Origin of the sequence: Desulfosporosinus lacus DSM 15449 (genome assembly GCF_900129935.1) — a bacterium.
Lineage (GTDB): Bacteria > Bacillota > Desulfitobacteriia > Desulfitobacteriales > Desulfitobacteriaceae > Desulfosporosinus > Desulfosporosinus lacus.
The window spans coordinates 288358-345831 of sequence record NZ_FQXJ01000005.1; the positions used below are offsets into that span (position 1 = coordinate 288358).

At 40.4% G+C, this 57474-nt stretch carries 64 protein-coding genes and 1 riboswitch (1 of these 65 only partly in view); of the genes, 17 read left to right on the forward strand and 47 right to left on the reverse strand.

What is annotated here, in order from left to right:
• From BUB11_RS08375 to BUB11_RS08390, 4 genes are all read right to left on the reverse strand, one after another.
• Positions 1–472: the 5' portion of a DUF2103 domain-containing protein gene (locus tag BUB11_RS08375; RefSeq protein WP_073029306.1), read on the reverse strand. It extends 113 nt beyond the left edge of the window; the window shows 472 of its 585 coding nt (coding positions 1–472); the start codon lies at positions 470–472; its stop codon lies off the left edge, out of view.
• Between the two features lie 14 nt (positions 473–486).
• Positions 487–969: a metallophosphoesterase family protein gene (locus BUB11_RS08380; RefSeq protein ID WP_073029307.1), complete on the reverse strand. Its 483-nt coding sequence runs from the start codon at positions 967–969 to the stop codon at positions 487–489.
• 24 nt (positions 970–993) lie between these two features.
• Entirely contained in the window at positions 994–2097 is a 1104-nt protein-coding gene (mqnE, locus tag BUB11_RS08385) for an aminofutalosine synthase MqnE (RefSeq protein WP_073029308.1), read from the reverse strand.
• A 134-nt stretch (positions 2098–2231) separates the two neighbouring features.
• Complete coding sequence (locus BUB11_RS08390) at positions 2232–2606, reverse strand: hypothetical protein (protein ID WP_073029309.1); 375 nt, start codon at positions 2604–2606, stop codon at positions 2232–2234.
• A gap of 131 nt (positions 2607–2737) precedes the next feature.
• Here BUB11_RS08390 and BUB11_RS08395 point away from each other — a divergent pair, with 131 nt between their 5' ends.
• Positions 2738–3181: a DMT family transporter gene (locus BUB11_RS08395; protein ID WP_073029310.1), complete on the forward strand. Its 444-nt coding sequence runs from the start codon at positions 2738–2740 to the stop codon at positions 3179–3181.
• A 6-nt stretch (positions 3182–3187) separates the two neighbouring features.
• Here the strand turns inward: BUB11_RS08395 and BUB11_RS08400 are convergent, their stop codons facing one another.
• The gene (locus BUB11_RS08400) at positions 3188–3709 is read right to left on the reverse strand and encodes a hypothetical protein (protein ID WP_073029311.1); all 522 of its coding nucleotides are present in this window, start codon (positions 3707–3709) and stop codon (positions 3188–3190) included.
• Between the two features lie 100 nt (positions 3710–3809).
• Between BUB11_RS08400 and uvrC the strand changes: the two genes are divergently transcribed.
• Positions 3810–5624: an excinuclease ABC subunit UvrC gene (uvrC, locus tag BUB11_RS08405; RefSeq protein WP_427846303.1), complete on the forward strand. Its 1815-nt coding sequence runs from the start codon at positions 3810–3812 to the stop codon at positions 5622–5624.
• A gap of 278 nt (positions 5625–5902) precedes the next feature.
• Here the strand turns inward: uvrC and BUB11_RS08410 are convergent, their stop codons facing one another.
• From BUB11_RS08410 to BUB11_RS08435, 6 genes are all read right to left on the reverse strand, one after another.
• Positions 5903–6706 (reverse strand): C40 family peptidase, encoded by an 804-nt coding sequence (locus BUB11_RS08410; RefSeq protein ID WP_073029313.1) that lies wholly within the window; start codon positions 6704–6706, stop codon positions 5903–5905.
• Between the two features lie 4 nt (positions 6707–6710).
• Positions 6711–6853: riboswitch (cyclic di-AMP (ydaO/yuaA leader) on the reverse strand.
• 382 nt (positions 6854–7235) lie between these two features.
• On the reverse strand, positions 7236–8603 hold the full coding sequence (locus BUB11_RS08415; RefSeq protein WP_073029314.1) for a PFL family protein: 1368 nt from the start codon (positions 8601–8603) through the stop codon (positions 7236–7238).
• A 52-nt stretch (positions 8604–8655) separates the two neighbouring features.
• Entirely contained in the window at positions 8656–8949 is a 294-nt protein-coding gene (locus BUB11_RS08420; RefSeq protein ID WP_073029315.1) for an ACT domain-containing protein, read from the reverse strand.
• 218 nt (positions 8950–9167) lie between these two features.
• Positions 9168–9494, reverse strand: coding sequence for a HesB/IscA family protein (locus BUB11_RS08425; protein WP_084110213.1), 327 nt, complete (start codon positions 9492–9494; stop codon positions 9168–9170).
• A gap of 92 nt (positions 9495–9586) precedes the next feature.
• On the reverse strand, positions 9587–9826 hold the full coding sequence (locus tag BUB11_RS08430) for a hypothetical protein (protein ID WP_073029316.1): 240 nt from the start codon (positions 9824–9826) through the stop codon (positions 9587–9589).
• Between the two features lie 24 nt (positions 9827–9850).
• Positions 9851–10480, reverse strand: coding sequence for an HD domain-containing protein (locus BUB11_RS08435; RefSeq protein ID WP_073029317.1), 630 nt, complete (start codon positions 10478–10480; stop codon positions 9851–9853).
• Between the two features lie 215 nt (positions 10481–10695).
• On the opposite strand from BUB11_RS08435, the gene BUB11_RS08440 reads away from it, so the two are divergent.
• Complete coding sequence (locus BUB11_RS08440; protein ID WP_242947494.1) at positions 10696–11454, forward strand: tetratricopeptide repeat protein; 759 nt, start codon at positions 10696–10698, stop codon at positions 11452–11454.
• A 1-nt stretch (position 11455) separates the two neighbouring features.
• Here BUB11_RS08440 and pepF read toward each other — a convergent pair whose 3' ends face one another.
• Complete coding sequence (pepF, locus tag BUB11_RS08445) at positions 11456–13258, reverse strand: oligoendopeptidase F (protein ID WP_073029319.1); 1803 nt, start codon at positions 13256–13258, stop codon at positions 11456–11458.
• 540 nt (positions 13259–13798) lie between these two features.
• On the opposite strand from pepF, the gene pheA reads away from it, so the two are divergent.
• Positions 13799–14662, forward strand: coding sequence for a prephenate dehydratase (pheA, locus tag BUB11_RS08455; RefSeq protein WP_073029321.1), 864 nt, complete (start codon positions 13799–13801; stop codon positions 14660–14662).
• A 48-nt stretch (positions 14663–14710) separates the two neighbouring features.
• Here the strand turns inward: pheA and thrC are convergent, their stop codons facing one another.
• Positions 14711–16192 carry a threonine synthase gene (gene thrC, locus BUB11_RS08460; protein WP_073029322.1) on the reverse strand — a complete coding sequence of 494 codons (1482 nt, stop codon included), beginning with the start codon at positions 16190–16192 and terminating at the stop codon, positions 14711–14713.
• Between the two features lie 204 nt (positions 16193–16396).
• Between thrC and BUB11_RS08465 the strand changes: the two genes are divergently transcribed.
• Positions 16397–17785 (forward strand): uridine kinase family protein, encoded by a 1389-nt coding sequence (locus tag BUB11_RS08465; protein WP_073029323.1) that lies wholly within the window; start codon positions 16397–16399, stop codon positions 17783–17785.
• A gap of 84 nt (positions 17786–17869) precedes the next feature.
• Here BUB11_RS08465 and BUB11_RS08470 read toward each other — a convergent pair whose 3' ends face one another.
• The 6 genes from BUB11_RS08470 to BUB11_RS08495 are packed head-to-tail and all read right to left on the reverse strand — an operon-like array spanning position 17870 to position 21810.
• Complete coding sequence (locus BUB11_RS08470) at positions 17870–18055, reverse strand: 4-oxalocrotonate tautomerase (RefSeq protein WP_073029324.1); 186 nt, start codon at positions 18053–18055, stop codon at positions 17870–17872.
• Between the two features lie 32 nt (positions 18056–18087).
• On the reverse strand, positions 18088–18429 hold the full coding sequence (locus BUB11_RS08475; protein WP_073029325.1) for a GIY-YIG nuclease family protein: 342 nt from the start codon (positions 18427–18429) through the stop codon (positions 18088–18090).
• A gap of 3 nt (positions 18430–18432) precedes the next feature.
• Entirely contained in the window at positions 18433–19251 is an 819-nt protein-coding gene (locus tag BUB11_RS08480; RefSeq protein ID WP_073029326.1) for a menaquinone biosynthetic enzyme MqnA/MqnD family protein, read from the reverse strand.
• A 45-nt stretch (positions 19252–19296) separates the two neighbouring features.
• Positions 19297–20055, reverse strand: coding sequence for a fumarylacetoacetate hydrolase family protein (locus BUB11_RS08485; RefSeq protein WP_073029327.1), 759 nt, complete (start codon positions 20053–20055; stop codon positions 19297–19299).
• Positions 20056–20060: 5 nt separating this feature from the next.
• A complete protein-coding gene (nth, locus tag BUB11_RS08490; protein WP_073029328.1) occupies positions 20061–20738 on the reverse strand; it encodes an endonuclease III in 678 nt (225 codons plus the stop codon).
• Positions 20739–20754: 16 nt separating this feature from the next.
• The gene (locus tag BUB11_RS08495) at positions 20755–21810 is read right to left on the reverse strand and encodes an HD-GYP domain-containing protein (protein WP_073029329.1); all 1056 of its coding nucleotides are present in this window, start codon (positions 21808–21810) and stop codon (positions 20755–20757) included.
• A gap of 159 nt (positions 21811–21969) precedes the next feature.
• Here BUB11_RS08495 and BUB11_RS08500 point away from each other — a divergent pair, with 159 nt between their 5' ends.
• Complete coding sequence (locus BUB11_RS08500) at positions 21970–22722, forward strand: TSUP family transporter (RefSeq protein ID WP_073029330.1); 753 nt, start codon at positions 21970–21972, stop codon at positions 22720–22722.
• 133 nt (positions 22723–22855) lie between these two features.
• Here BUB11_RS08500 and BUB11_RS08505 read toward each other — a convergent pair whose 3' ends face one another.
• The 3 genes from BUB11_RS08505 to BUB11_RS27490 are packed head-to-tail and all read right to left on the reverse strand — an operon-like array spanning position 22856 to position 25505.
• Entirely contained in the window at positions 22856–23977 is a 1122-nt protein-coding gene (locus BUB11_RS08505; protein WP_073029331.1) for a VanW family protein, read from the reverse strand.
• A gap of 24 nt (positions 23978–24001) precedes the next feature.
• Positions 24002–24799 carry a PRC-barrel domain-containing protein gene (locus BUB11_RS08510; RefSeq protein WP_073029332.1) on the reverse strand — a complete coding sequence of 266 codons (798 nt, stop codon included), beginning with the start codon at positions 24797–24799 and terminating at the stop codon, positions 24002–24004.
• A gap of 13 nt (positions 24800–24812) precedes the next feature.
• Positions 24813–25505: a hypothetical protein gene (locus BUB11_RS27490; protein ID WP_084110214.1), complete on the reverse strand. Its 693-nt coding sequence runs from the start codon at positions 25503–25505 to the stop codon at positions 24813–24815.
• A 413-nt stretch (positions 25506–25918) separates the two neighbouring features.
• Here BUB11_RS27490 and BUB11_RS08520 point away from each other — a divergent pair, with 413 nt between their 5' ends.
• Positions 25919–26971 (forward strand): sensor domain-containing diguanylate cyclase, encoded by a 1053-nt coding sequence (locus BUB11_RS08520; RefSeq protein ID WP_073029333.1) that lies wholly within the window; start codon positions 25919–25921, stop codon positions 26969–26971.
• Between the two features lie 97 nt (positions 26972–27068).
• Here BUB11_RS08520 and BUB11_RS28015 read toward each other — a convergent pair whose 3' ends face one another.
• The 6 genes from BUB11_RS28015 to BUB11_RS08540 form a co-directional block, all read right to left on the reverse strand.
• Complete coding sequence (locus tag BUB11_RS28015; protein WP_207650033.1) at positions 27069–27215, reverse strand: hypothetical protein; 147 nt, start codon at positions 27213–27215, stop codon at positions 27069–27071.
• A gap of 178 nt (positions 27216–27393) precedes the next feature.
• On the reverse strand, positions 27394–28008 hold the full coding sequence (locus tag BUB11_RS08525) for an IMPACT family protein (RefSeq protein WP_073029334.1): 615 nt from the start codon (positions 28006–28008) through the stop codon (positions 27394–27396).
• A gap of 1 nt (position 28009) precedes the next feature.
• Positions 28010–28399: a thioesterase family protein gene (locus tag BUB11_RS08530; protein ID WP_073029335.1), complete on the reverse strand. Its 390-nt coding sequence runs from the start codon at positions 28397–28399 to the stop codon at positions 28010–28012.
• A 113-nt stretch (positions 28400–28512) separates the two neighbouring features.
• A complete protein-coding gene (locus tag BUB11_RS28735; RefSeq protein ID WP_282433990.1) occupies positions 28513–28638 on the reverse strand; it encodes a hypothetical protein in 126 nt (41 codons plus the stop codon).
• 23 nt (positions 28639–28661) lie between these two features.
• Positions 28662–29084 (reverse strand): CBS domain-containing protein, encoded by a 423-nt coding sequence (locus BUB11_RS08535; RefSeq protein WP_073029415.1) that lies wholly within the window; start codon positions 29082–29084, stop codon positions 28662–28664.
• A gap of 189 nt (positions 29085–29273) precedes the next feature.
• The gene (locus BUB11_RS08540; RefSeq protein ID WP_073029336.1) at positions 29274–29990 is read right to left on the reverse strand and encodes a demethylmenaquinone methyltransferase; all 717 of its coding nucleotides are present in this window, start codon (positions 29988–29990) and stop codon (positions 29274–29276) included.
• A 221-nt stretch (positions 29991–30211) separates the two neighbouring features.
• Between BUB11_RS08540 and BUB11_RS08545 the strand changes: the two genes are divergently transcribed.
• Positions 30212–30583, forward strand: a complete 372-nt coding sequence (locus BUB11_RS08545) for a PadR family transcriptional regulator (RefSeq protein WP_073029337.1) — start codon at positions 30212–30214, stop codon at positions 30581–30583.
• Entirely contained in the window at positions 30573–31757 is a 1185-nt protein-coding gene (locus BUB11_RS08550; RefSeq protein ID WP_073029338.1) for an MFS transporter, read from the forward strand. Before BUB11_RS08545 ends, BUB11_RS08550 begins: the two co-directional genes overlap by 11 nt.
• A gap of 151 nt (positions 31758–31908) precedes the next feature.
• Here BUB11_RS08550 and fadR read toward each other — a convergent pair whose 3' ends face one another.
• From fadR to BUB11_RS08575, 5 genes are all read right to left on the reverse strand, one after another.
• Positions 31909–32493, reverse strand: a complete 585-nt coding sequence (gene fadR / locus BUB11_RS08555; protein ID WP_073029339.1) for a fatty acid metabolism transcriptional regulator FadR — start codon at positions 32491–32493, stop codon at positions 31909–31911.
• Between the two features lie 85 nt (positions 32494–32578).
• Positions 32579–32869: a FeoC-like transcriptional regulator gene (locus BUB11_RS08560; protein ID WP_073029340.1), complete on the reverse strand. Its 291-nt coding sequence runs from the start codon at positions 32867–32869 to the stop codon at positions 32579–32581.
• Between the two features lie 28 nt (positions 32870–32897).
• The gene (gene feoB / locus BUB11_RS08565) at positions 32898–34985 is read right to left on the reverse strand and encodes a ferrous iron transport protein B (RefSeq protein ID WP_073029341.1); all 2088 of its coding nucleotides are present in this window, start codon (positions 34983–34985) and stop codon (positions 32898–32900) included.
• Positions 34986–35077: 92 nt separating this feature from the next.
• The gene (locus BUB11_RS08570; protein ID WP_073029342.1) at positions 35078–35344 is read right to left on the reverse strand and encodes a FeoA family protein; all 267 of its coding nucleotides are present in this window, start codon (positions 35342–35344) and stop codon (positions 35078–35080) included.
• A 179-nt stretch (positions 35345–35523) separates the two neighbouring features.
• Positions 35524–36204 carry a YczE/YyaS/YitT family protein gene (locus BUB11_RS08575; protein WP_073029343.1) on the reverse strand — a complete coding sequence of 227 codons (681 nt, stop codon included), beginning with the start codon at positions 36202–36204 and terminating at the stop codon, positions 35524–35526.
• A 203-nt stretch (positions 36205–36407) separates the two neighbouring features.
• Here BUB11_RS08575 and BUB11_RS27500 point away from each other — a divergent pair, with 203 nt between their 5' ends.
• Positions 36408–36566: a hypothetical protein gene (locus BUB11_RS27500; protein WP_159436915.1), complete on the forward strand. Its 159-nt coding sequence runs from the start codon at positions 36408–36410 to the stop codon at positions 36564–36566.
• 30 nt (positions 36567–36596) lie between these two features.
• On the opposite strand, the gene BUB11_RS28740 is transcribed toward BUB11_RS27500, so the two are convergent.
• The 3 genes from BUB11_RS28740 to BUB11_RS08585 form a co-directional block, all read right to left on the reverse strand.
• On the reverse strand, positions 36597–36728 hold the full coding sequence (locus BUB11_RS28740) for a hypothetical protein (protein ID WP_282433991.1): 132 nt from the start codon (positions 36726–36728) through the stop codon (positions 36597–36599).
• 149 nt (positions 36729–36877) lie between these two features.
• Positions 36878–37189, reverse strand: coding sequence for a zinc-ribbon domain containing protein (locus BUB11_RS08580; protein WP_073029344.1), 312 nt, complete (start codon positions 37187–37189; stop codon positions 36878–36880).
• Positions 37190–37397: 208 nt separating this feature from the next.
• On the reverse strand, positions 37398–37874 hold the full coding sequence (locus BUB11_RS08585) for an HD domain-containing protein (RefSeq protein ID WP_073029345.1): 477 nt from the start codon (positions 37872–37874) through the stop codon (positions 37398–37400).
• A 109-nt stretch (positions 37875–37983) separates the two neighbouring features.
• On the opposite strand from BUB11_RS08585, the gene BUB11_RS08590 reads away from it, so the two are divergent.
• From BUB11_RS08590 to BUB11_RS08600, 3 genes are all read left to right on the forward strand, one after another.
• Complete coding sequence (locus BUB11_RS08590; RefSeq protein ID WP_242947495.1) at positions 37984–38964, forward strand: glycosyl hydrolase family 18 protein; 981 nt, start codon at positions 37984–37986, stop codon at positions 38962–38964.
• A gap of 176 nt (positions 38965–39140) precedes the next feature.
• On the forward strand, positions 39141–39422 hold the full coding sequence (locus tag BUB11_RS08595; RefSeq protein ID WP_073029347.1) for a late competence development ComFB family protein: 282 nt from the start codon (positions 39141–39143) through the stop codon (positions 39420–39422).
• Between the two features lie 280 nt (positions 39423–39702).
• Complete coding sequence (locus BUB11_RS08600; protein ID WP_073029348.1) at positions 39703–40377, forward strand: Crp/Fnr family transcriptional regulator; 675 nt, start codon at positions 39703–39705, stop codon at positions 40375–40377.
• Here BUB11_RS08600 and BUB11_RS08605 read toward each other — a convergent pair whose 3' ends face one another.
• The gene (locus tag BUB11_RS08605) at positions 40378–41232 is read right to left on the reverse strand and encodes a hypothetical protein (RefSeq protein ID WP_073029349.1); all 855 of its coding nucleotides are present in this window, start codon (positions 41230–41232) and stop codon (positions 40378–40380) included.
• Positions 41233–41371: 139 nt separating this feature from the next.
• On the opposite strand from BUB11_RS08605, the gene BUB11_RS08610 reads away from it, so the two are divergent.
• The gene (locus BUB11_RS08610; RefSeq protein WP_073029350.1) at positions 41372–43621 is read left to right on the forward strand and encodes a DEAD/DEAH box helicase; all 2250 of its coding nucleotides are present in this window, start codon (positions 41372–41374) and stop codon (positions 43619–43621) included.
• Between the two features lie 86 nt (positions 43622–43707).
• Here BUB11_RS08610 and rd read toward each other — a convergent pair whose 3' ends face one another.
• The 5 genes from rd to BUB11_RS08635 form a co-directional block, all read right to left on the reverse strand.
• Positions 43708–43869: a rubredoxin gene (rd, locus tag BUB11_RS08615; protein ID WP_073029351.1), complete on the reverse strand. Its 162-nt coding sequence runs from the start codon at positions 43867–43869 to the stop codon at positions 43708–43710.
• Between the two features lie 122 nt (positions 43870–43991).
• Positions 43992–44438 carry a hypothetical protein gene (locus tag BUB11_RS08620; RefSeq protein WP_073029352.1) on the reverse strand — a complete coding sequence of 149 codons (447 nt, stop codon included), beginning with the start codon at positions 44436–44438 and terminating at the stop codon, positions 43992–43994.
• A gap of 164 nt (positions 44439–44602) precedes the next feature.
• A complete protein-coding gene (locus BUB11_RS08625) occupies positions 44603–45298 on the reverse strand; it encodes an HAD family hydrolase (protein WP_073029353.1) in 696 nt (231 codons plus the stop codon).
• A 700-nt stretch (positions 45299–45998) separates the two neighbouring features.
• Positions 45999–48164, reverse strand: coding sequence for an L-lactate dehydrogenase (quinone) large subunit LdhH (gene ldhH, locus BUB11_RS08630; RefSeq protein ID WP_073029354.1), 2166 nt, complete (start codon positions 48162–48164; stop codon positions 45999–46001).
• Positions 48165–48743 (reverse strand): LutC/YkgG family protein, encoded by a 579-nt coding sequence (locus tag BUB11_RS08635; RefSeq protein WP_073029355.1) that lies wholly within the window; start codon positions 48741–48743, stop codon positions 48165–48167.
• A gap of 501 nt (positions 48744–49244) precedes the next feature.
• Here BUB11_RS08635 and BUB11_RS08640 point away from each other — a divergent pair.
• Positions 49245–50024 carry a tetratricopeptide repeat protein gene (locus tag BUB11_RS08640; protein WP_073029356.1) on the forward strand — a complete coding sequence of 260 codons (780 nt, stop codon included), beginning with the start codon at positions 49245–49247 and terminating at the stop codon, positions 50022–50024.
• A 148-nt stretch (positions 50025–50172) separates the two neighbouring features.
• The gene (locus BUB11_RS27765; RefSeq protein ID WP_200797890.1) at positions 50173–50334 is read left to right on the forward strand and encodes a hypothetical protein; all 162 of its coding nucleotides are present in this window, start codon (positions 50173–50175) and stop codon (positions 50332–50334) included.
• Positions 50335–50419: 85 nt separating this feature from the next.
• On the opposite strand, the gene BUB11_RS08645 is transcribed toward BUB11_RS27765, so the two are convergent.
• Both BUB11_RS08645 and BUB11_RS08650 read right to left on the reverse strand, forming a co-directional pair.
• Positions 50420–52006, reverse strand: coding sequence for a prenyltransferase/squalene oxidase repeat-containing protein (locus BUB11_RS08645; RefSeq protein ID WP_073029357.1), 1587 nt, complete (start codon positions 52004–52006; stop codon positions 50420–50422).
• Positions 52007–52145: 139 nt separating this feature from the next.
• Positions 52146–52598, reverse strand: coding sequence for an N-acetyltransferase (locus BUB11_RS08650; protein ID WP_073029358.1), 453 nt, complete (start codon positions 52596–52598; stop codon positions 52146–52148).
• A gap of 608 nt (positions 52599–53206) precedes the next feature.
• On the opposite strand from BUB11_RS08650, the gene BUB11_RS08655 reads away from it, so the two are divergent.
• Positions 53207–54319: a two-component system sensor histidine kinase NtrB gene (locus tag BUB11_RS08655; RefSeq protein ID WP_242947496.1), complete on the forward strand. Its 1113-nt coding sequence runs from the start codon at positions 53207–53209 to the stop codon at positions 54317–54319.
• Here BUB11_RS08655 and BUB11_RS08660 read toward each other — a convergent pair.
• The 3 genes from BUB11_RS08660 to BUB11_RS08670 all read right to left on the reverse strand — a co-directional run bounded on the left by BUB11_RS08660 (position 54297) and on the right by BUB11_RS08670 (position 57394).
• The gene (locus BUB11_RS08660; RefSeq protein WP_073029360.1) at positions 54297–55544 is read right to left on the reverse strand and encodes a hypothetical protein; all 1248 of its coding nucleotides are present in this window, start codon (positions 55542–55544) and stop codon (positions 54297–54299) included. The genes BUB11_RS08655 and BUB11_RS08660 overlap by 23 nt on opposite strands.
• A 95-nt stretch (positions 55545–55639) precedes the next feature.
• Positions 55640–56722 carry a DmpA family aminopeptidase gene (locus tag BUB11_RS08665; RefSeq protein ID WP_073029361.1) on the reverse strand — a complete coding sequence of 361 codons (1083 nt, stop codon included), beginning with the start codon at positions 56720–56722 and terminating at the stop codon, positions 55640–55642.
• Positions 56723–56812: 90 nt separating this feature from the next.
• Positions 56813–57394 carry a TetR/AcrR family transcriptional regulator gene (locus BUB11_RS08670; RefSeq protein WP_073029362.1) on the reverse strand — a complete coding sequence of 194 codons (582 nt, stop codon included), beginning with the start codon at positions 57392–57394 and terminating at the stop codon, positions 56813–56815.
• Between the last annotated feature and the right edge of the window lie 80 nt (positions 57395–57474).

The following is a 57474-nucleotide window of genomic DNA, read 5'->3' on the forward strand; positions in this document are numbered from 1 at the left end:
TCAGCGCATCATCATCTTTAAAATAAGACGGTACAGCTTTACTTTGAGAGGGCTTTTGCTTTTTCGATTGGCGCCTTGGCATGGAAGGTTTGTACTCTAATTTAACCGCTGGTTTTGAGGAGATCTTTGATATCTTCTTTTTAGTTTCGTGGGAGTCATTTGGCGATATGTTTTCAGCAATTGCTGGTGATAAATCGGGCGGAAACTCCTTATTAACCCATTCCTGAACACGTTCAGGGTGTTTAGTTACTACAAAGGCTTCTTGGATGGATCCATTACTTTTAAGCAATAGCTTACATCCCGTTTGAGTTTCATATTTGTAAACAATGCCTCTTTCTGAGGACCGATTAACATCTATAACACCAGGAATGATGTCTGTCACTTCCGCTAAACGGCTTAAACTTTCTAACCAGAGTAAAGCATTTTGAATAATACCGTGTTCACGTTTGACCTTATTCCTGCGATGTTTCATGATTTCCTCCGGATTTAGAAATAAAGATGTTTGGCTTGGACCTGCCCTTGCAGAATATCCATCAGTCCAAAAGAAAAGTATTGCTCGCGTCTTTTATCCGTTGGAGAACCCGGGTTAAACAAAAGGATACCGTTTCTCCATTCCAAATATGGAGAATGACTATGTCCAAAAACAATGATATTAACTGCAGAATCTGCAAATGAAGAATAGGCACGATCCGGGGTATTTTTCCCCTTTCCGGTATTGCCGTGAATTAAGCCAATATTTAATGTCCCGCATTCAATTATATCATGATCGGGCAACGAAACATCCCAACCATCACAATTTCCTCTAACCGCTCGAACAGGGGCAATACAAGAAAGTTCCTCTAACAACCCCATATGTGTTAAATCACCAGCATGCAAAATCATATCAACTTGAGATAAGTGTTCCCAAACAAAACTAGGGAGAGACTTTCCTTTGCGTAAATGGGTATCTGACAATACTGCGATGTGCATCTTAACCACCTCTTGGTTCTAACTCTATTGAGGACGTACGGTCTTAATCACATTGTAATAGGTATCCCTCTCAACGGCCTCTAGTCCTAGTTCGTGAATCATGCTAATTAACTGCAATTCGCTTTGCATTTGTGGACTTGTGGCACCAGCCGTATGATAAATTTTCTCTTCCCGAACAACCCCATCAAGATCATTAGCACCGAATGAAAGCGCCATTTGGGCCACTTGAGGACTTGAAGAAACCCAATAGGCCTTAATATAACGAAAGTTATCCAATATTAAGCGAGCAACTGCGATTACTTTTAAGGTGCGAATTGCACTGGCTTGAGGCAGATCTTCAAATTTTGTATTTTTGGGATGAAAGGCCGTAGGGATCAAGGCCTTAAATCCCATTGTTTCATCTTGCAAATCCCGTAACGCTAAGAGATGATCAATCAGTTCTTCATCTGTCTCAATAATACCATAAAGTACGTTGGCATTAGAAGGAATGCCGAGCTGATGTGCAAGATGATGGATCTCTAACCACCGCTGACCGCTTAGTTTTCCGGGACAAATAATTTCTCGTACTCTTGGACTGAAATTTTCTGCTCCCCCGCCCGTTATAAAGCTCAGACCGGCGTCCTTTAATGTTTTAAGAATTTCTATTACAGGCACATTCTCAATCTGAGCAAAGAAATCATATTCTGCCGCCGTGAAAGCTTTTAAGCTAACTTGAGGAGCACGTTCTTTTATCTTTCGGATCATGTCCAGATAATACGAAAAAGGAAGATCCGGATGTATTCCCCCTACAATATGAAGTTCGGTAACTCCTTGCTCTGCGAATTGTCCTGCTTTATTGACAACTTCTTCGATTGACATTGTATAAGATCCCTTTTCACCAGGGTCTTTTGCAAAGGCACAAAGTCCACACCGCACCTTACATACATTACTATAGTTAATATGAGCATTATTGTTATAAAAAACTTGATCACCAGTCATAGCGCGTTTCCGCTCATTCGCCAGGTGACCAAGACCAAGTATATTTGTCGTTTGTAAGAGTTCTAAACCGTCTTCTCTGTTTAGTCTTTGTTCCTTAACTATTTTTGTATATACCTTTTCTAACCCTTTTAATACTGGATTAAATTCCACTATGGACCCTTCTTTCCTGAAATTGTTACTTATTCTTATTATAACATAATTCCTGAAATTCGAGAAAAGATATAGAAAGGATGTCGAATTAAATAAAAAAAAGACTGTAAATACTTTTACAGTCAGGCTAATGTTTAATGATAATATTTCATTGCTTTGCGTTGGCGCTTGATAGCTTTGCGGACTTCGTTGGCCACGCGCCAGGTCTCAGGTTGATCTGGAGTTATAAGTTCCAACCGTCCAGATCGTTTGTCAATTAATATATCAACTGTCGGTTTCCTGCCCTGTGTTTTCTCTTCTCCAGGGTGTAAGATATCGATTCCTATTTTATTTTCATCATATTGTGGCGGAACGAGGTAGTTTAATACTTCTTCGGTGGCATCCATTAATTCTACAACTTGTTCTTGAGGATATCCTTCCTTTAGCAGAATCTCTCGCACATGTGTTAAAGGATGGTCCAGAGTGAGTAGCATCTGGGCGCGTTGTACCAAATTATAATCAATGTCCATGATGCACCTCTTTTTCAGTTATTTTTACGATACTTACATTTTCCCCTTAACCTTGGTAATGAATACTGATACATCTTAGCGGAAATGGCTATATTCACCATGCTTCCAAAAACTTATTCAGGAGGTATTAAATGTCAAAGTTGCTTTCTCTTCCTTTTTTAATAGCAGCAATTTCAGGGGTTGCTATGGCTGTTCAGGGCACCATAAACTCATCGTTAAGTCAAAAGACATCCTTACTTTCGGCGACACTCGTTGTCCATATCATTGGCACCATTGTCTCTCTAGGTGCTGTTCTCTTGTGGAGAGCACCATTCTTAAACCATAATTGGAGTTCAACTCCTTGGTATCTATATCTGGGCGGTGTTCTAAGTGTCATCATAGTCGGACTTGTTGCAGTGAGCATCCCAAAAGTGGGTGTGTGTAATGCCACCACAGCGATTATCATTGGCCAAGTCAGTACGGCTGTACTAATCGACCATTTCGGTTTGCTAGGTGTGAGCAGATTGCCATGGAGTCCATGGCAACTGCTGGGGATTGGCTTCTTCGCCGTAGGAGCCAAGTTGCTCTTCCGTTAATAATTTCTATGTATTATTACGATTTACGATTAAAGCCATATTAGTAATAATGGCGTATATCTCTTGACTTACATTATACTTGCTTATTTTGCCGTTTGAAGATAATATCATCGTAATTTTTCCGGCAGCATTTACATCACTTTCTATTAAGCTAAGTAAATAGGTGTAGGTATTGCTGCTTACTGACAACTGCTTGAATTCTCCGTCAGCGACAAAGATAACCCAATAACCTATAGAAACTTCGTTATTACTATTATTGTACAGTGAATTAGACACACTGGAAAAATCTTGCCCCAAGAAGTTCTGATCTGTCAAATCAGAATTTGTATTAATTGAATTATTTAGAGTATATTGATCGTTAAGAGTACTAGTTTGCGTAACAGGGTCCGCCAGATGGGAGTAGATATCTTTAAAAAAGCTTGGAAAAAGAACGTAACCCACAACTCCAATAATCAATATCCATAAAGCAAGGGCTTGTAAATCCCGCCATATTTCATTGCGCGGTGGTCGTCCCCAAGTATTAGACATACCTTTCCCCTCCATCTGTACTTGTACTTCAGGTCTGCTATGACACCCGCAATCTCATTACATATATACGTATGTCAGAGCAAAGATATGATTAATAAACTTGCATCTCATAATACCACCCTCTAAAATAAGAATTGAGGTGGGGAATATGAATCTTCTTCGACAAAAATTGACCTTGTTGCCAGAAAAACCAGGGGTCTATTTGATGAAAGATAATCAGGGGCAAATTATATATGTCGGTAAGGCAAAAATACTCAAAAACCGAGTTAAATCTTATTTCACAGGATCACATGATGGTAAAACCGCCCGATTAGTTAGTCAAGTTGCTGATTTTGAATATATCACGACAGATTCCGAAGTTGAGGCCCTTGTTTTAGAATGTAATTTGATTAAAAAGTATAACCCCAAATATAATGTTCTCTTGCGTGATGATAAGACTTATCCCTACCTAACAATTACTGAGGAAAGTCATCCACGGGTCCTTGTGACCAGACAAATAAAAAAAGACAAATCTAAATACTATGGTCCTTACCCCAATTCAACAGCCGCTAAGGAAGCTGCACGTTTGCTTAATCGATTGTTTCCTTTTCGAAAATGTCGTCAGATCCCCTCTCAGCCTTGCCTATATTACCACTTAGCGCAATGCCTGGCCCCTTGTATTGATGACATTTCTCCCGATGTGTATTCAGGAATGCGAAAAGAGGTCTCCACATTTCTAAAGGGTGATCAAAGCGAAATTCTCGCTCTCTTAAATGGAAAAATGCTTAAAGCTTCAGAAGCGCTTCAATTCGAACGGGCCAAAGAATATCGGGACCTAATTAACGATTTAAAGCAATTAGGAGAAAAGCAAAACATCACGCTCAATGACTTTATTGATCGCGATGTTTTAGGATATGCTATAACGACAGACCAGATGTGCATTCAAGTTTTTTATTTGCGTCAGGGCAAATTGTTAGCTCGAGACAGCTTTATTTTCCCCTATTACGAGGATCCGGAAGATGCCTTCATTTCCTTTGTCGCTCAGTTCTATATTGAACGCAAAGTATGGCCCAAAGAAATTTTGCTCCCATCTATTGAATCTCTGGTCTTATCTAGACTATTTCCCATCGTTATCCCCCAAAAAGGGAAGAAACGAGAGTTAATCCAAATGGCAATGACGAATGCACAGACCACCCTTCACGACTCAATTACTATTGAAGTTAAGCAGCAAAATGAAACAGGGCAGGCTTTAGCAACACTTGGAGAAGTCTTAAGCATCCCAGCCCCCAGCAGAATCGAGGCCTTTGACATTTCAAACATTGCGGGAACTCATAACGTTGCCGGTATGGTACAATTCGTCGAAGGTAAACCTCAACGCAGGGGGTACCGTAAATTTAAAATTCAACCCATGGAAACATTGGACGATACTGCTGCCATGAATCAGGTAGTTATGCGCAGATATTCAAGGTTAGTATCAGAGAACGATCCTCTTCCAGATTTAATCCTAGTCGATGGAGGGAAAGGACAAATAAGCGCTGCTTTAAAGGCATTAAAAGAATTAAACTTAACCATTCCCGTTGCTGGCATGGTTAAAAACGACCGGCATCAAACTCATGGACTTCTAGATCAGTCGGGGGGCCAAGTCCCATTAACTAAAAATCATCCCACGTTTTTTTTACTAGGCAGAATTCAAGATGAAGTCCATCGCTTTGCAATTACCTTCCATCGCCAACAACGAACCAAAAATATGACCTTCTCTGCACTAGACAGCATCCCAGGTATTGGCCCTAAACGCAAGCAGCAACTGTTACGTCATTTTCCATCTCTGGATGAGATTCAGAGTGCCAGCCTTGAAGAGCTTCAAGCAGCCGGAATTCCACAAAATGCAGCTGCCACAATCTATGAACATTTTCGCGACACAAAGCCTGTCGAATAGAAGGGAGAATTCGTCCAGTGATCCTAAATTACCGAGTTGAAGTATGTCGCAAATGTTACTTTAAACGAACTCATAAATGCTCAATTACGGATTATTATATTCAGAATTCGTCGTTTGCTTTTGCTAAACCAGGTGGGGAATGCGTTAAATTCAAACCTATCCCCTGGTTACCACAACTTTAGAACAATTTTTGAAAGTAATAATACAAAAAGGTCCAGCAAGAACTCAAATTCTTGCTGGACCTTTTTGTACTGTCCTAGTTTCCCTTAACAGGTAAACTAGTTGACTCGACGTGCCCCCAGATAACGGCTTGAATAATAACCATCACTAAGGCTTGTTGTACGCACACCACTGTTGGACGCATGTACGAAATTTCCACCGCCGATATAAATGCCAACATGGGACGGTCCCTTTGCATACGTCGTGAAGAATACCAAATCACCCGTTTGCAGTTGATCTTTCTTTATAGATGACCCCACATTAAATTGCTCTTGAGATGTCCTTGGCAAGGATATGCCTGAACCCTTGAAAACATACTGAGTGTATCCCGAACAATCAAAGCCACTCTTGCTAGTTCCTCCAAAGACATAAGGTACACCTTTTAGACTTAGAGCATTACTCACAAGAGTAGGGCTACTGGATCTAGATACCTGTTGTTTAGGCGGTTCTGTTGCCACTTCAACTTTTCCTTGCACTGCGGCTACAACTTGAACAGGTTCTGGCACTTTTTTAGCAGTCTGTACCTTTATTGTTTGTAAATCATTGCTTGGTTGAGTTGTTTTCTCAGCAACAGCAACTGCTACTGGCTCGCTCGGTATAGATACAGATTCTTCAGGTATGGAAGCACTTTCCACACTGACATTGGTGATCGGGCTTGCGACCCATTGCATTTGCTTGCGTACTGTCTGCGTATAACTTTCTGCCGATAAACTATCAGCAACGAGCAACGAGGGCTTCATAGGAGCACGACTTATCGTCGTACTGGGTTGAGCTGACGTTAAAGTAGGAAGGCTGCTTGCTAAAAGCAGGCCTGACAAAGCAACGCTTCCCAACCACTTACACGTAGAAGAGGAAACCGCCAAGAAAAAATCCACCTTTCTTAGCTTGCGAGGTTAGTTGACGGATTCGGGCAGCAGGTGTAAGCCCTACACGTGAATCGTCCACGTGATTCACCCCAATAATAATCCCCCGCTCCAAAGTACAGGATTTGGATTCAGCTTTTACTATAATTAATACTATTCGAGACAAACCTAAAATGTCCTGCAAAATTCCTAAGGGAAAAAATTCCTCTCTGCGGAAAAATATCTATTCCAGTTATTATATGTTGAATTAATCTAAGACCTCAATCAGATAAAGATAAAGATAAAGGGGTTAGTCTATCCAGCAGACGATAAAAATGCCTGTAATCACTATATGAATGGTCTCACTCAAATCCCTACAACAGTGTATCCCAATTCAAATCTGCCATCCAACCAATGTTTACCTAAGAAGGCTATTTTTGGGTACATCGGCCAAGAAGTATATTTTCCTTAAGTAAAAATGTAGACACAAAGAAAAAAGACCTCATTAGAGGCCCTTTAACTTTATGAATATTTTGCAACAAATTTCGATTTAGTTAGTAAGGCTTATAATTGGTGCAGGAATCCGACCTCCGCGATGCACAAACAATTTTGAAGAATAGGGATGTACGGCTATAACAGGTGCTCCTCCCAAAAGTCCTCCAAATTCTACTCGGTCGCCAGCTTTTTTACCAATCGCAGGAATCACTCGCACTGCGGTAGTTTTCTTATTAATCATCCCTATGGCCGCCTCATCTGCTATGATGGCCGAAACCGTTTCTGCGCTGACGTCACCCGGCAACGCAATCATATCCAAACCGACTGAACAGACACAGGTCATTGCTTCCAACTTATCCAGGGTCAAAGCCCCTTCTTCAACAGCCCTTACCATTCCTGCATCCTCCGAAACAGGTATAAAAGCGCCGCTTAACCCTCCAACATGAGACGAGGCCATCGCTCCCCCTTTTTTAACTGCATCATTGAGCAGAGCTAAGGCTGCGGTGGTTCCATGGGTTCCACATCGTTCAAGACCCATATTCTCAAGTATTTCTGCTACACTGTCCCCAATTGCGGGAGTAGGGGCTAAGGAAAGATCTATAATTCCAAACGGAACATCTAAAGCCTTTGATGCCGCACGCGCTATTAACTCTCCCATACGGGTAATTTTGAAGGCAGTTTGTTTTATCAAATTTGACAGTTCACTAAAATCTGCCTCAGGATATTTTTTTACAACCTTTGCGACAACCCCTGGGCCACTGACACCAACGTTAATAACTGTATCTGGTTCGCCTACACCATGGAAAGCACCCGCCATGAAAGGGTTATCTTCTGGGGCATTACAAAATACCACCAACTTAGCGGCCGCAATCCCGTCATTGTCTGCAGTGAGTTGAGCAGACTTTAGAATTACATTGCCCATTTTAAGCACCGCATCCATGTTAATTCCAGCTTTTGTTGTTCCGATATTCACTGAAGAACAGACAAATTCCGTCTCACTAAGTGCTTGTGGTATAGCATCTATAAGTGCCAAATCTCCTGAAGTAAACCCTTTTTGAACTAGTGCAGAAAAACCGCCTACGAAATTAATTCCAATCTCACGGGCAGCCCGGTTCAATGTCTTAGCAATCCGTACCATTTCATCTACATTCATTTGGGCTGCTGCGATCGCTATGGGGGTAACAGAAACCCGTTTATTTATAATGGGAATCCCATAACGTGCCGAGATTTGCTCGCCAACTTCAACTAATCTCCCTGCATTTTTGGTAATCTTATCATAGATTTTCTTTTCCATCTTGCCAATATCATCGGAGCTGCAATCAAGCAGACTAATTCCCATTGTAATAGTCCGAATATCAAGGTTTTCCTTATGGATCATATTAATTGTTTGTTGTATTTCTTCTCGTGCGAATGTGATTGTCATGACTTACCTCCACTATTCACTTAACTCCATCTGTCTGATTTTACACTACTAATTAGATACGGTGCATAAACTTAAAAACATCTTCGTGTTGAACCTTTACCTGTAACCCTTTGTTGTCTCCCTCTTGTTCCAAGGTGCTTGCTAATACGTCAAGCTTTAATGTAGATGGCTCTAAGTCGACGACCATGATCATTGTGAAAAATTCATTTAATATTGTCTGACTAATATCTAGAATATTTACGTGATATTCAGCAAGACGCCCGGAGACCCAAGCAATAATTCCAATCTGATCACGCCCTATTACGGTTATAATTGCATGGTTAGATTCTTCTCGTGGCATAGTCATGGTTCTTCCTCCCTTTATCGGCAATGTATCTATTATGGGGATTAGACTAACATATTTACCTAGTATACTCAAGCCCCATTCAAGTTTTATGTTTATTAATGTATAACTGAAAATGACTAAAACCGTAAGTTTTGACTAAATATAGATTCGAATTGAGATAAATGGTTCTTTTAAGGTACTAAAAAAGAGAGCTCACCGAGCTCTCTTTTACCGAACAATTACGAACAGCTTCCACCGCAACTATCTCCACAACCACCACCGGACTTCGCCGTTCGAATTTCGAATCCACCACCATTGTTAGATTCAATAAAATCGACGACTGCCCCTTCTAAGTGGGTGGTAAGTTTTTTATCCGTTAGAATAGAAACACCATGCTCAACATCAAGAACATCTTCATCCGTTTTTGACTCTTCCAGAGTCATGCCGAAATTCGGCCCACCTCAGCCAATACCTACAAGATAAAGGCGAAGAAATGCATTTTCTTTATTTTGATTCTTAAGCACTTCTTTAACTTTCTGGGCAGCTATTTCAGTAATATTAACCATTATCTTCACTCCTTTTTGATCCAATTAATTCTTAATATACCATACTTCTAGTTTTTTTTAAAGTATCGCATAAATATAACTCTTATTGATTATTATACTTCTTTGCCGTCTCCATTTGGTTCAAAATCTTTCCAAAGACGACGCACTTCAACTTCAATACTCGCCGGAAGATCCTGGGATAATTCTTGCCATTGTCTTAGTTCCCCTTGAATCGTTTGTACCCAATTTTGCTCTTTTGGCCAGACAATAAAGGTTTTCGGTTCTGGAACTAATAAAGTTCGAACGAGTCCCATAAAAACAAGGAGAGTTAACAGTCGCCAAAACCAACGCATTATTTTGATTCATCCTTTCAAGCTTTATATAGTGTCAGCTTGTCCAGAATTAGATAATTTAAGTCTTTCGGCACGTAATTGTTGCCAAAATCCTTCCATATAAAGAAATAATGGATCAAAATATGCTTTAGCAGACTGTGTGAACAAGTGATCTCTGTAGCTGCAGATTCTATCATGGTAAAATTTCTCACAGGAGTTTTCTCCTACTAAAGTCCACCCTTGGACTCCAGCCCAAGTAAACAAACGTCCCAACCCAATTGCACCTACAAAATCTAATTTATCAGCATCATACAGAATCTTGGCTTCAAGGGTCTTCGGTTCATGCCCCGCCTCCCGGGAATGAGAAATAATTGCTTCTTTAACTTGTTTGACTATCCCCTCAGAATAACCGTTTTTTTGCAAAATATTTACAGCTAACCCAGCACTGCTTTCTGCGTGAGTTTTTTCCACTGCACCAGAACGACCAATATCATGGAGAAGTGCAGCCAATTCAATGACAATTATATCTGCGCCTTCTTCCAGAGCCAGTTTTCTGCCCCACTCTCTAACTCTTAAAGCATGTTCTAAATCATGGGCACGATCTTTCCGAGCGTAGAATCCTTGCGCAACTTGAATAATCTGTTGCAAGGCATCTTGTGATAAAACATAAGTCATTTTTATAACCCCCATTCCAGAGGATGAACACCATTTACACTTGATGGAAAGGTACAATACTTTAAAATTATCTTATTCCGCGATTCTTGCCTTGTCAAGTTTTCCAATTATGGAAATTAGCAATTATATTTCTCAACTTAAGTCTATAGGGATATTAATTATATATCTCTGTAATTATGCTATAATTAGCGAAGAATCCAGTTGGATCTATTCATATGCTCAAAGGAGTGCTTATGCGCAAACGATCATCATCAAAAATTATCATTTCACTTGGAATAGTCCTGGTTATTGCTATAACAGTTTTCTATACTTTACAAAGTAATTCCACGTTTTCCTTTACATCTGAATTTGAACAAACCCTATCCCCAACTGAACCAGAAGAAATACCTGCCGCGCCTGAGAAAAGCCTTGATTCTTCATCTGAACCTCAAGATAAGGAGCTCTCCCGAACCTCAGCTCTGCTCTCAGTCCATATATCAGATTCCCAAGCACTTATTCTCTACGAACAGGGGCTTAAGCTTTATTACCAACGCCAATTCCCTGAAGCACTTGATCTTTTCAATCAGGCCTTACAAATTGATGATCATTGTTATGAAGCACTAAATGCCAAAGGAGCTGCTCTCGCTTTTCAGGGACACCATAATCAAGGGCTTGCCCTTATTAAGCAAGCCCTTGATTTAAATCCTTCGTTTGTCTATGCACATTTTAATCAAGGACTGGCCTATGAACTGGCAGATCGCTGGGATGAATCAATCGCATCCTATCAAAAGGCTCTGCAACTAGACGATCAAGATACATGGAGCTATTATGGCATTGCCAGCATTTACGGTCGTCAAGGTAATGTTGACAAAGTCCTGGAATATCTGAAACTTGCGATCGCTCTTGATACCGATGTCAAGGAAGTCGCCCGTAATGAACAGGACTTTCTCCCCGTTCGTAGTGATCCTCGCTTTCAAACCTTGGTCAAACCCTAATTTACTTTAGGAGTTTCTCCAATTGATCTACAAGTTCCGCAAAAACCTGAAGAGCATTCCCTACAGGTGCAGGGGTCTCCATATCCACGCCCGCTTTTCGCAGTAATTCGATTGGATAATCCGAACTTCCACCGCTTAAGAACTCTAAATACCGAGTCACGGCCGGTTGACCCTCCTCCAATATCGCCCGTGCAAAGGCAATTGCCGCCGAGAAACCTGTTGCATATTTATATACATAAAAAGCGTTATAAAAATGAGGTATACGTGCCCATTCTAAGGCAATTTCCGGATCAAGGACGACATCCTTTCCATAATAGACTGAATTTAAATCACGATACATTTCAGAGAGATTATCCGCGGTTAAGGCACCGCCTTGCTCAACAACTAAGTGAACTTTTTTTTCAAATTCCGCAAACATAGTTTGTCTGAAGATAGTACCTCGGAATTGCTCCAGATAATGGTTCACTAAATATGCCAGAATTTTAGGGTCTGTTGTTTTTTTCAAGAGATGTTCCATAATTAATGATTCATTCAACGTCGATGCAACCTCAGCGACAAAGATTTTATATCCAGCGTAAAGATGAGGTTGTTTCCGATTAGATAAATAAGTATGTAATGAATGTCCCATCTCATGAGCAAGGGTAAACATAGAATCAAGTGTATCTTGATGATTTAGTAACACATATGGATGCGCACGATATGTACCCCAAGAATATGCTCCACTCGTTTTCCCTTCATTTTCATAAACATCAATCCAACTCTTTGAAAATCCTTCTTCAAGAATACTGATATACTCTTCCCCTAAAGGCCTTAATCCTTCAATGACCATATTTTTTGCTTCTTCATAGGTTATCTTCATGTTCGTTTCTGGGACGATGGGGACATAAATATCATACATATGTAATTCACTAAGCTTCAAGGCTTTTTTGCGCAATTGAATATATCTGTGCATATGAGGCAAAAACTCATGAACTGTATTAATCAAGGAATCATAAACATTTAAAGGAACGAGGTCATCATCTAAAGAAGCTTGAAGGGCTGAGGGGTAGTGTCTGGCTTTAGCAAAAAAGACGTCTGACTTTATGCTGGAGTTCAAGGTAGCTGCCCAGGTATTTCTTTGCTTCTCATACGTACCATAGAGCGTCTTGAAAGCAGCCTTGCGCACTTCCTGCTTTTGACTTTCCATAAACTGAATAAAATTACCTTTTGTTAATTCGATCTCTTGGCCAGATTCATCCATAATATTCGGAAATTTAAGGTCCGCATTATTAGCCATAGAAAAGATAGCCCCCGGGGCCTCTGCCAATTCACCAACTTCAGCTAATAATCTTTCTTCAGCCGAACTAAGAATATGTTCTTTCTTGCGAAGAATATCATCCAGCGCATGATTATAAAGTTCCATTTTTGTGGACGTTGCGCGGAATTCTTTCAGTTTCCCTTCTGGCATGGCCAACAATTCAGGAACTACGAAAGATGCCGCACTGCTTACCTTAACGGCGAGAGCACCCGCTCGATCTGTTAAAGCCTGATAGTTAGCAATTCTATTGTCCTCATCACGCCTCATACGCGCGTATGCATATACTTCTTCTATACGAAGACTTAAATCATCCATCCACTCAAAACACGAGATTAACATATCCGCATTATCGGCTAAATGCCCTTCAAATTTCTTTCCTTCTTCCAATAGTTTTTCGACATGAGAATACTCTGCCTCCCACTGATTATTATCGGAAAAAACGTCTTCCAAATGCCACTTATTAGCTTCTGGAATTTCTGCTCTAGTCTTTAGTTTTTGCTGATCCACGAATATTTACCCCCCCGTAATAATTACCTATCTTTTATTATATACATCCTGCTTGTAAATTACTATTTCTTACAAACTTTATAAGTAATAGGTGTACTCCTATAAAGATTATAACCAAGATACCTATAAACATAGCGAAACAGACAGCGTACGTACCACTGCCTGCTTCACCTTGTCCACTATCCCCTTGGAAGGTTCCCCAACCTTCCAAGATATATTTTACTCGATCACTGCAACCTATGCAAGTGTGTGATTCTTCTCTTTCGACTATAAACTTGCCGTTAATCTCTATCTGTATTATGATAGTAGAAATATATTCAATATTCATCAAGTATTTACATAATCGACACAGAAATTTCTTAACGCCTTGAAGGCGGGCCGTAAAATTCCGACTCGTTCCTAAACGGGATGGGACGGATTTTTTTATACATTCCGAGAAGGCCTTTCCCGCCGACTATGGCTCCAGGGACGCTCGGCCTTCCTTGGCCAGCAGTTTTATGCTTGCCAAGTTTTTTAATTTAGAGAGGAGACAGATAGGACATGAAAAAAATTGGCTATTTAGGACCTAAAGGCAGCTTTTCTGAGGAGGCGATTCATTTATTTATAGCCTCTCAGCCTGAATTAAATGATTCTCTGCCTGAGCTTATCGCATTCCCTACAATCCCGCGATTGCTTTTCGCCTGTAATGATAAGGAAATTGACTTGGCTTTTGTTCCTTTAGAGAATTCTACCGAAGGGCAAGTTGGAGTAACTATGGATACACTAGGTCAAACTGAGCACCTTTTTATCACCAATGAGTTTATCCATTCCATTGACCAATGCCTTTTAGCACACGAACCTATGCCTCTGGAACAAATCGAGCGGGTTTATTCTCACGAACAGGCGATTGGGCAATGCCGGGATTTCCTCGAGAATCATCTCCCTAATGCACAACAAATCACTTGCCTGAGCACAGCTGAGGCGACCCATAGAATTTCTTCGATTCGGGAAAACTGGGCGGCTATAGGTCCGCGCCGAGCTGCACAACTATATAACCTTCACCTTGTACGTGAATGCATTCAAGACGCTACATTAAATGCAACACGTTTTGTATTGGTTGGTCATAGCCTTGCAGAAATGTCCGACGGCGAAGATAAAACCTCTCTTTTGGTTATTGCAGAAAATACTCCCGGCGCCCTATATCGTATTTTAGGCGAATTTGCCAAACGCCATATCAATCTAAGCCGTATTGAATCCCGGCCCTCAAAACGAAAACTGGGAGAGTATGTTTTCTTTGTTGATGTAGACGGTTATGTCTTTGCTCCCCCCATTCAAGATGTACTTTGGGCACTTAAGGAAGAACATATTTCCGTTAAACTTCTTGGTTCTTACCCAAAAGCACACCCGCACGAGAGAATATTTTAAGGAGTGAGGATAATCCTCACTCCTTAATCTTTACATAGTCCAGCTAGACTAATCTATGAACATTTTTTCAATTAGCTCAGCAATCCCTTCTGGTACACATAATGCAGCTTTTTTCTCTGTTTTACTGTCTAATCCCTGCAAACCCAAAGGGATTTTCCATCCTGTCAATAGATTTAAACGCTCAAGAGCTTCCCATTCATCCTTACAACTCGCCTCTTGATCTCCATCTAACGCTCTAATGACATTTGAGGAAAATTTAAAAGGGCTTGCCGTTGAAGCAATAACCGTGAATGTTTGATCGTTTGTTGCGGAAAGATAATCCTCGTACACTTTCATAGCAACTGCAGTGTGTGGATCAAAAACATATTGATAGGTTTTATAACTTCTTGCTATTGTCTCAAGTGTTTCCTCTTCATTCGCCCATCCGGCATAAACTGTATCTTGACATGCTTTCAGGGTAGTTGGATCAACTGTAAACGTCCCCTGATTACTTGCGTCATACCATGATTGAATCTTCTCTGAATTTCGCCCACTCATTTCATATAGAAACCGCTCAAAATTACTTGAGACTAAAATATCCATTGAGGGTGAGATCGTTTGAAAAAAGGCACGTTGACTCTGATAAACTCCAGTTGCAAAAAAATCTGCCAAGACATTATTAGTATTTGAAGCACATATTATCCGATTAATCGGAAGACCCATGAGCTTAGCGTAGTACGCAGCCTGTAAGTTTCCGAAATTTCCAGTAGGGACTACCACATTCATCTTACCCTCTGGGGTGATTTTTCCCTGGCTTACTGCTTGTAAATAAGCCCAGTAATAATATACGATTTGAGGCAGAAGCCGACCCCAGTTAATTGAATTAGCAGAGGAAAAGATCAAATTTTTCCCTTGAAGTTTTGCCTTTAAAGAATCCGAAGCAAAAATGTGCTTTACAGCTGTTTGACACTGATCAAAGTTTCCACCCACTACAGCCACAACATGAGTATTTGATCCCTCTGTTGTTGTCATTTGACGCTCTTGAACAGGACTCACACCACCATCTGGGTAAAAGACAACAATATGCATCCCTTTTCTGTTTTTAAACCCTTCTAAGGCGGCCTTTCCAGTATCACCGGAGGTTGCTACAAGAATCAATACATCTTCTTCCCTGTTAAACTGTTCAAGGCTAACCTTCATTAAGTCGGGCAACACTTGCAAGGCCATGTCTTTAAAAGCAGCCGTAGGTCCATGCCAAAGTTCCAACACTCCGAATTTCCCTAAGGATACCAAAGGTGCTGGGTCTTCTCCATCGAATCTGCTATCTGAATATACGTTGACTATTTCGGAAAGAGACTCCTCAGCGAAGTCCGCTAAATATGGCATCATGACACGTTTGGCGACATCACGATATGTTAACCCCTGAAGGTCTTTCCAATTCAAGTCGGGAAAAGTTGAAGGGACAAAAAGTCCCCCACCTGGTACCATTCCTAATGTTATAGCTTGCGCTGCTGTTTGTCCATAAAGATTACCCCGTGTGCTTTCGTACAATACGTTTCCCTCCTAGACCTATTTAACTTGATTAATTATTTACAATCTATTCGCTGTATATTCGCCTTATAATAATAAATCTCCTTCTTAAAAGCTTAAATGCATTATTAAGTTCTGAAATTAGATCAGAGTTTTAAAGGAAACCTATATTCTATTATTGAATACCATTGTAAAATATAGCTAAAAAACGAAAGGAGATTGGGAATGTCTGATTACTCAATCCGCAAATATCGGCAAACTCTAATTATTGGACTTATAGGAGTCATTAAAGAGCTTTTCCCGGGCGAACAACTTATAATTTCTCACTCTATCCTCGATGGTGTATATTGTGAACTCAAAAATTCAGTACTCTCTTCAAGGGAAATTCAGAAAATTGAGGACCACTTGAAGACTTGGGTGAAAACAGATCAAACTATTCACTATGAGACTGGTAATGATCATTTATTTCATTGCCAAATAGAAGAGCAAATGATCACTACGATCTATCCTCCATTAGAGCGGTCTGGGACTTTAAAGCACTTTAAATTGATCCATTTTTTACCTGGGTTTATTCTGCTTTTTCCTAATGCCAATCATCCAGATTCGCTCTCTCCCTTTGTTCCACCGGAAAAACTTTCTGCAACATTCTCCGAAACCCAGCGTTGGCTGGAGAACTTACACCTTTCTAACGTTCAAGATGTCAATGCAATTATTTCAGCCAAATCTTCTCAGGACCTGATCTATTTGGCTGAGGCCTTACATGAAAAGATGATCTCCTCAATTGCTGATCGTATCTTTAAGAAACGTTCCAAAGTCCGTGTTATCCTTATATCCGGACCTACATCTTCCGGAAAAACAACGTTTGCCCAACGCTTGTCAACTCAATTACGCGTTAACGGTCTTCGCCCAGTTGCATTATCTCTTGATAATTACTTTTTACCTCGAGAAAAAACCCCCTTGGATTGCAATGGACAGTACGATTTCGAGTGCCTGGAAGCCCTTGATTTACCCCTTCTTGCTGCCCATTTAAATGCGCTGATTGGGGGATCTGAAGTTGAAACTCCGCTCTTTGATTTTGTATGCGGCGGGCGATGTCCCGCCGGAAGAACTATGCGTCTGGGGCCCGATGAAATTCTTGTTATAGAGGGAATTCATGCACTTAACCCATCTTTACTGCCTTCACTTGATCGTACTCAAATGTTTAAGATATATGTTAGTGCCCTTTTCCAGCTTAATATCGATGCTTATACTCGAGTTCCTACTACAGAGGTTCGACTCATACGCCGTCTTGTAAGAGATTATAAATTCCGCGGGAGTGATCCTGCTCGAACATTAGCCCAATGGGAAAGTGTTCGTCGAGGAGAAAACAACAATATCTTTCCTTATCAGGAAGAAGCAGATGTCATGTTTAACTCTAGCCTGCTATACGAACTCAATGCTTTACGACCCTATGCAGAACATTTACTGATCTCTATAACTCCAGAATGCCCTCATTATGAGATGGCCGTTCACCTATTAACCCTTTTATCCTTTTTTGATTCATTAGATATTTCTACCGTTCCTTTCAACTCTATTTTAAGAGAGTTTTTAGGAGGAAGTGCCTACAATGTATAGCCCCATCTAATCACATAAAGGCAAAGTGCGAAGAGGAGAATACTCTTCGCACCTTGCTTTTTACGCTATAACTAACTAATTAACCTATTTGTCGCTAGCAAGCTTGCCGGCTTTAGCGTAATTTTCCTTCGGCATATCCCGAATAATTATCGAGACAGTTTCTGGCGCAGCCCCCGTTGATTCTATAATTGCCTGAGTGACTTTCTCTACGAGTGATCTTTTTTGTTCGAGTGTACGACCTTCTAGTAATTCGATTTGTACAATTGGCATGAAATTCCCTCCCAATATTGTATTAACTGCTATCAATTCGCCTGATCTACCAATTCTTGAGAAACCTCTAAAATCGAAAATTTAAGCCCACGTCGTTCCGCAAGGTGGTAAATAAGTTCAGGTTGCTTTATTAATTGATCCTTTTCTATACGGAGGCATCGTTTTATGGCATATTCCAAGCGCAAGGCTTCACTCCATGTTTCAACCTCCCAAGCTTGTGCCAAAGTAACTGGAAGATGGGAGGCGGTGTACTTTGCTCCTTTGCCTCTTGCAGTACCACTGTTATGTTCTTTCACCCTCCGCATAAGATCTGTTGTCGCACCTGTATAGATTGTATTGTCACCGCATCTTGCAAGGTAAACCCAATATCCCATGATTTACTCCTTAGGCCAAAACTCAAGGACTGGACGACTTGACAACAAATTCTGCTCAAAACATAAATCTAAATATTTATTTAGCCCTAAGACAAACGAGTGATCTAAACCATAGTTAAACTGTGTAAAGTAATCTCTCCAAAAATCCTGCGTTCCTCCAAGCATGGCTTGGCATGTCTCAATGATATTCTCTATATGGCACAGTGCCTTAGCTTTAGCCTCCAAGAGCAACTGATAAATGGCCTGTATTTCTTGCTTCCTCTCTGTTAAGAGTTTTTTGGGGAATGCCCAAACCGCATATGTCATGGAACAACCAGTATATTTAAGCCACTCCTCACCTAAATCATAGATATAACAATCCGGATGAAGAAGCGCTGCTTGAATAGCTGCATCCCCAATTAGGAGCGCTGCATCAGCTTTAGCAAACATTTCTTGAAGATTAGCGGACATGGTCAAATAGTTAGGAACTACTTCATTGAAATGGTGGAGCAAAATCTTAGTAAGATTAACTGAGGTTGCAGATGTGTCTGTCAAAGCGACGGTCAACCCGTGCAAGTCCTTTAAAGGCACTTTCGAAAATATCAGAATTGATCCTACTCGCCCTTTCGTAGAAACCGACAGATTGGGCAAAATCGCATACTCTTTCCAATGTTCTCCATAGGAAAACGCGCTTATCGGTGCCATATCAATCCGTCCATCAGCCAACATTGCATTATGTCCCGTGGGCTCAGCGGTAACCGCTTCTAATAAAGGATGGTCCTTTTGCAAAAAAAAGAACATAGGCAACATATTAGTGTTAGGGTTATGTCCGATGCGAATCATGCTTGTACCCCCATGTTATGCAAGTAATAAGTGTTATTCAATGAATTATTTTACGGTATTGCGTAGTTCCCCAATCATTTCAATTCTGACGATAACTTCATCCCCTGATTGTATAGCTCCAATTCCTTCAGGAGTACCCGTAAGTACTACATCCCCAGGATTAAGCGTCATGACCTGAGACATAAAGCTCACTAGTTTTGGCACTGAAGTTATGAAATTCTGGGTATTCGAAGACTGTTTAATTTCACCATTGAGTATTGATTGAATGTCTAAGTGACTCGGATCAATATCTGTTACAACCCAAGGGCCGATTGGACAAAACGTGTCAAATGATTTTGCACGAGTCCATTGAGCATCCTTTTTTTGCAAATCTCTTGCTGTTACGTCATTTGCACAAGTATAACCAAAAATAGCCTCTACCGCTTCGCTTTCACTGACGTCCTTGACAGTTTTTCCGATAACGACAGCCAATTCTGCTTCATAATCAACACGTTGGCTTATTTTGGGGCAGATGATCTCATCATTTGGGCCGATAACGCTAGATTGAGGCTTAATAAAAATAACAGGATCGGCAGGCAACGAATGTTCTAACTCTTTGGCATGCAAAGCATAATTAAGCCCTACACATATTACTTTATTGGGATCCACAGGAGCAAGCAAAGTAACCTCATTCAAGGATAATATAATATCGGTTGGTTTACTTGAGGGATCAAGAAAGGGTCCATCGAGAACTCGAATCTGCTCTCCTTCAACTTTTCCAAATTGAATTTCTTTTTCACTGTTTAAAAATCGGACGTATTTCATTGTGATCAACCCTCTCTTTTTTCTGGCAAAATTACTTGACCAAATTGCGGATACGTTTTACAGACTTTAGTAAGAGGACATTCTTCACAACGCGGTTTTCGAGCACTGCAGATTCGCCTTCCGTGAAAGATCAAAAGATGATGAACTAAAGACCATCTTTCCCGTGGAAAAGTAAGCATGAGCTCTTCTTCAACCTTCTCTGGGGTCTTCTCGTGAGCTATCCCTAAGCGATTCGCAACTCGAAAAACGTGGGTATCAACCGCGATTGCCGGAATTCCAAAGGCATTGCTAACCACTACATTGGCAGTTTTTCGCCCTACACCCGGAAGAGCTCTCAATAACTCAAGATCAGCAGGAACCTCTCCCTCGAAATTCTCAACGAGCACCTTGCAAGCAGCTAGAATGTTCTTAGCCTTGTTATGAAAGAGTCCCAAAGAACGAATTTTATTTTCAAGTGCGGGTTGCCCCAAGTTTATGATTGCTTCAGGAGTATTTGCCTCTACAAATAGAGAAGCAGTCACAAGGTTCACTCTTTCGTCAGTACATTGAGCGGATAAGATTGTGGCTATCAATAGTTCAAAGGGCGTGTGAAACGCTAACTCACAGTGAGCATCAGGAAATCGTTCTTGTAAAGCATCAAAAATATACTGTGATACTTGCCCATCAGAACTAATCTTTGTCATGTGTTACCTCCGCTAACTAGCTTAAAACTTCCTGAATAAAGATAGTTCGTTTCTCTACCATGTTGTACTCTTTCACGACATTTGACCCAAAGTCTGATTCGTCAAAAACTCGTACGATCGGCCTGGCTGGCATGCTCAAATTCTGATCAACCACAACCCCAATCTCACCAGTATTTAATTTCACCGTAACCCCTGTCGGATACGCAGCAATATTTCTTAGAAATACCCTGACCATTTCTAAGGGATAGAGCATACCAGCCAGACCCATTAGAATTTCACAAGCCTCATGGGGCATTATACGTTTCACATTGCTGTGGTCAGAAGTCAACTTGTCATAAAGATCCGTAATCGCTACCATCTGCGCTAAAGGATGAATTTCGCCTTCTTTCAATTGTCGTGGATAGCCTGTCCCATTCATATGTTCATGATGTTGAAAAGCAATGTGGGCAATGACTAAATTTAGATCTTTTCTTTTCCTAAGATACTCAAAGCCCAGTGTTGTATGTGTTTTAAGTATCTCAACTTCTTCCGCTGTTAAGTCAACTTTGGCAATTAACTTGGGATCCACTTGTACCTTTCCAATATCATGCAGGATTGCACCGATAGCCAAAGTCTCAAGTTTTTCACGGTCAAGTAACAGGGCCTTCCCTAAAATAGTCGAAAGTACACAAACATTTACTGAATGAGCAAACATTTGGTTGTCCAAACTGCGCATTTCCATCATGTTAACTAGTATATCCTTTTTGAATAGAATCTCCTCGACAATTTTATTGATAATTCTTTTCAAATCAAAACCATCGAGCGCTTTTCCCAGTCGAACAGACCTTGTACCTTTCTCTAAAATCTCCATGGCCTCACGACGGTGTTCTTCACTAATAACATCTTCTACAATCACATCATCAAAACGATCATCCTCAATGTAAAGGATAGAAATCCCCATATCTCTTAATTTGGCAATATATAATGGAGTGAGTTTAACGCCTTTACCTAAAAGAATTCTGCCTGAGCTGGAGAAAATGGTTTTACCCAAGACATCCCCCATTGTTAACGAATTAACACTTACTTGCCGCATATAGAGGTTTGCTCCTTCCTGTCGAAGCATATTATTTAACCATTATATAATCCTACACCATTTTTCGCTATTTTCACAGTCCATATTATATAGAAGTTGATGACGGGAATAGCGGTTGGTAGTATACTATAAAAGCGATGTCTAAAGTGAGGTATAATAATGTTTCTTGATCTATTCATAATATGCACTCTTGGTTTTGTTGCGGCAATGGTCGATGCAATTGCTGGAGGAGGAGGTCTTATAAGTTTACCAGCATTACTAATGGTGGGTGTCCCCCCCCATCTAGCACTTGGAACTAATAAATTTGCAGCTTCCCTGGCTTCCTTAAACAGTTCTATAACCTTCGCTCGCTCTGGGAAAGTTCACTTTCCACTCGTCAAGTGGCAGATTCCTTTTACATTAATCGGTGCATTTCTAGGTGCTTGGACGGTTCTCAGTGTCAGTTCCGACTTTTTGAATAAAGCTGTCCTATTCTTAATTTTATTTGTTGGAATATACACTTTGTTCCACAAAAACTTAGGGATCGAGAATAAATTCAAGGAACTAAGTTCTTCAAGGATAGTTGCAGGCTGTCTATTTGCGCTGATCTTCGGATTTTACGATGGTTTTTTTGGTCCCGGAACCGGATCCTTCCTAATTTTTTCATTCATCGCATTGTTTGGATTCGATTTCGTCGTTGCATCTGCAAATTCCAAAGTTTTAAATTTCACAAGCAATATCGCTTCTCTTCTCCTCTTTGCTTGGAATGGGAAGATTCTCCTTTCTTATGGAATCCCTATGGCCATATTTATGATTTTAGGCTCATATGTAGGTACAAAGCTTGCCATTCATCGTGGTGTTGAAATAGTGAAGCCTCTATTTGTGATAATGTCTCTATTAGTAGCTGCAAAACTAATTTTTCAGTATTTATAAGTTACCATCGCAGGAACCGAAGCGACTGCTTATAAACTGTTGTCGTTTAGTCTACTGTAACAATTGACTCCCGCTAGGGCTGCATAGCTCCTAGCGGGAGTCAATTCTCTACATATAACAATATAAATAATTTCTATTTTGGGTCTTTATCCCACGATTCCGGACCCCTCGGATAACCTTGCGGATTTTGAAGCTCTGGGTGTTTTTCATCAGCCAATCCAAACAATCGTATTCTTAACCAGTTCGGACCGGTTCGTGCACTTATTAATAAATAACCTTGTGTATTATTTCGAAAGCAAAAATCAAGAATTCCGTAGGATACTGTAGCATCTTGCCCTCTCATAACATAGGAAACCGGCAAAGAATGTGTGTGCCTCTCTTCAATAGACAGATTAGCTTGGAGTACAGCTTGATATAGCGTACTGGAGTCTTGGCAAATGCCTCCTCCAATGTCTTTGACCATCGACTGATTTACAAAGACAATGGCAGGGGAATAACCAGTAGCTACCGTACGTTCTCCTACAACCTCATTGAATGAAAATACTTCTCCAGGCGGAATTAATCGATTATCCAACGCCATAGCGGCTAAACGCACATTATTAGTTCGTTGCCCATCCTGAGGATTAAAATAGGTCGTGTAATCTCCTAACTTATCCCCAATTTCAAAGATATCAGCTGTGCTGGGCTTAGCCGGAATAACATTCACAATAGCCTCAACATTTTTTTGTTCCTGTTCTTGGAAAATCTTTAACCAGGTCGCTTCAATATCAAGGTCTCTTCCCGATAGTCCGTCTGTCTTTTTCAATTGACCAGCATCAAACTCAATTGTTGCTACCTGGGCAGGTTGATTAATCAACCTGCTAAAGTCTTGCAACTGTGTAAAAATTTCTGCTTGATCTAATCTAATGCTATCGGATGAAACGATCAAGGGTCGCGCCAGATTTTGAAAAACATCTCCAACCCAAGAGCCCGTTGTAGCAGGATAAACTTGATCTAACCAATGTTCAATCTCTGTATAAGTGCGTTCCCACTTCAAAGGATAAAATTGATCCTCATACGTAACAGTATTCGGGAGTTTTTCTCTTATTAGATCAGATACTTGGTCTCTACTTAATCCAGAAATATCCTTGTCCCATATCATTAACCCTGATGGCGCCCGGTCACGAGTATTGCCATACGAAACAACAGCTCCAAACCCCAGTGTAACACATAGTTGTAGCAATAAAGCTAAGATAAGCAACCTTGTTTTTTTCATAGTAGCTACATCCATTAATCTTTCTTAGTTTTTCTGCAAATGAGAGGTAACTTCCATCAACGTGCTTCTAGTTTTAATGTATGTCACCATTTCAGGCGTAATGTATTCTCCAGCACGCAAAATATCCCCATTGTCTAAAACAATATCCTTCTCAACTTTTTTGCCGATGAAATATTGGAGTTGGCGTTGTTCAAACAGGTTAAAATTTGCTTCAAGCTCTTCAACTGCATCCACTTTCTCAATAAAATCTTCGGTACCAATGCCATCTTCATTTTCCGCAATATTCTGTAACAGATCAGGATTCTCTATTTGAGATATTGATTCATCGTTGAATTTGGAATTGACAGCGTCTTGGGGAATCGATTCCCCTTCAATAATCAGTAATTCCTTACCTAAAGTAATAATTTTTTCAGCATCAATCTTTTGCATCTGTCCCTCTGATTCAAAAAGACAAGAAGCTATATAGCCGGTTTCTTCATCAATAATTATTTCTTTGACTTCTCCAATAAGTTGTCCCTTTTTCGTTAACACTTTTGTTCCTATTACTCGGATATCTTGCTTTAACAAATTCTGAATCTCTGTATTTTGAGCAACATCTTGTATTACTTCCTGATGTGGGACAGTAATTGCAAATTCTCCAATGCCTAAGATATCAGTGAAGGAAACGACCTTCGCCCCAAAATAATCCGAGGGTTGGTCAATAATTATAAAATCTAGGGATTTGCTCTGTGGGTTAAGAACCAAATCCTTCACAACCCCAATTTGTGTCCCGTCCGAAATACTAATAACACGCAAGCCAATTATTACTTTTGTCTTCTTCATAGGCTAAAGCCCCCTAATCATTAAAATATTTGTTAAGATTTTCTTTGATCATCCATGTGTCAAAGCGGTGCTGAAGCTCTGGATTAAATCGTGATATATTAGTTTTAACATGTATCTTTAACTCCGTTATCGCATAATCACGTTCCCCTAGATTGTTCAGCAACCAATAACAATCCATGATTAAACACAAGGCCAAATCTGGCATCGGATTAAGAGCTAATGCACGAAAAAAATAAAAGGCTGCCTGTTGAAAGTTCTCTAAGCTTTTCTCTTTAAAACCTAAATCAATAAGTTCATCGATCGAAAGCGCGTTTTCAGAATCACAAATGCTCTCTTCCTCGACAGCCAGTTCTTCTTCAATTATGATCATTTCTTCTTCAGGCTCTTTTTCATCTGTGATCGTTTCCTCTTCTACAGCCTCTTTTTCATCCGTGATTGTTTCTTCTTCTACAGCCTCTTTTTCAACCGTGATCGTTTCCTCTTCTACAGCCTCTTTTTCATCCGTGATCGTTTCTTCTTCTACAGCCTCTTTTTCATCCGTGATCGTTTCTTCTTCTACAGCCTCTTTTTCATCCATGATCTTGATCTCTATCTCTGAATTAACGGAGATAACCTCATGTACATCCTGTAATTCTTTGTTGTTTCTTGTATTTCTATATAATTGTATTTTCGACCATATTGTACCCGGAATAATCAAAATCAGCACAGACAATATCCACCAAGTTATCCAACCTGACCGAAGCGCTGAAGGAAACCATAATACAGCACAACACAATAAAACAGAAATTGCGAATGCTCTCATTCGGGATATACCAAATACCCTCGCTTGCCAAATCAAAAACGCAACAAATGGAACACTTATTAAAACAACGGCAATTTGATATGTCAGAACATGGGCCCCCCCCTTATATTAAACAGTATTTATAAAAATTCGACAGAAGTCTTGTTTCTCCTTCTTATTAGTCTTTCGAATTGCATTCTTTACTAAAGTTTCTTTTTGGAAAAAAATATATTATCAAAGGATTATTCAAATTTAGAGAGAATAATATAAACATTGTAGCCATATACAACATGTCTGCACATCATACATGCTTAGATTTCGGTTTAGGGGGCATATCTATGTCTAGCGATCGGAGAAACGACCCAGAAAATACTTCTATATTATTGGAAAGAATACAAACCTTAGAAAGTCAACTAGAAGAAATACGTCTACAGACTAATGTTCTTTTAGATATTGCACGTACACTTAATGCGTCGCTAGATCCAAGAGTGATTGCTGCCAATATTATCAGTGCCATTGCTTCACTTATTAGCATTGATCAAGCAAGTGTATGCCTTTACAATGAGAAAACGCAAGATTTTGAAGTTATTGGAGTCTTTGACTCACGTACAATATACCCTCAAATGCCACCAAATCTCGATTTGTCTTTTCTCGCTCGAGTATTATCTGAAGGTGTTACTTATTATTGCTCCCCAGGAAATAGAACACAGGATTGGGAATGGATATGTTGCTTACCCCTTCAGAATGCCCAGCACAAAACAGGCACTATAAATATTCACGCAATTCGACAGGCGGAAATAACTCCAGAACAAATGCAATTTTTAGAAACGGTTGCTGGTCATGCCACTTCTGCCTTGGAGAATGCTCTTCTTTATGCCATTGTAGAACGAGAATCAATTACTGACGGATTAACTGGCGTATATAATCATCGATACTTTCAAAAACGCTTGCATGAATATATTTCACTCTGTCAACGTCATAAACGATCGGTTACTTTTGGCTTACTCATGATTGATGTTGACAACTTCAAACAATTTAACGACCGCTTCGGACATCAATTTGGAGATACTGTATTACAAATTATCGTGAGAGAACTTAGAAACAATTTAAGAGAAGAAGATCTCATTGCCCGTTATGGAGGAGAAGAATTTGCCATTCTTATTCCAGAGGCAACACAAAAAATCGTATTATTTATCAGCGAGAAAATTCGAGAAGTCGTGGAGAAAACCCAAGTTTACAATCAGATAACCGGTATGAATGTTTCTGTTACTGTAAGTATTGGTGTCACACTTTGGCGTTCCACTGATACTCCTGCTTCCGTAATAATGCGAGCAGATCATGCCCTGTATGAAGCAAAAACTACGGGCCGAAATCAAAGTATCTTTAGGTGAATAATTCGTCTTTTTAATGCCTGAACAAAAATCAAAAAACACCCCTTCAATCGAGGGGTGTTTTTTGGTGATTACATTTAACTAGTATTACCATTTATTAAGCTTCAATCGCTCTAGGCATTCTGCCATCATTTTTCGGTAAATTAACAGTTACTTTAACAAGCTGAACGCATGAAGCAGCGATAACAACTGCGCATCCTCCCAGAAATCCACCGATGATTAGTATAGGAATGAAAGCTAACATAAAAACGCCCCCTTCACTCAGAATTTTGCTCTTCTTTTCACTATCATATTTAATCATGCCATTAATTGTTCTGATCCTCATCATCATATTATCATATATGGATAATAAAAGAAAGTGATTGTGTTCACTTTCTTAAAGTTCTACTCTTCTGAATTATTTAAATTTTATATGTTTTTAGTTATCTCCAGATGGTGCCTTGACCCTCACAACGAACTTGTCTTCTAGTAAAATCATCAACCCATTTTTGAAATACCTCAGCTTCTTGTCCATGAACATGAACAAGCATTTCAATCACTTCTCTAAAGTCTTCCTTTTCAATTATCCAATTATGTTGGTCAAATTGATACTTAAGCATTTCAAACCATTCATAAGGCACACTTAAAACAAATATTTGATAGAGTCCCAATTCCTTTAGTTCTGTCTCATTAATTAGTTGCCGGGCAGTTCCTCCATAAGCTCTAGACAGCCCGCCGGTCCCCAGTAATACTCCTCCAAAATACCTTACTACAACCAATAATACGTTCCAAATATTTCGATGTTGCAGAATATCCAGTATTGGCCGGCCACCTGTCCCTTGAGGTTCACCATCGTCTGAAGATTTCTCAATAAACCCGTCATGCAGTCGATATGCATAGACATAGTGACGTGCATTTGGATACTCTTCGCGAATATTCTGCATAGCTTTATCAATTTGCTCCGCAGTTGTCAGCGGAACTGCAATACCAATAAAGCGAGATTTATCAATTATCTGTTCCCATGTTTTCCGCTCAGATAATGTGTTAAATCCTTCCACGTTACATCCCCTGTTTGCGAGTTTGTGTTTTAGCAAGAAAAGGTTCAATATCGATTATAAAACGTTCATGCATTCCAAGACCAATTTGACCCGCTTCATCACAAACTTCAACTGAAAAAACCAGTCGCCGACGGTCTATTTCAACAAGTTCAGCCGTTGCAAAGACGTTAGCGCCCAAGGGTGTTGCCGCACTATGTTTAATAGTCAAGGAAGTCCCCACACTGGATTGTCCAACAGGCAATGCTAAAGAATTTACAGCAGCTTGTTCCATTAGTGCCACCATTGCTGGCGTCGCGAAGACTTCAAGTTGTCCACTTCCCATTGCCTTAGCAGTATTTGAAGCAGTTACCGTTGTCTGAGCCTGACCTTTTCTTCCGACATTTAAATCCATTGTGAACACATCCTATTCCCGTAATGTTGTAGGTATTGTCATTATTTTATCATAAAACAACTAATAGCGTCGTGAATTTTTCACAACGCTATTAACTGTTTTATGGCTCTATTCTACATCCTAGCGATCCAATAGCCGATGTACCCAACAACAATTATCCCTACAATGTGAAGTACCCACCATCCTGTACGAAACGCTCCCCAAGTCCCTAAGTCAATTCGATCTCGTAAATCGCTCATTTTTTTCACCTGCTAGTTATTTTTTAATGATGAGCACCTTGTGAAATACCACTAAGGGCATCACCAGCTTCATTCACATGAATTTTCTCAGTTGCTAAGTCACCTAATGCAACTATCCCAATTATCTTACCTTGCTCAGTGACCGGTAATCTCCTGATTTGATATTCAGCCATTATACGTGCGGCTTCATGAACATCTTGGTCAGAAGTTACTGTGATAACCTCAGAATTCATAATATCTTTCGCAGATGTGCTTTGAATGTTTTTACCATCTGCTATAACCTTAAGGACAATATCTCGATCGGTAATGATACCTAATACTTTATTCCCTTCACAAACAGGAATTGACCCTACATTACTGCTCCTCATCAACCGTGCTATGTCTACAATTGAAGAACTCGGAGTAACCGACTCAACTTGGCTAGTCATAACGTCACGAACTTTCATACTTATCCCTTCCTTTTCACAATTTTCATATTTAACAACGATAGTATGGACATCTTTGCAAAGAATCATGCAGAGAAATTAAGATACACAGCTCCTCTTTGTGGGCAAAAAATCAGTAAGATAATAATAAAAAACCGTTTAGCAACGGTTTTTTAATTAGCAAAAGGATTGAAACTGGATTAGACCAGCTCATGGTTTTTTCCCTGAAACTATGGCGACAACACCACCGGCTAAATTATTGAAGCTTACATCTTTCAAACCGCACTCTGTGAAGATACGTGCTAATTCTTCTTGAGCCGGGAACTCTCGGGCTGAGTCGTGAAGATATTGATAGGCACTGGCTTTTCTTGCCCAAACCTTGCCCATTAAGGGAACGAGCTTATCGAAATATAACCAATATGCTTGTTTAAAACCCAGCAGTGATGGTTTTGCCATATCAAGAGATACAACTTTCCCGCCCGGCTTAACCGTTCTCGCCATTTCTCGCAATCCCTGTCTCAAATCCGGTAAATTTCTTAATCCCCAGCCCACAGTTGCACCGTCAAACGAATTATCTGGAAAAGGAAGCTCCATTGCATTCCCTTGAATAAATCGGATATGAGCCGGATTAGATACTTGGCGCAAGGATTTTTCTGCTACTTCCAGCATCTTTTGCGAAAAATCCAATCCTGTAACATTCCCTTCAGGCCCAACAACATTTCCAATTTCCATTGAAAGTTGTCCTGTCCCACAGCAAACATCAAGTATATGCATACCAGGCTTTGCCCCGACCTTTTGAACCGCAAGACGCCGCCATCTTTTATCCATTCCTAAGCTCATTAAGCTATTCATTAAGTCATAACGCCCTGCTATAGAATTGAACGTCTCTTTCACATAAGTGGCCTTATCTTTCCCTGCAAAATCCATCGTAATCTCCCTATCTGTTGATTTTGTTTAAAATAGTATTGACATTTCCTTAAATACTACCCCTACATTAACTATTTGTCTAGAGACTAGTTTATTTATGTTCAACGTATTACATTTCAATATTCATGATCAATATACTGTTTTAGTTTGACCGTATTCCTGAAAGCAATTATACTGTAACAAACAGTATGCTGTAATAAACAGTATGAGGGGGCATAGTCTTGAATCGTTCAAAACAAAGTCGTCACACTAGCGCATTTATTCTCCTCTTTCTAGAGGAATCCTCATCCGCCTATGGGGCACAGATTCTCTCTAGCTTGCAGACAGAAATACCGTATTGCTTAACGGACAGTCCCAGCGTTTACCGCGCCCTTCAGGACATGGAAGAAAAACAATGGGTAAAATCAACTTGGCAGACCTCAGAGAAGAGTCCTCCTCGAAAATGGTACACCATCACTTCCCGCGGAAGAACTGCACTTCATGATTATGCTGAGGATATTGTCCAACGTCATGCTAATTTCGAATTTTTTCTTACCCACTACGCTCTTATTAAAAATAGCAAGACCGAAGGGAGCTCCCAAAATGAAACCTAAGCAACCTATTGAGTATTCAACGATCGGAATATTATCTTTGGCTCACATGCTTAATGATATGTACAGTAACTATCTGCCTCAAATGCTTCCGTTTCTGGTTGCAGCAACGGCTCTCAGTACCACTAGAGCAGCCATTTTAGTATCAGCGTTTACTATTAGCTCTTCGTTCATACAGCCAATCTTTGGTTACTTCCTTGACCGGCAGGGGAAGCGTTGGCTTGTCCATGTGGGCACCCTATGGATGGCGATTATGCTCAGTTTAACCGGTCTTGTCTCAAACTATCTCCTTCTTGTTCTCCTAGCCACCCTGGCAGGTCTTGGAACTGCTGCCTTCCATCCCCAAGCTTCAACAATGATTACTGTTGTCAGCGGTGACCGAAAAGCAGTTCTCTTATCTACTTTTATAGCTTTTGGAAATATTGGCTTTGCTCTCAGCCCACTTTTACTGGTTCCCTTGTTTCAAACCTATGGTCTTAGCGCTACTGTTTATACGGTTATCCCTGGAATATTCGTTGCCTTGTTACTCTTTTTCTTTGCTCCCAAGAATAATGTCCTTGGCGGAAACGCCCCTACTTTATCCGAAGTATTACATTCTTTACAAACCGCACGAAAAGAACTCTTAGCTATTACCAGTGTTATTGCGATTCGTGCATTAGCATACACTGGATTGTTAACCATCCTTCCCTTATATTTTCAAGCACAAAATCTTTCTTCAATTGCCTCTAGTCATTTAGTTTTCATTATGCTGTTTTCTGGAGCAATTGGCGGAATTTTAGGTGGATATATTTCAGATCGTTATGGCCGTAAACTCTTAATTGTCAGTTCGCTGGTCCTAGCTACTCCTCTTTTTTATGGCTTTTCACACACGCAAGGTATTTTGAGTATTGTTTTCTTAGCCCTTGCTGGGGCTTCTCTATTATCCAGCTTTTCTGTGACCGTTGTTGCAGCCCAAGAAGCCATTCCTAATAATAAGTCTTTAGCTGCCGGATTAACCATGGGCCTTGCCGGAGGAATCGGAGGTCTGCTGGTCATTATAATCGGTCATATAGGAGATCTTTGCGGTTTAGCAACGGCAATTTCCGTTTTATTCTTCCTTCCCCTTGTTGCAGGAATTGTCGCCTTATTTATGAAAAACCGACCTTCAGCAAAAGCAGAACGAATAGCAGCACGATGACGATTATACAGTATAGCTTAAACAAATGAAGAAAACCAAGAAGGTTTCCTTGATGTTGGGACGGGATCTTCAAAATAAGAGCCTTTCACTTTTTTGATTGAAGTGAAAGGCCTTACAATTCTTATAACACTTATGAGGTAAACTTGAGTCATTATTTGATTTTAAAGGCTCCCCGCATTAGTTCAAACACTAATTCTTCTATACCTTCCAAAGGACGAGGTTTTTTAGAACTCACCCAATCACTGATTGCAGCATCTAATGTACCGAAGAACATCTGTCGACCCACTTTTACGTCAGCTAATATGATTTCTTGTTTCTCCACACCTTCTGTTAGAACTTGCTCAATTAAATGGAAATATTCGCGTAGAGGCCCAGAAATAGCCTCCCTAATTTTCGGGTCTGATTGTCTAAGCTCAATCTGTGTGACTATAGCTAGTGAACGATTTTCCTCCATGTATTTGAAGTGAGTTCGAATTATACAGAATAATCGTTCTTGAGTTGTCTGACATTTGACTATTGACTGACGAATTTCTTGAATAAAATTCCCCATTCGATCCGAAAAAAGACTGACCAAAATATCTTCTTTATTCTTGAAGTACAAATAAATGGTTCCATCAGCAACTCCAGCTAATTTAGCAATTTTGGATACTTGGCAGGTAAAATAGCCATATTCTGCAAAAGCCTCCGTGGCTGCATCTAAAATTGCCTGATATTTTTCCTCACGGGGCTTACTCATTAGTTCACGAGCTCCCTTCTTCACACTATCACAGTAAAGATAGACCTAATACTTTAGATCATATCATATTTTGAAACTTCTCACATCATCTGCCGGGATACTGACTTAAAATTATTTGCCCCTTCTCTGTGAGCACCCAAAAAGTAAACGCCTCAGTAGAAAGAAAACCACAGCCTTCACAATGACCGCTGCATTGATCTATTCCACAACCGGGACTGCAAGCTTGTCCTAAGATCTCACGACGCACATATCCCATATGTTCCATTTGCTCCAGAGCACTTTCAAGCTCTCTAACTGAATAGCCTACCTCTGTAGCAAGCTGTGTCATTGATAATGATTCTTTTCGTGATAGCACTTCCATAATGCCTGTAAGCAATCCGCTTCACCCCCAGAGGGTTTTTCATTTATTGAAAGCCAAAAAGCTGTCCTCCATGAAAAATAAGCCAGCCTATGATAAAACTAAGGATTAGGTTATAAGCAACTCCAAAACTTGTCCAACCCAAGCTTCTTGATTCCTTATAGGTTGTAACAACGGATGCCAAGCAAGGGATATAAAGCATATATACTACCAGAAAGGTATAGGCCCCTAAAGGAGTCATTGCCCCAGTCATTGCCTGTGCGATGGACTGCGACGCATCAGCAGCAACACCGTATAAAATACCTAAGGTCGATAATGTCGTTTCTTTAGCAGTAAATCCAAAGACAATCGCAACCATAATCCGCCAGTCGAATCCTAACGGCTGCCCGATAAAAGCTAACCAACCGCCCATTTTCCCTGCCCACGTTTCATTCATCGGGACTCCTTGTGGATAAGAGCTTAAGACCCAAACCACAATCGAAGCTACTAAAATGAACGTCCACGCCCTTTTCAAGAAGGAATATGTTTTTTGCCATGTAGGCAAGAGAACATTGCGCATAGTGGGAACATGATATAGGGGGAGTTCCATGACGAAGGCAGAGCGTTCCTTTTGCCTAACCACTCTTCTTAAAAAGAGCGCGGAGAACATTACGAGAAGCATACTTAATAACAATAGACTTACCATAATGAAGGCCCCTCGAGATCCAGGGAAAAATGCAGCCACAACAGCACTCATTACCCCTAAGCGCGGTACACAGGGAATCAATGGATTTATTAGCATTGTAATTAAACGATCTTTTGGATCTTCTAGAGTTCGCGTAGCCATAATCCCTGGAACATTACAGCCAAATCCAGAGACCAAGGAGAAAAAGGACTTTCCATGTAACCCCATTAGTTGCATAAACCGATCTCCAAGAAATGCTGCACGCGCTAAATATCCACTGTCTTGCATTAAGGAGAAAAAAGCAAAGAAAATCGCAATTTGGGGCACGAATGCCAAAACGGCACCTACCCCTGCGAATATTCCATCTCGTACCAAGCTCTGAATAACTTCCGGCATTTGACCCCACTGCATGATAACAACAATCACATCTGCCGCCCAGGCCATTGCCTCAGATACAGCACCGCCTAACGGTGCACTAGCAACAAAAGAAAACCAAAAAACCAGCGATAAAATAATTACCATAATAGGGTAACCCCAAAAGGGAGAAAGAATCCATTCATCTAATTTGTCTGTCCAAGTGCGTTTGACAGGATTCTCATTCACCCTAAATTCCGGGAGTATTTTAGAGATATATTGGTACTTGGCATCTGCAACTGCCATCTCGAAATGATCCTTGCTCCACCCTTCTGCCTCATAAGCCTGGAGCAAAGCTTCTCCAGGCAAACTTACCGATTCTTGAAGTTCATATTTTACAGGATCCCCAGGGTCGCAACACGGATCCGTGCTCCTATTCCTTTGGTTTGTCTGCGGGATACTCTTCCAAGTCTGTCCAATTTCCGGATCTTGTTCTAAACGTTTAATAGCCAACCATCGCAAGGGATACTTTGTAGCCCAAATGGTATCTGATAATAACCGTTCCATTGCTTGAATTCTATTTTCAAGCTCCTCCGGATAAGGAACATCATCCGCTATCGGATCTTTTTTAAGTTTTCCTACCCTAATAGCCTCAGTTAGAAATTCTTCAATCCCTTGTCCTTTAGCAGCTATGATTTCTACTACAGGGACATTCAAAGCTAATGCTAATTTATTAGAATGAATTGTTATTCCTGCGGTTTTTGCTAAATCCATCATATTTAAGCCGATTACAACACGGGGAGCAAGTTCAAGGATCTGAAGGACAAGATAAAGGTTTCGTTCAATATTTGAAGCGTCCACCATTGCCATCACGACATCTGGTTTTTCGCGGAGAATATATTCTCGTGTGACAATCTCTTCCTGAGAGTATGCAGTCAAACTGTAGGTTCCAGGAAGATCAATGAGCTCTATTTCCTCATTGGCTCTATGGATAATTCCTGACTTACGTTCTACGGTTTTTCCAGCCCAATTCCCAACTTGTTGATTTGATCCTGTTAAGACATTGAAGACCGTACTCTTGCCAACATTAGGATTGCCCATAAGAGCTATTTTCATGCCCCTACCGCCTCCTCTCTTCGCAGCTCATAATTATGTCCTAGCGGCAACATTATATTAAATATCACTCATTTACTCGTCATAAAATATAGTTAACGACTCGCTAATGAAGGCTCGCTGTATTCCCGATTTGACGCACAAACCATAATCCTGGCGCACTCTCCTCTACGCATAGCTAAGTAGTACCCCTTCAATCTGATCTGAAGCGGACCACCTAATGGAGCACAGCGAACAACTTCTAACTCTACTCCTGGGACGATTCCCATATCCATCATCCGACGACGCAAGGCCCCTCCGCCTTCAATACGTTCAACACGCGCTCGTTCTCCAGGTTTTAAATCCTGTAAAAAGCGATCCATCGGCTATCCCTCCTCTATCAAAATGATAACCATTCTCAAGTTTGGTTAAAAAATAACTGAGAATAGATCTCATTTTTTTATAGAATACTATTCTTTGCCTACCCTGTCAATAGAAATTATCACATGTGTAACCGGTTTAACGCCAATGACATAACATTGGGCTTTAGAAGTTCAATAGACTATATGCCTGTTGTTTGACTGGCCTTCTTCTTTAATATCTTTGCTCTTAAAAACTTTAAATCCACATCAATGAACCTGTGTTGAATCTGATTGACATTAAATCTAAAAATCTTAAATACGAACTGAATAATATAGCCAAGTACTACGGACATGATCAGTGTTCCTGCCCCTACGAACCCGCCCAATAAATACCCCACAAAGAGTGCGCTAATTTCTATTGAATTTCTGATAAATCGAACTGATCTATCAGTTTTTTTTGTTAAGGCAATCATTAACCCATCACGCGGACCGGAACCCAATCCTGCACTTATATAGAAATAACTCGCTAATCCTATGATAAACATACCTAAAAACATCATGATTAAGCCAGAAAAGATTCCATTTGATAACGGGATAAAATGATTAAGCATTATTAAATCCATGAACAATCCAATGAACAACATGTTGCATAAGGATCCCCATCCTAAACTTTCTCCAAGAACAGCATTAAGCATAACAAGAATAATCCCTACGCCAATACTTGCTTGCCCCATAGTAATTCCAGTTAAATACGTAATTCCTTGATGAAAAACATCCCACGGCGATAAGCCAAGGTTAGCGTTTATTGTCAATACTATTCCTACTGCAAACAGGAAAAGACCCGCAAATAACCTGATAAACCTTCGAACCATCTGTGACATTGATAATCACCATAACCTTCCACTCCACTAACTACCCTCATTTTTATAATTCTCGAAAAACGATTCGCTAGTATATTTTTGTTATTTACTATATTGCTAGAGAATACATAATTCTGCTTTACAATAATCATACTTATTATAGGATATGAGTTTAATTCCTGCAATCTTATCCTTATTCCCATTCATAAAGGAGGAAACCTGCTATGACATCGCCTAAAAATAAAGTCTCGAATCCGAAAGAAGCCCAGCCATCTAAGCTTAATCCTAAGACCTCTTCCAAACCCATTACTACGGGAGAAAATAAAGACGACGTAATTTTTACTAAAGATAAAAGTCCAGATGATCTGGAAATCCTTGATTAGATATTTCCAGAGTCCACTGCAGTCTTGAGATCACTCGGACCAAGATTTGGGCCAAGACTTTAAAGCTATTTTGGTAATGGCAATGTCACGAAGGGTCTCAAAGTTTGCAACTCTGCTTTCTGCCAGACCATACCCGGATGCCAAGGATAGCTTTTCTTTCAATTCTAAAACTCCCGCTTCTTCAAGCGGGAGTTTCACATTGTACTCTGCATGGGAGGCATTGAGAATATGGTTACTGAAATTAATAAAATCGATCCATATAAAAAAGGCCCAGGGGTTACCCCCTAAGCCTTTTGAAAATCATCTAATTTTTAGTAACGACGCATGGATTGAAAGCAATCGCGACAATACACAGGTTTTTCCCCAGAAGGTTGGAAAGGAACTTCAGTCTGTGCTCCACAGCTTGCGCAGACTGCCGGGAACATTTCACGTTGTGGACGACTCCCAAAACCGCCGTAATTACTTCGACCACCGCCTGATTGTTGCTTGCGTGCCTGACGACAAGCTGGGCAGCGGGTTGGTTCATTTTCAAACCCTTTTTCAGCATAGAAGTCCTGTTCACCTGCTGAAAATACAAATTCTTGACTGCAATCGCGACATATTAGATTTTTGTCTTGAGCCATGATAACTCCTCCTTATTTGGTGTTCTTGTATGTTGGATCCTCTTAAATTATCATCCTTGCACCAAATACGGTCAGAATTATGGATTCCAATTTTAATTAGGCCCAATTTTTAACAAGCACACGGTCAGTATAGCAGAGGGCTTGCTTATTAGCAACCAATATTTTCTACAAATTCAACAGCTTTATGAGATTAAATGTAAAAATACTACTAAATTCTGCCCAATTCCTCTAAAGCCGCCTTCAGTCTGGTAATATGAAAAGGTTTAATGATGTCCTCTCCATGCCAATGACAATCCAAGATATCAGCATCCTTAACTATTTCCTCGAGAGGCGTTCCGATCTCATGCTTCTTAGAATGATTTATAACTGCTTGTACGATCTGTTCTTTAGCTTCTTTAGAACCAATTTTTTGAGTTAGAAAACGCCGAACTGGTTCCTCCCCTTTTGGGGCATGTTCATTCTGCCTCCCTGTGACCCATCGGCCAATGTCGTGTAAAGCACAAGCTAAGGCAGCCTCATCTACATTAACTCCTCTCTTTTCCGCTAGCATGCGACCGATTTGTGCACAGCTTACAGCATGAACTTTCTCCCATATGATTGGATAATCCCTTTCGATAGTCTGCATCTCCAAATCATCCAGTATCGAGAAGATATTTTTTAAATCATAGATAAATTCCCATTTCATGGCCGCCCCTCCCCTTTTTACTTATTTTACCATTTGAAAAAAGCAAATTAAATCACTTTCCCCTCATATCTTATCCTAAGAGGATTTGCTATACGAGGAGGAGGACTGTTTGAATTCAAGTTGGACACCCACAGCTCGACGTCTCTTAGACAAACGATTATGGATACTTGGTTATTATTCTGAAGATTTCCAGGGAGATTTTCGTGCAATTGAAACGCTTCGGCAACAAGGCTCACGCATTGATGTTTATGCTGACTTTGCCTTCCAATTAAAGCCTGATGGTCAATTTACGGGCCAAGTAAATAACCAGGCCCTGCAAGAAGCTATTGCCCGCGGTACTGCGCCTCTCGTTCTCTTCCATAATTTTAACGGAAAGGTCTTCGATCATCTACCCCTACGTTCCATTTTATCTTCAACTGCCTCGCAACGAAATTGCATTAATAACATGATAGAGTTACTTCCTTCCAATATTGCCGGTATCCATGTAGATTTCGAAGGGGTAGAAGGTTCTTACCGCATTCCATTTTTGACCTTTCTTGAATCTCTAAGGACCATATTGCATGGACGTGGCTTAATGTTAACAATTGCTATTCCAGCTAAACGTTCGGAGTGGGAAGCGCCGGGGTATGACTTTGCAGGAATTGGGCGTATATGCGACTCCATAACCCTGATGACCTATGACGAACACTATTCAGGAGGTTCGCCTGGCCCTGTAGCAAGCTTACCTTGGATGACCGAAGCACTCGACTATGCCATCCGCTATATACCTAACGAAAAACTGTTATTAGGTATTCCTGCCTATGGATACGATTGGTCCAGTGAACCAACCCGTCTTGTCCCAATGCGTGATATCCCAGAGTTAGTCACCCAAACCAATGCACGTACCCTTTGGTCTGACCAAGCAGTTGAACCATACTTTTACTACTGGAAAGGAAGAGTTAAACATACTGTATGGTATGAGAATGAGCTCTCTGCCAAGATTCGTTTCGGTTTCGTCAAGAGCTATCGATTGAAAGGCATTGCCATTTGGCGTCTAGGGTATGAAACAAGCCGTTTCTGGCAGGAGTTGACTAGTAAGTTCAAAAAATAAGTACTATTATTAAAAATCATTAACAAGAGCATCTTCTCAACGAGGTTGCTCTTTTATCTTTATTCTAAATGGAATTCTTCGTAAGTTCTCGAATAGATTAGAGCATTTACTTGTTCTTTAGCTGGTTAACCTTTATTATTGGAATTGACTAATTTTAAAGGAGATGAACTTACTCTATGTATGAGCTTAAGAATCACACAGAAACAGTTGTCCAACAAACATTGCAAAACTATCTCCGCAACAACGTTCTTAACTGCTCATGTGAACGCTGTCAGGCTGACATCATGGCACTCGCCTTAAACCGTTTGCCTGCACGTTATTATGTTTCTTCACGTGGTGAGATAATGACTCAGTTGGAGTCACAAGCACTGCCTGACCAAACGCGTATTATTACAGAACTTGTCCGTGCTGCCCAACAAGTCAGTGCTACCCCTTCACACCCAATAAACCAACCTTAATATATTTTTGTTAATTGTTTGGTTACTCGGCATTTATTACAATAATTGCAGATAGAACTGCAACTACAAATAATGTAAATACTCGAAAAGGATCATTGATAACTTGTTCTATTCGCACTGGAGTCAATTCAATATCAAACATATCCCTTCCCCCTTACTCCTCTTCTAGTTTATGGTAATTTAATAGAATTGGGAACGAGGTTATTATTGAATATGTGGATTTTGAAAGGTCCAAAAAGCAGAATTTTAATACCTCAAATTTGGAAATGAGGTGCTATTCGTGGTTAACTCTGAAGACCTTCGTCGCTTTTCTCTGTTTTCTTCCTTAAGCTCTAATGATGTCGTCCCTCTTCTTCCACATTTGGTTGAACGTCGTTACCGCCGCGGGCAGTTATTATTTGTTGAAGGAGAAATAGGTTCGTCAGTATTTTTTGTTCTTTCTGGGCAGGTTAAACTCAGCAGATCTACTCCTGCAAGTGAAAAGCAAATTATCGATTGGTGTGGTCCCTATGATTGTTTCGCTGAGGTTCTGCTTCTAGAAGCCGGTTCATATCCTGCTACCGCTGAAGCCATTAAGGACAGTACCTTGTTAGTCCTTAACAATGAAGTAATGCCTCAAATTTTAGAAGCAAATCCTGCACTGTCAGTAGCTCTTATACGTACCTTGAGCCGAAGATTAAGACTTTCTCAAGAGTTCATACGAATCTTAACTAATCGCTCTACTGCTGGAATTCTTGCGGCCCTTTTTCTTCGTTTAGCACGACCTGCTGAAACTCCAGGAAAACCAATTTTCGTAGATGCCTCTTTAACACATCGGGATCTAGCCAGTATGATTGGAACGTCTAGAGAATGTGTTAACCGAGCCATCAATAGTTGGAAACGATCGGGAATATTGAAACTGGCAGACGATCGGTTAGAAATTCTCAAACCCCATGAACTTGCTGAGTGGCCTTAATTAAAATACCATGGAACTTGTGCTGGCAGGTCGTTCTAATTGGTTGATTATACGCCAACATTCTTCCCAGCTTATGTTCGGTTGACGACGCCAAAAGATCATAGCTGCCCGAGTTTTTTCACACTCGCGATCGTTAAGCATGCTTTGATTCGGCATTTTCCCGCCCCATGCATTTACCCATTCCTGATAACAATGAATCAGTTCTGTTGATTGGCTTTTTAAATACCGAACAGTGTAAATACTGGCTATCCAATGAACAACCTTATCTTCCCCCACCCTGGAATATACTTGCCCATCTAAGTCTGCTCCAGCGACTAATAGAAGCAAGAATAAAAAGTGAACTCTGACAGCTTGCCGTAATGTTTCTGGATTAATCTCATAAAGTTCTGAAAAACGTCCTAAAGGCTTGAGAAACAGTTTAACTGAAGGATCCCTAAACGTACATACTCCAAAAGCAGCAAGCGGGATTGGATAAACATCTTCCAATCCACTTTCTTGTAATTGACCTACCAACTCGCGTTCAGCTTGAACTAGACGCTGTTCTCGTATTAAAAGTTGCTCTGCGGTCTCTTTTAGAAATAATTCTGCTTCTTTAGGACGCTCCGGAAGAGAGTCCGCCCATTCTCGTAAACGGGATCGTTTAGGCATCAAGATTTCTATCATTGAGCCCGTCTCTTGGTGTAACAGTTTAAAACCCTGACGAACTCGATCAGGATCGCGATATAATCCCCGCATAAGCATTTCAGCAGGTTGGGGAATTTCTACAGATTCCTCAAACCGAACAATCACTTCTCCATTTCGCTCTGGAAACTTGAGTCCCATAGCCTTCTCAATTTCTAATCTCATTGAAGACACGTCTGATCCCCCCTAGCCTTGTCTCTTGTTTCATCCTATGGATTCAAGGGATAATTCAGACCATCTTAGCCCTAAATTTGACCATTATTGATTGCTTTGTTAAAATTAGTAAAATGATATCAGAAACGAGCTGACTGACATGTCTAAGCGCACTTATCACGAAATGATCCTAGACCCGTTCCAGGAAGAGGCACTTGATGCAATCGATGCCGGTAAATCCGTCATAGTAGCAGCACCTACCGGTACTGGAAAAACTCTTGTTGCGGATTATTTAATAGAGAAAGCCATGCGGGAACACTTAAGAGTAATCTACACTGCTCCAATCAAAGCTCTTAGCAATCAAAAATTCAGAGACTTCAAGAAACAGTTTGGAGAAGACGCTGTAGGCATAATGACAGGAGATGTTGTACTTAACCCAACCGCACCCCTGCTAATTATGACAACTGAAGTTTTTCGCAATCAAGTTATCACTGAAGACCCCAACTTAGAGTTTGTATCTCATATAGTTTTTGACGAAATTCACTGGCTAAATGACGAGGAACGCGGGACCGTTTGGGAAGAATCTATCATTCTGGCACCACCAAAAATGAAGATCCTTGGTTTGAGCGCTACGATCGCTAATGCCAGTCATCTAGTGGACTGGATCGAATCCATCCGTCATGAAGAGGTTGCACTCATCGAAGAACATAATCGAGTGGTTCCCCTAGAATACTATTACTTTACTAAAGACACTGGACTTGTTGACTACGATCAACTTTGGCGTTACTACCGCCGAAAACTCAAAGATCGGATCAATGATGAAAGCCCCTTTGGCCCTACGACTCACTTAGACCTCATTCGCACAATACAACGAAGTCATCTTCCTGCACTTTTTTTTGTTTTCAGTCGAAAACAATGCGCGATAAAAGCTATGGAGTTAGCAAACATCGCAAATTATCTAAGACCCGCTGAACGAAAAACCGTCGAAGATAAATTCATTCATCTTTTTGGTCATGAGATTGATTGGTCATCTTCGACACGTCAACTCAAGCGTTTATGTTCCAAGGGGATTGCCTATCATCATGCCGGATTGCTCCCCTCTCAAAAGGTTATTGTCGAAGAACTCTTTCTAGAAAGGTTAATCAAAGTACTTTACTGCACAGAAACCTTTAGTGTAGGGATTAATTATCCTGTCAAAGCGGTTTGCTTTGATTCGCTAAATAAGTATGATGGACGTAATTTCAGACCCCTTGCCAATCATGAGTTTTTCCAAATGTCTGGTCGGGCGGGACGCCGCGGTCTTGATGAAAAAGGGTTTTCATTCGCCCTGGTTGACTTAGGGTATATGGAGAAAAGCCCGCCGCCTAAGTTCCAGTTAAATCGCCTCGAACCCCTGACCAGTCAATTTAGACTGACTTACAATACAGTTTTAAATCTCACTGCTACGTTATCTCAAACGCAAATAGAAACGTATTTTCAAAAAAGTTTTTCCGCTTACAGCTACCGACTAAGTTCTGAGCGACTTCATTCAGAATTAGCCCAAATCCAACAAAAACTTGAAGGAACACATCAACATCTTTGCGAAGAGGTTGGTTCCTTTAACTGTCCTTTAAAACATCATCCCAAGCGAAAAGAGTTAGAAAAGCTTAAAAAGGCCTATAAATCCTTAGGACCGCGCAAGCAATCCCGTGTATACGGACGAGAGATGGCTCGTAAGATTCGCACCTGGGAAAAACTACTATCCCAAACGCCTAAAAGTTGTGTCCCTCAACAACAGGAAAACTGCTATGCTCAAAGTAAATCGTACTTAACTATAAAACAACAGCAGCAAGAACTTCAAAATGCCTTAGCTGCCCTTCCTGAAGAAAATGCCTTTCTCCAAGAATTTGAATACAAAAAAACTCACCTCCGGCAAATAGGATATTTACGAGAAGATGAGTTATTGCCCCGAGGGACCTGTGCCAGCCGCATATATGTACAAGAACTCCTAGTCACTGAGTTAATATACTCTGATGTTTTCGCGCAATTAGACGATGACCAACTCAACGCCTTGCTTTCCAGCGTTGACTTTGAAGCTAGGAAAAACGATATGTTTCACCGAACCTCGGTCTTTGATTCAACTCCAGTCAAAGAAATTGCTGAATACATTCAAAGTATTTGCGGACAAGATGCTGTGAGATACGATCCTCGTGTTGCTGGAATTACGCATGCTTGGAGCCAAGGCAGTACATTTGTCGAGGTACAGGCTTTATGCAACCTTGACGAAGGCGATATCATCAGTGTTTTTAGGCGAACCATTGATCTTATGCGCCAAATGAGGGAGGCTGTAGGCGATTCTGCCTTGCGCAGTCGCTTAAAAGTATGCATGGAAAAACTTGACCGAGATGAAGCGGCCATTATGGAACTATAAAGAAAGCCTGGTTGGTATAAGACCGTTTAAAGGGAAAAGCTTTTTTGCTTTTCCCTTTTTATACTAGAAGCCATATAAACCCATTATTACTCGGAAACCTCGAACATATCCTTACCTACTCCGCATAATGGACATACCCAGTCTTCCGGGATATCCTCAAAAGCGGTGCCTGGAGCAATTCCAGAATCTGGATCTCCGACTTCGGGATCATAAATATAACCACAAGCTGAACAAACATATTTTTTCAAATTAAAATCTCCTTTCATTTATAAAGTTAACTGTCACATTATTTATTTTAACATTATTAATCTAATTTAGCCAATTCTTTCCTCGTTAAATTCTCTCCTGCAGTTAACTGGATAAATAATTGTTATCGTAAAGATCCAATATCAAGGGAAATATCATATTTCTTCAACACGTACCCTCTGAACTCTTCAACGCATTGACAAGGTTCTCGATGATCGCAAAAACCAACTTCTAACTTTCCGATTAAATGATGTTGTAAGATATGAACGTTAACGTATAAATGACTCGCTTTTTCATTCAGCTTAATATAGTGCTTAACAGCAAAAAAAAGTAGAATGAGCATCAGTATACTCACGCTAATTCCAATCTCCGGATAAAACCAGGGTATTAAGGCTAACAATCCAAACAAAAAAACTACGAATATGCCAATTGTCTCCTGGCGCCTAACGAGTTTCCATTCATTATACCGGCCAAGAAATTCATAAAATAACTTAGCCATACGTGCAGATGGAAACGGTGGATTAGGACCCTCTACCGTTTTATCAACTACGTACTGGCAAAGCGTTCCCACCCTTATCCTTCCTTTCTTGTACAATCAGAAAGTATAAACTTGCGTTATATACTTTCTAAGCATAAGTGCAACTAAGGCTATCGCCTTCGCCTGCGGCTGCAAGAAAGCTAACACGTGCGAAGACAGTGTCTTCGGGCTATAGCCAAGTTTTCTAATCGGGCTTCTCATAAACTTCCTTGACTTATAAGCCGAGAAAGATCATCCAACTGACCCACATAATCTGTCCTATCCTCTGTTTCAATCGAGCTCCCTAATAAAAAGACTTTCATCCCCAGTTCCTGACAGACCAAATCACTAATATGCGTACTAACTAACAAACAACTTTGAGATCTAACCCCAAGTTTTTCTGCTGTTTCTTTAAAAAAACCAAGATGTGGTTTGCAATAATGAAAATCATCTAAAGTCCCAATTACTTTAAATTGCTCAGGTGTAAGACCTGTCCAACGAATTTGTTCTTGTATAGCAATTAAAGGCATTAAAGGATCCGAAACTATTGCGGTTAAAAAACCCTGTTTAATAGCATTTTCTACTACTTTAACCCCTTGTGGATTAGGCTTGACAAGGCAACGTAATGCTGGAAAATCAGAGGTGTAAAATTCCTCAAAAATAGGTTTTAATGTTTGTACTGACTGACCTGCTGCTTTAGAAAAGTCCTCAAAAAAGGCTTGCATAACTGTTTGCTCAGATTTGGGTTCCTTTTGAACATTTTCCATAGATTTTAAAAATTGTTTAGAAAACTTATCAGGCGAAAGTATATGTGCAAAACGCGGTGCCAAAATCCCAAGGTAATTCTGCACGAATTTTACCGTATCAAGGCTTGACAATATTCCCTCTATATCAAAGATTATAGCTTGAATCACGATTATTGTCCTCCTAATTGAGGTCTCAAACGCAGAACTATTATTGTTCCGGCTCTGTACATAGTATTCTCCTTTTTCTTTGAAATTCCTTCTATTCTTCAGTGATGTTCACAGGTAAGTATTATTATTCCCACCTCTGCGAACTTAATTCGTAACATAAAGTACTAAACCTCTTCCACCTGAAGGGGAGTCTCACGATCGAATAAAGAAAAGCCCAAGATTGAGTTATTCCTTGGGCTCTTACAATCTCAGCTCTTGCCACGACCCGCTCTGTATTCAGAGGGGCAATCCCTGAGTCAACCCTCCCTAAGTATGCTGCAGGCACGTCGGGAGGGCCATTTTAAATTTGAGGCCTCAGTATAGGGTCCCCATTCATATCCTAAAAAACGCTTAGTTCAGACTCCTAAAAGGTATGACTAGCATTAATTCATTCTTGCGACTTAAGCTCATATCCAAATCCAAGCCACCCTTTATAGTGCTAAAATAATAACGTCATTTCTAAATGGTTCTCCTTATCTGCCCTCTCCTCTCTCGCCAAACAACCTTTTTCCTATAATGCGATTTCGCTCGCTTTCGTGGCAACACATTGCCTACTTGCTTGGAATAAATGGTTGTTTGCTTACATCAACTTACTTCTTGGTATCACCTGGAAATTCCTTGGCAGAAAAAAGAAATTTAAGCGCTAATAATGTTGAATAAACTACTTCTTCCTGTTTTTCTTTACTTTTCTTTTCTCTAATAGAAGTTCAGCAGTATGAACAACCTTAACTTTCGGATTTTGTTTATCGAGACCACCTGAAATTTGCATTAAACATCCTGGACAATCTACAACTACGACATCCGCCCCTGATTCTTCAATGTTCCTAAGCTTTCGTTCTAAGATTGGTCCTGACAGTTCTGGGAATTTTATAGAGTAGGAGCCGGCGAAACCACAGCAACGATCGGATTCTTTCATTTCGATGAGTTGCACTCCTGCAGTATCAGTTAAGATCTTTCGAGGCTCCGTATAAACTCCCATCGACCGTTTCAAGTGACAGGAATCATGATAGGTAACCTTCATGGGGATTCCATCGCCCCCAGGTGTTAGTCCTCCTAAGTCAAATAACAATTTAGAGAAATCTTTCGACTTCTTACTTAATTCTTCGGCACGAGTTGCTAACGCTGGATCATCATGAAGCAACTCTTTGAAACTTTCTTTAAGTGCATGGGTACAGGTAGGACAAGCAGAAACTACATAGTCGACCTTTTCAGCCTCTAACGCCTCAATGTTCATGATCGCACACTTACGTGCATTACTGCGGTCTCCCATGTACGTCGCTGGGGCACCACAACAGGATTGTCCATCAGGAAAGATGACTTCATATCCTTTTTCATTGAGAGCGCCGATAACACCTTCTCCGATCTTTGGATAGACAAAATCTATCAGGCATCCTGCATACAGTGCAATCTTTCCTTTAGGATTTTTAACATCCTGTTTAATAGTTTTGAAAACATCTCGGAAAGGGACCTTAGCTACAGCCGGTAAACTCTTCTTTTCCGTAAGACCAGAAAGAAACATGGGTAAATGTCTAATAACGGGCTGCCCCTTCGTGAATGGTTTTTGGGCGACGGAAGCCATACGTAACAAAGAATGGAAAAGCCGTCGATTAGACACGACATCAAGAGCAAATTTTTGCGTAAACGGAAGTCCTTCTTTTGCTCCTATACGATTGCGCATTTCCAAAATCATTTGGGGAATATCCAATTTCCCTGGACATACTTCAGAACATTTACCACACTGAAGACAAAGATTTTGAGGATTCTGAGCATCTTTTTCAGAGTTTAAAAAATTCGTCAAGATTGTACCAATGCCACCAGTATAAATATGGCCATAGACATGCCCGCCAACAAGTTGGAAAGCTGGGCAAACATTAAGACAGGATGCACACCGAATACATTGAAAAGTCTTTTTAAACTTTTCGTCATTGTACATCTTGCGTCTGCCGTTATCCATCAAAATGATATGGAATTCCTTATCTTTAACTGTTCCATCTGAGTAATATGCCGGTGTAGGACCTGTAACCATACTTACATAACTCGTAATTTGCTGACCCGTTGCGCTCCTTGGAAGTGCTTGAAGAATGTGTGTAGCATCCTCAAACTCTGGAACTAGTTTTTCTATACCAACTAAAAAAATATGAATTGGAGGCAAGGTAGATGTTAGACGGCCATTACCCTCATTTGTAAGCATTATTAAGGTACCTGTCTCAGCAATTGCCATATTTGCTCCAGAAATGCCCATGTCAGCCTCAATAAAGGATTTCCGGAGTTCCACCCTGGCTGTCTTAACAAGTTCTGCTATGACAGGCTGGTTTAACCTATGTAAATGGCCAGAGAAAACGTCGGCAACCTCTTCTTTTGTCATATGAATCGCTGGCATGACCATGTGCGATGGATGTTGTCCGGCAAGTTGTACTATCCATTCTCCCAAGTCGGTCTCCTGCACATCCATTCCTTCAGCCATTAAAGTTTTATTGAGAAGGATTTCCTCAGAAACCATAGATTTTGATTTTACGACACGCTTAACATTATTTCGTTTGGCTACTTCAAGAATATATTTTTTAGCATCCTCACCGGTCATAGCACGAAAAACTTTTGCTCCACGTTCAGTTGCAGCTTTTTCAAATTGATCAATCATTTCATCTAAATGGCTAGCTGCATAGGACTTAACTTCCGCAATATTGTCACTAATTTCCTTAAAATTATAACCTTCGTACGCTTTTTCCCGTGATATGATATAGGCATCTCCAAAGCGCCCCAAGGCCCCACGTAAGACATCATTTCCCAGTGCATCTGAAATCTTCTTTTTAAACTGTTTGTCTGCCATTTAAGCCACCTCCCCTGTTTCCTCATCTACAAAGACAACTACGAGTTGTTTAGGACCATGGACCCCGATTGTTAAAACCCGCTCAATATCTGAAGTTCTGCTCGGACCCGTGATAAACCCAACAAACCCAGGAATTTGTGGAAGTCCATGTAGAGTTGCCATCGTCTCCTTCAGAGATGGTATTAAGCTAACGGTCGAAACAAGTGCAATGTGAATAGGAACAAGCGTTGAACATAAACGCTGATCTACATTAGCATCTGCATCTGCTTGAACAAGTGTTCCTAGTTCAGCAATGGCATAATTTACTTGCGTAATTCCAGCCTGCGCCTCTGGGGTTACCTCACGAAAATGGTCTGTGTAAACAGTTATGCCCTTTTTCTCAATCAAATTTGTAAAATCTCCTTTTTTAGAGATTGAGGCGTCTAAGAGTGCTACATTTTGAACTCCTTTTTCCTCCAAAACCTTGCAAACAAGTTCACCCGCTTCTATTGCAGTGTTAACACGATAGCACTCACCAGCCACCAATTCTAATTTTGCTTTGAATCGTTTATATAGTTCATTTGTTTGGTCATTTTTCATGCGAGCCTTCCTCCTAATAAATGATTTTAGGGAATATTTCCCTAAGTGGTCAGACCATCATGCCATCTTATATAAGTTTATGACATCTGTTCCCTAATTACAATAACTTTTGACACAAAAATTTTTAATATTATGATTAGTGATTTATTCAACTAATTTTTAATGTTCTCCGGAAGCCCATTTATATCTGCAAAAAATTCCAGTCGAAATACTATTTTCCTATAATTTACATATTGATTTTCGACAATATTTGCGTTATGGTTTAATCAGTAAAGTCTAGTAGTTAAATCTTCTAGGTTTTGCGCAATGAGGATTTCCGGACGCGGAAATCCTCAATTTTATTTTAGGACAACTTTTTTGAAAATCTTTCTGATTAAAGGTTCAGAATAATAAAAAGCACTCTTGTTCATTATAATACCTGTTGCTTTTTTGTCTGACAAAGTTTTAAACTTGTTCTATTTATCTTCTGTCAATCGTAATTATGAGTGAGGGGATAATAAAATGAGTGGGATCAAATACGATCTAGAAATACTTTATGTACAAAAACTATATTATTTTATGTTCTTAGCAACATTCTCCATACTCATATCAGCCATTATTGTTTGGACCTTTGACTTGCATAGCGGGCTATATGTTCTAGCCATGGGGCTAGGAATTTCCTATATGGCTATGGTTATGAAAAGTAACTTTAACCCTCCAGAACAAAAGTTAGCTGCTAAAAGAATGGCTCACGTAATTTCGCAAGACACCAGCCCTTTGTCGATAGCTCGTTTTGCCAGCCAACTATACTATTATTTTCATGAACCAGCTCAAGCAATATCTCTCTTAGAAAAATTCTTGACAAGCCATGACCCCTTACTCTGCATGACCCTCGGGGACATCCTCCTCAAAGAGGGTAAGGCCAGAAGGGCACTCTATATTTTACGAGATAATCCCTACGCGTTAGTTGATCCCCTGCTGCTGGCAACACAAGGTCGCATTCTGAAACAAATTGGGAAAGTTCCCGAAGCAACTAGATTGTTCGAACGAAGTTTACATCTTGCAAAACAAAATAAGTTTCCTAAAAGTGGTGACCATTGGTTGACTCAGAAGTTTCTCTCATTGGGCTGTTTAGCTAGTATTCATCATAATCTTGGAGATTGCTATATTAGCCTAGACGACATTTCTCATGCTAAAAAGCATTACCGTTCAGGAAATCTCCTTCTGCTAGACGTCTCGCTTTGGCGTCGTTGCTCGTCTGTTCATGTTGATTCCGCAAAAAACCACAAAAATACTTATTAGTTCTTCTTTCTTTTCTCTTTTGCTTCTAATCCATATTCCCTATTACAACAGCTTTTTCGTAGGAAATTTTCTATAATAGGTTATAAAACTAATATGTTATGGCAAAATTGGACAAGACTAACCGCAAGTTTGAAATGGAGGGTGAAAAATGCTGTCAACTCATGCCAACGAGGTTCTCGGATTTATTCTTGATTTTGAAGCATCCTCTCGTGAGTATCTCCTCTCCAAAGGCTTAAGCGAATACGAAGTGAGTAATGCCTATCTTGATTTTCAATGGAATTTTCTTCATACGATTCTTAGGAAGAATTAAACTAAAGACAGTAAGAATTGAATTATTATTTTAAGAGCCTTACGAAATGAAGGCTCTTAAATATATTTATAAAACCAATCCATATTTATCTAAAAAATGAATTTTTGTACAATCTTTGGTAGCGTTGTAGAGCACGAATAGCTGTTAATGTTGTTGTTATCGGTTCTTCATAATTCCACCCCTTAGCATAGATTCCACGATGAGAAGGTTCAAATGAACCGTTGTTGCTCTGTGCAGAGAGAAGGTTTTTTACTCCGTTATCTATGATTTTTTCGGTGAAATTTTTTGAATAACGCCATAACCCTGCAATTGCTAAGCTAGTTTCAACAACCGAACCCCAGCCTCCATTAGAATCTTGTGCTTCTATCAGAAACTCTAGCCCTTTCTTTCTTGCTCCTAGAATGTGACGTGCGGTGTTCCATCGTTCCCAGCTGAACTTCCACTTACTAAACAATTCCAGGGCCTGAGCTGTACTATATACAGACCCCTCGAACCATGATGCCGGAAAAGCACCTTGTTCATCTTGCTGAGCTAAAATCCAATTTAGCCCATGCCATATTATTTCCTCTTGTGAACGTGAAGCCCGCCATAATGCTTCTAAAACGTGGATACTTACATCAACACTCGGTATATATACTGGAAACTCTGAAGAAACATTGGGCGGTATCCCTTGGAAACTTGGAAACGTACTCCAGCTTCCATCGGCATTTTGAAGCTTCTTAAGAAGGTCTGACCCAAGCTGGTTTCGTTCCCCGCATGCCTGATGCAAGCCAATCAAGGCAACAGCCGTATCGTCCAAGTCAGGGTGGGTGTATGGAGGAGTGCTTCCATAACTGCCATCTAGATTTTGTGCTCTTTTTAACCAATCTATAGCTTCATCTAGCCAAGGGATATCTGAGGGATTCTGAGTTATCTCTCCATAAATACTCACAGCCCAACCAATCGACCATACATTTAATTGGTCAAAAGCAGGCCATCCACCACTCGGATATTGTTTCTGTACTAGCCACCGCCCAGCTCTTTGAGTTTGTTCCGTATGAATTCCCTTGCTTATCATCGCTAGAATGGACATACTCGTAGCTATAATATCTTCTGCCCACGAACCGTCTTGCATTTGTGTTTTAATAAGATATTGAATACCCTGATGAACTCCCTCCTGAGAGTTTGAGCCAAGGATTGATGCAGCTACCACGACCGATCTCCCATAGATTGGCAACTTTGTCAATATCCTATCTTCAAGAATAGTGGGAAGCAATATTTCTTCCGGTGAAGGTCCCTCCAAGCCAGGAATAACTCTTTGCCCTAATGATAAAATCACATGAGAAAATCGTTTTGTCTGTGATAAAAGTTTAATCTTGGCCTTCCATCCTCCTTCACTTCCCCGAAGAACCATTCTAACTATCTGAGTGATCTCTTCATCTGGTTTATCTCCCGGAAATTTCCCCCATCCTCCTTGATCCTGCTGCTTTAACCATTTTATCCCTCGTTGCTGAGCGTTCTCGTACCCTCTGCCTATGGCTAGGAGAGCGAGTGATGCAAGTGCCGTAGCTCCTTGACTGGGAGAAACACTGTGTAATTCATCCACTTTCCCCTGCAGGATCTGTTGCACACCCTCAGATACATAAAGCCTTGCTAGATCTAGACTCTTTTGGACTTCATTTTTAAGCTCCATAGAACTCTCTCCGTCTCCATATTTAGCGCATGCCATAGTATTAACTATGTTGATGAGAGTAAATCTGTTCCATAGAAAATGCCGAACCTAAGGCTCGGCACTTTGAGAAATTCATTGTAAGCTCTATAGCTAAAAGAAACTAAAGAATTCGACTGACAGCAATTTCATCACAATTAGGGAATTTAATACAGTTAATACACTCAGTCCAAACTTTTTGCGGCATTTGGTCTTTACTGACCTCTTCGTAGCCACAGTATTTAAAAAACTCAGGCTGATATGTTAGTGCAAAAACTTTTGAACAGCCAAGTTCTCTCGCTTCATCTTCAAGTGCTCTAACAATCCGTGTTCCAATTCCTCTTCTTTTGTATTCACTTGCAACTGCTAATGCTCTTATCTCTGCCAAATCACTCCACAGTATATGAAGCGAAGCAACCCCCACTAATTGGTCATCCACTTCAGCCAGCAGGAACTCGCGGATGTTTTCATACAGCATATTTCTTGATCGGGGAAGCATGAGCCCTTGTTCCGCATTACTGTTAATCAATGACATCATAGCTTCAACATCCGCTATTCTTGCCTTACGCAATTTCATCTTTATGATTCTCCTTTATAGGTTTTGCATAATTATACACCATATTTTATATTCTTGCATATCCCCTTTTTATAAGTATTTAGTTCAAGGGAAAATATTTCAGATTTTAATATTTGATCTGTGTTATTTGATTGTCGGATTTTGAAATATCTTTTTTAAACTAAATTCTAGATTATTGGGTTTATAGGCCGCTTTAGACTAGTTCTACAAATTATTAAATCTCCTTTTTCTTACAATTTTTTGCGCCTTCTTATGATAAACTATGTCAGTGTGTTGCATATAGTAGTTTTTGGAAGGAGATTATCAATGTGGTTCCCCTAAAATTACGTTTTCGTTCTTTCCAGCGACAAAAAGCTTTGATCTTTCTATCTGTTTTATTTATAATAACCATTGTATTATGTGATATCTTATTCTTACCCGACTCCTTGCACATAACCCTGAAGTTTATCCCATTTATCATCCTCATCATATGGTTCGAACTTTTGTTTACTACTTGGGGAAAAGTTTGGGTCATATTCGCCACTATAGTCTTAGTAGTCTCTTATACAAATCCTATCCTTTCGTCAAGTCCGTTACTATTAGTTCACATCACTTTCCTGCTTGTTATAATGGTTCTCTTTGACCGGAAGGAAAAACAAGAACGCATACTTCATCAACGACACCTCAAAACAATGCGTGCACTTCTGCGACAGAATCCACCTTTAGTTCAGACAGTTGACTATACTCGTGAAGCGGTTATCTTATTAGATGATACGGGGACTATTCTAGAATTAAATTCTCAATCGTCCTTTCTATTATCATTGCCTGAGTCCTATTTAGTTGGTAAACCTATCTATGATGTTCTAGGCATCTTACCAAATCCTCATCCTTCCAACGTTCCTGAGAATGGTGATTTTACCTGGACACAAAAAGGGATTGTCAAGCAGCTAAAATTCCGTACTCGTCCATTACTGGACCATAACAACCCATCTGGAATACTTGTAACACTATTTGATATCAGTGAAGCAAAAAAACGTTTAGAATCTGAATTACAAGTTGAAAAGCTCTCGATTGTCAGTCAAGTTTCTGCGGGTTTAGCTCATGAAATCCGCAATCCGATGACGACGATCAAAGGTTTTATGCAACTGATAACCCCTGATCAATGGCCGGAATCATTTCGTCCTTACCAACAACTTATTCTCGATGAAATTCAAACCATTGATCAGTTACTTAATAACTTCATCCTTTTAACTAATCCTTCCGCACCTCATTTAGAGAGACTTAACCTTGCAGAAGCCATTCCCTCAATGACTCAAGCAATTCAAACCCTCCTCCATAAGCAAGGCGTTAACCTTATTCTGGAATCCCCCTCACATCCGGTCTATATAATGGGCGACCGTGAACAACTCCTCCAGGCATTGTTATCCATTCTTAATAACGCAATTGAAGCCTCTCCAAAAGGAGGAAACGTTATTATTCGCTTAAGAGAAGAGGAATCGTGTGTAAGCGTCAATATCATCGATGACGGACCGGGTATTCCAGAAAACCTGCGTCAACGAATTCTTGACCCATTTTTCACTACACATAAGGAAGGCACTGGGTTAGGTTTAACCATTGCTCAACAAATCATTCTCACCCATCATGGTAAGCTTTATTTTTCCGACTCGTCTTCCTCTACAGGAACCGAAGTCACGATTGATTTTCCTAGTTTGTCTAATTTTACAGGTACCCTTTCTGCATAAGGGAATGGTTCAAATAATTACTTTGACAGTTCAGTTCATAAATTCCATTTTCCTGCCAATTTTCGGGTAACGTCCAAATTGGAAACTTGCCTGGATCATTCAACCAACTGTAGCAACGACGAAGCTCTTCTTCCTTGCCTAGTGTCGTTAGCCAGTGTACTCGGCCATCCCAGACTAAAGGATTCCCTTGATCATCTTTGGCACTCACTAAAAGCAGGCTTCGTTCTAACACAGATGCCAACAAAATACTCCGTACACCCTTTAAAAGCGGCTTTTCAAATATTGGGCATACAACACTTAGTTGTCCATTTCCTTGGAAAAAAGACCACTCTTCAAACTCTATAACGGAATTTTCACCTCGCTCTTTAGGCAACCACGGCCATGCCCACGGACTCCCCCAGAGCATTTTTAAGGCTCCTTCCCCCTTATAAAGTAACGAAGCAAGGAGATCTTGAGGGCGGAGTTTACCTTCTTGCTCCAAAGCTTCAAGATAATCCAAAATATCTAGGATTGTGGCACAGAAACCAGTGTTTAACGATCCTGAAGAATCAACCCACCCCTGTTTTTGCCACTTCAGCATATGCTCCTTCGACTTAAGCCACTTTAATTTAGTACATAGTTCGAATTTCTTACCTTTGCGGCGGACTTCTGCGATTTCAAAGTTTCCCCAAACGACATTAATAGATTGATTTTTTACCAGTAACTGCACTCCACGACTTGCTAAATTACCAAAAAAATCCTTAACCGTTATCAATTGTTGTCTGGCCACTGGATTAAGGCCTGCTCCCCAGCGTTTCCAATCTGGTCGTTCTTCCCCTAAGGCATATCTGGAACGACTAAGCAGTTGCTTCCCTGGAATGGGGTATAAACTGGGCGTCAGCTTTTCACGCCAATATACCGCTCTTGCATCAATTGTTCCCCCGATTTTTGAGAGTCCTGTTAAAAAGGGCTTTGAAAAATCGGGAGCAACATAATATATCACTGTCTTCGCGCCATTGCTAAGTCGGTGTCCCCATAACAGACCTGCCAAAAGAAACTCTTCCTCGCGAATTATCGAGGAACAAGCAATAATCCCTACTCTTAAAGTCGTCTCTCCGCCCATAAAATAAGCATACTGAAGAGGAAGACGACTTGATCTCTTTTTGTCTTCCGGGTACTCTTTCCAATCCTTAACAATAAATACGTCAGGATGTGATTCCCAGATTATATTCCAGGTAATGCTCAACAATGACCCTCCCTTAGCTTTTCTCCATAAGGATGTTTACGCGCTAAGTACGAAGATCATGACAAATAATCATCGTTTATATCCGTCAATAAATACTAATGACTTCTAAGCCCACCTTGCCAATTGCGGACAAGTTGCATTGTTTCCTTGATTGGGAGAGCGTACCGGATATGCCCGTCACGCCCTTCCATTGTTTGAGCAAAAAACATAGAGTTCCAAATGCTTTCTGCACTTGCTTCCACCACTGCTCTAAAAAAAGAATCTAAATCCCAGTCTGACAAGAAATTGTTTTGATGATTAACATTATTACTGACCATTAGGCAAAAATCTCCACTGCCCTGCATTGAGATTGCCCCAGTACGCGCCATTCCCAAACTTGCTCTGCCCGCTAATTGTTTTAATTGCCAACGCGATAAGGGAGCATCAGTAATTCCTACGAGAATCAACGAACCAGGGACATAACCCAACGGTTGGCGAGATGATAATTTACCGACTGGAACACCAGCTAAAAGAAAGTCCTCAAATACTCCAAAGTTTGCCAAGGCCAACATTCCCAGTACATAACTCCGGCCACTTTGATCTTGAACGAGCCGTGAAGAACTCCCGATTCCTCCTTTCATTTGAAAAGAAGACATACCAACCCCCGCACCGACATTCCCCTGCTCAATCGGGCCCTTTGCGGCACGCTGAAGCGCAAGTATTGCATCCCATGATTTAACATGACGCCCCCTAATGTCATTTAGGTAAGAATCGTCACATTCCATGACAACAATATTTGGGGTTCGTGCATCATTGCCGATTTCAGGATTTTGCTGTAACAAATAGGTGATAACTCCATTTGCAACGTCATTTACGCTAAGGGTGTTCGTTAAGAGAATCGGAGAATTTAAGATCCCCGTCTCTTGAATATAAGGAACTCCAAGAGACTTTCCGTAGCCATTTATAACCTCTATCCCTGCGTTACATGGTTGACGATAAAGATTATCAGGCCGAGGCAAAATTGCTGTTACCCCTGTTCTGACAGGACCCTTCCCGTGAGAAATTAAAGGTCCAACTCCCTGAATTAAGGATAAATGACCGACTCGCACTCCGGGTACATCTGTAATATCGTTATTTACACCGACTGGCATCTGACCCATCCATAGTCCTAAATCCCTTGGCGAACTTCTTTCTTGCATCAAAAACCCCTCCGTTGTAACTCTATGGGATACAACAGAGGGATATGAGTAAAAACTTTAAAATTAGGGTGAAATCTTAAATTCTTTCTGTCAGGCCTCCCACTTCTTTTCCGTAAGGCCATCTAAAAAGACTGATAGTGCATGGTTTAACTCTTCATGCAAATCCCCACTCCCAGAAACAAACCAACGAATAAAATGTTGAACCATCATTCCTTCTAGGCTTTCCGCTAAAAATGCAGGATCAAACTCACTGCTGATTTCGCCATTTTGTTGCCCAACCGTCAGAATAGCTAACAACCCATAGTGCAAGCTCATATCATAATCAGTACCTTCACGACTCCGAACTGTAACCCAGGCGATTTCACGATCCTTAATCATAAATTCTGCCCAATCTTGAAGCAGGGTACTTAATCGTTGCCGTGTACACAAACTGGGTTTTTTATGTCCCCTATTGGTAAGATCTTGCCAGGAACGCCTTGAAAACTCTTTAATAACGGCTTCTTTAGTAGGAAAGTAATTATAGAACGTTCCTTTCCCAACGTCAGCCTGCTGGGTAATCTGTTCAACAGACGTGGCAGAAAATCCTTGCGCACGAAATAGTTGCATAGCATTAGAGAATATCTTTTCGCGAGTTTCTTTTTTCTTTCTCTCTCTACGGGACAACTCAGTCATCTTCCCCCCCCTTTGCGTTGCAATGTCAGCCGATAATAAGCCTTTATCACCTATTCTACAACTTCCATTATTTTCCTTCT

Bases quoted from the DNA above. Each gene is read 5' to 3' on its own strand.
- BUB11_RS08550 (WP_073029338.1), top strand. From the start codon at position 30,573: ATGAAACCTAAGCAACCTATTGAGTATTCAACGATCGGAATATTATCT.
- BUB11_RS08670 (WP_073029362.1), bottom strand. From the start codon at position 57,394: ATGACTGAGTTGTCCCGTAGAGAGAGAAAGAAAAAAGAAACTCGCGAA.
- BUB11_RS08430 (WP_073029316.1), bottom strand. From the start codon at position 9,826: ATGCGTTGGTTTTGGCGACTGTTAACTCTCCTTGTTTTTATGGGACTC.
- BUB11_RS08465 (WP_073029323.1), top strand. From the start codon at position 16,397: ATGTCTGATTACTCAATCCGCAAATATCGGCAAACTCTAATTATTGGA.
- BUB11_RS08520 (WP_073029333.1), top strand. From the start codon at position 25,919: ATGTCTAGCGATCGGAGAAACGACCCAGAAAATACTTCTATATTATTG.
- BUB11_RS08475 (WP_073029325.1), bottom strand. From the start codon at position 18,429: ATGGGATATTGGGTTTACCTTGCAAGATGCGGTGACAATACAATCTAT.
- BUB11_RS08420 (WP_073029315.1), bottom strand. From the start codon at position 8,949: ATGACTATGCCACGAGAAGAATCTAACCATGCAATTATAACCGTAATA.
- BUB11_RS08485 (WP_073029327.1), bottom strand. From the start codon at position 20,055: ATGAAATACGTCCGATTTTTAAACAGTGAAAAAGAAATTCAATTTGGA.
- BUB11_RS08645 (WP_073029357.1), bottom strand. From the start codon at position 52,006: ATGGAGCTTAAAAATGAAGTCCAAAAGAGTCTAGATCTAGCAAGGCTT.
- BUB11_RS08540 (WP_073029336.1), bottom strand. From the start codon at position 29,990: ATGGATTTTGCAGGGAAAGATAAGGCCACTTATGTGAAAGAGACGTTC.
- BUB11_RS08570 (WP_073029342.1), bottom strand. From the start codon at position 35,344: ATGGATCGCTTTTTACAGGATTTAAAACCTGGAGAACGAGCGCGTGTT.
- BUB11_RS08585 (WP_073029345.1), bottom strand. From the start codon at position 37,874: ATGAAATGGGAATTTATCTATGATTTAAAAAATATCTTCTCGATACTG.
- fadR (WP_073029339.1), bottom strand. From the start codon at position 32,493: ATGAGTAAGCCCCGTGAGGAAAAATATCAGGCAATTTTAGATGCAGCC.
- BUB11_RS08580 (WP_073029344.1), bottom strand. From the start codon at position 37,189: ATGGCTCAAGACAAAAATCTAATATGTCGCGATTGCAGTCAAGAATTT.
- BUB11_RS08575 (WP_073029343.1), bottom strand. From the start codon at position 36,204: ATGTCACAGATGGTTCGAAGGTTTATCAGGTTATTTGCGGGTCTTTTC.
- BUB11_RS28735 (WP_282433990.1), bottom strand. From the start codon at position 28,638: ATGAGCGATTTACGAGATCGAATTGACTTAGGGACTTGGGGAGCGTTT.
- feoB (WP_073029341.1), bottom strand. From the start codon at position 34,985: ATGAAAATAGCTCTTATGGGCAATCCTAATGTTGGCAAGAGTACGGTC.
- BUB11_RS08640 (WP_073029356.1), top strand. From the start codon at position 49,245: ATGAGTGGGATCAAATACGATCTAGAAATACTTTATGTACAAAAACTA.
- BUB11_RS08380 (WP_073029307.1), bottom strand. From the start codon at position 969: ATGCACATCGCAGTATTGTCAGATACCCATTTACGCAAAGGAAAGTCT.
- BUB11_RS08470 (WP_073029324.1), bottom strand. From the start codon at position 18,055: ATGCCAATTGTACAAATCGAATTACTAGAAGGTCGTACACTCGAACAA.
- BUB11_RS08610 (WP_073029350.1), top strand. From the start codon at position 41,372: ATGTCTAAGCGCACTTATCACGAAATGATCCTAGACCCGTTCCAGGAA.
- nth (WP_073029328.1), bottom strand. From the start codon at position 20,738: ATGACAAAGATTAGTTCTGATGGGCAAGTATCACAGTATATTTTTGAT.
- ldhH (WP_073029354.1), bottom strand. From the start codon at position 48,164: ATGGCAGACAAACAGTTTAAAAAGAAGATTTCAGATGCACTGGGAAAT.
- BUB11_RS27765 (WP_200797890.1), top strand. From the start codon at position 50,173: ATGCTGTCAACTCATGCCAACGAGGTTCTCGGATTTATTCTTGATTTT.
- BUB11_RS08495 (WP_073029329.1), bottom strand. From the start codon at position 21,810: ATGCGGCAAGTAAGTGTTAATTCGTTAACAATGGGGGATGTCTTGGGT.
- BUB11_RS08395 (WP_073029310.1), top strand. From the start codon at position 2,738: ATGTCAAAGTTGCTTTCTCTTCCTTTTTTAATAGCAGCAATTTCAGGG.
- BUB11_RS08665 (WP_073029361.1), bottom strand. From the start codon at position 56,722: ATGCAAGAAAGAAGTTCGCCAAGGGATTTAGGACTATGGATGGGTCAG.
- BUB11_RS28015 (WP_207650033.1), bottom strand. From the start codon at position 27,215: ATGTTAGCTTTCATTCCTATACTAATCATCGGTGGATTTCTGGGAGGA.
- BUB11_RS08480 (WP_073029326.1), bottom strand. From the start codon at position 19,251: ATGATTCGCATCGGACATAACCCTAACACTAATATGTTGCCTATGTTC.
- BUB11_RS08390 (WP_073029309.1), bottom strand. From the start codon at position 2,606: ATGGACATTGATTATAATTTGGTACAACGCGCCCAGATGCTACTCACT.
- BUB11_RS08535 (WP_073029415.1), bottom strand. From the start codon at position 29,084: ATGAAAGTTCGTGACGTTATGACTAGCCAAGTTGAGTCGGTTACTCCG.
- BUB11_RS08510 (WP_073029332.1), bottom strand. From the start codon at position 24,799: ATGAAGAAGACAAAAGTAATAATTGGCTTGCGTGTTATTAGTATTTCG.
- BUB11_RS08440 (WP_242947494.1), top strand. From the start codon at position 10,696: ATGCTCAAAGGAGTGCTTATGCGCAAACGATCATCATCAAAAATTATC.
- BUB11_RS08650 (WP_073029358.1), bottom strand. From the start codon at position 52,598: ATGAAATTGCGTAAGGCAAGAATAGCGGATGTTGAAGCTATGATGTCA.
- BUB11_RS08635 (WP_073029355.1), bottom strand. From the start codon at position 48,743: ATGAAAAATGACCAAACAAATGAACTATATAAACGATTCAAAGCAAAA.
- BUB11_RS08655 (WP_242947496.1), top strand. From the start codon at position 53,207: ATGGTTCTCTTTGACCGGAAGGAAAAACAAGAACGCATACTTCATCAA.
- pheA (WP_073029321.1), top strand. From the start codon at position 13,799: ATGAAAAAAATTGGCTATTTAGGACCTAAAGGCAGCTTTTCTGAGGAG.
- BUB11_RS08595 (WP_073029347.1), top strand. From the start codon at position 39,141: ATGTATGAGCTTAAGAATCACACAGAAACAGTTGTCCAACAAACATTG.
- BUB11_RS08400 (WP_073029311.1), bottom strand. From the start codon at position 3,709: ATGTCTAATACTTGGGGACGACCACCGCGCAATGAAATATGGCGGGAT.
- BUB11_RS08500 (WP_073029330.1), top strand. From the start codon at position 21,970: ATGTTTCTTGATCTATTCATAATATGCACTCTTGGTTTTGTTGCGGCA.
- BUB11_RS08435 (WP_073029317.1), bottom strand. From the start codon at position 10,480: ATGACTTATGTTTTATCACAAGATGCCTTGCAACAGATTATTCAAGTT.
- BUB11_RS27500 (WP_159436915.1), top strand. From the start codon at position 36,408: ATGACATCGCCTAAAAATAAAGTCTCGAATCCGAAAGAAGCCCAGCCA.
- BUB11_RS08530 (WP_073029335.1), bottom strand. From the start codon at position 28,399: ATGGATTTAAATGTCGGAAGAAAAGGTCAGGCTCAGACAACGGTAACT.
- BUB11_RS08505 (WP_073029331.1), bottom strand. From the start codon at position 23,977: ATGAAAAAAACAAGGTTGCTTATCTTAGCTTTATTGCTACAACTATGT.
- BUB11_RS08415 (WP_073029314.1), bottom strand. From the start codon at position 8,603: ATGACAATCACATTCGCACGAGAAGAAATACAACAAACAATTAATATG.